The organism is Streptomyces sp. NPDC012508 (genome assembly GCF_042902595.1).
Classification (GTDB): domain Bacteria; phylum Actinomycetota; class Actinomycetes; order Streptomycetales; family Streptomycetaceae; genus Streptomyces.
The window spans coordinates 673420-715868 of record NZ_JBIBEO010000003.1 but is presented as its reverse complement, the minus strand read 5'-3'; the positions used below and the strand labels follow the sequence as shown (position 1 = coordinate 715868).

47 protein-coding genes (1 of these 47 running past the window's edge) are annotated in these 42449 nt (G+C 72.3%); 24 read left to right on the top strand and 23 right to left on the bottom strand.

The features are described 5' to 3' along the window. Nucleotides 1-274 precede the first annotated feature (274 nt). On the bottom strand, nucleotides 275-1768 hold the full coding sequence (locus tag ACFY8U_RS13775; RefSeq protein ID WP_389569532.1) for a DUF3152 domain-containing protein: 1494 nt from the start codon (nucleotides 1766-1768) through the stop codon (nucleotides 275-277). 8 nt (nucleotides 1769-1776) lie between these two features. After that, entirely contained in the window at nucleotides 1777-2826 is a 1050-nt protein-coding gene (locus ACFY8U_RS13770; protein WP_389569530.1) for an alpha/beta fold hydrolase, read from the bottom strand. Nucleotides 2827-2961: 135 nt separating this feature from the next. On the opposite strand from ACFY8U_RS13770, the gene ACFY8U_RS13765 reads away from it, so the two are divergent. The 4 genes from ACFY8U_RS13765 (at nucleotide 2962) to ACFY8U_RS13750 (ending at nucleotide 4804) form a co-directional block, all read left to right on the top strand. Beyond that, complete coding sequence (locus tag ACFY8U_RS13765) at nucleotides 2962-3177, top strand: hypothetical protein (RefSeq protein ID WP_361436363.1); 216 nt, start codon at nucleotides 2962-2964, stop codon at nucleotides 3175-3177. Between the two features lie 147 nt (nucleotides 3178-3324). Beyond that, a complete protein-coding gene (locus tag ACFY8U_RS13760) occupies nucleotides 3325-3984 on the top strand; it encodes a TetR/AcrR family transcriptional regulator (RefSeq protein ID WP_389569527.1) in 660 nt (219 codons plus the stop codon). A 119-nt stretch (nucleotides 3985-4103) separates the two neighbouring features. Then, on the top strand, nucleotides 4104-4331 hold the full coding sequence (locus ACFY8U_RS13755; RefSeq protein WP_361609770.1) for a DUF3107 domain-containing protein: 228 nt from the start codon (nucleotides 4104-4106) through the stop codon (nucleotides 4329-4331). Nucleotides 4332-4534: 203 nt separating this feature from the next. Then, nucleotides 4535-4804, top strand: coding sequence for a hypothetical protein (locus tag ACFY8U_RS13750; RefSeq protein WP_389569524.1), 270 nt, complete (start codon nucleotides 4535-4537; stop codon nucleotides 4802-4804). 224 nt (nucleotides 4805-5028) lie between these two features. Here the strand turns inward: ACFY8U_RS13750 and ACFY8U_RS13745 are convergent, their stop codons facing one another. Further along, nucleotides 5029-5817 carry a ferritin-like fold-containing protein gene (locus tag ACFY8U_RS13745; RefSeq protein WP_389569522.1) on the bottom strand — a complete coding sequence of 263 codons (789 nt, stop codon included), beginning with the start codon at nucleotides 5815-5817 and terminating at the stop codon, nucleotides 5029-5031. A gap of 479 nt (nucleotides 5818-6296) precedes the next feature. Here ACFY8U_RS13745 and ACFY8U_RS13740 point away from each other — a divergent pair, with 479 nt between their 5' ends. Further along, nucleotides 6297-8462 carry a DEAD/DEAH box helicase gene (locus tag ACFY8U_RS13740; RefSeq protein ID WP_389569740.1) on the top strand — a complete coding sequence of 722 codons (2166 nt, stop codon included), beginning with the start codon at nucleotides 6297-6299 and terminating at the stop codon, nucleotides 8460-8462. 96 nt (nucleotides 8463-8558) lie between these two features. Further along, nucleotides 8559-9455, top strand: a complete 897-nt coding sequence (locus tag ACFY8U_RS13735; RefSeq protein ID WP_389569520.1) for an alpha/beta fold hydrolase — start codon at nucleotides 8559-8561, stop codon at nucleotides 9453-9455. A gap of 72 nt (nucleotides 9456-9527) precedes the next feature. Here the strand turns inward: ACFY8U_RS13735 and ACFY8U_RS13730 are convergent, their stop codons facing one another. After that, entirely contained in the window at nucleotides 9528-10454 is a 927-nt protein-coding gene (locus tag ACFY8U_RS13730; protein WP_361436349.1) for an NYN domain-containing protein, read from the bottom strand. A 183-nt stretch (nucleotides 10455-10637) separates the two neighbouring features. Between ACFY8U_RS13730 and ACFY8U_RS13725 the strand changes: the two genes are divergently transcribed. Further along, nucleotides 10638-10790, top strand: a complete 153-nt coding sequence (locus tag ACFY8U_RS13725; protein ID WP_086024648.1) for a hypothetical protein — start codon at nucleotides 10638-10640, stop codon at nucleotides 10788-10790. 91 nt (nucleotides 10791-10881) lie between these two features. Here ACFY8U_RS13725 and ACFY8U_RS13720 read toward each other — a convergent pair whose 3' ends face one another. From ACFY8U_RS13720 to ACFY8U_RS13705, 4 genes are all read right to left on the bottom strand, one after another. Next, on the bottom strand, nucleotides 10882-11487 hold the full coding sequence (locus ACFY8U_RS13720) for a MarC family protein (protein WP_389569517.1): 606 nt from the start codon (nucleotides 11485-11487) through the stop codon (nucleotides 10882-10884). A 752-nt stretch (nucleotides 11488-12239) separates the two neighbouring features. Then, the gene (locus tag ACFY8U_RS13715) at nucleotides 12240-13100 is read right to left on the bottom strand and encodes a PHP domain-containing protein (RefSeq protein WP_389569514.1); all 861 of its coding nucleotides are present in this window, start codon (nucleotides 13098-13100) and stop codon (nucleotides 12240-12242) included. Between the two features lie 125 nt (nucleotides 13101-13225). Next, a complete protein-coding gene (locus tag ACFY8U_RS13710; RefSeq protein WP_361436342.1) occupies nucleotides 13226-13864 on the bottom strand; it encodes a DUF6758 family protein in 639 nt (212 codons plus the stop codon). Nucleotides 13865-14083: 219 nt separating this feature from the next. Beyond that, a complete protein-coding gene (locus ACFY8U_RS13705) occupies nucleotides 14084-14668 on the bottom strand; it encodes a suppressor of fused domain protein (RefSeq protein ID WP_361609579.1) in 585 nt (194 codons plus the stop codon). A 415-nt stretch (nucleotides 14669-15083) separates the two neighbouring features. On the opposite strand from ACFY8U_RS13705, the gene ACFY8U_RS13700 reads away from it, so the two are divergent. Continuing rightward, nucleotides 15084-16223, top strand: coding sequence for a magnesium and cobalt transport protein CorA (locus ACFY8U_RS13700; RefSeq protein WP_389569510.1), 1140 nt, complete (start codon nucleotides 15084-15086; stop codon nucleotides 16221-16223). A 36-nt stretch (nucleotides 16224-16259) separates the two neighbouring features. Beyond that, on the top strand, nucleotides 16260-16769 hold the full coding sequence (locus tag ACFY8U_RS13695) for a hypothetical protein (RefSeq protein WP_389569507.1): 510 nt from the start codon (nucleotides 16260-16262) through the stop codon (nucleotides 16767-16769). Between the two features lie 66 nt (nucleotides 16770-16835). Here ACFY8U_RS13695 and ACFY8U_RS13690 read toward each other — a convergent pair whose 3' ends face one another. Continuing rightward, nucleotides 16836-17636 (bottom strand): hypothetical protein, encoded by an 801-nt coding sequence (locus ACFY8U_RS13690; protein WP_389569505.1) that lies wholly within the window; start codon nucleotides 17634-17636, stop codon nucleotides 16836-16838. Between the two features lie 188 nt (nucleotides 17637-17824). Here ACFY8U_RS13690 and ACFY8U_RS13685 point away from each other — a divergent pair, with 188 nt between their 5' ends. From ACFY8U_RS13685 to ACFY8U_RS13675, 3 genes are read left to right on the top strand one after another with little or no spacing between them, the layout of a single operon-like run. Continuing rightward, nucleotides 17825-19096 (top strand): magnesium transporter MgtE N-terminal domain-containing protein, encoded by a 1272-nt coding sequence (locus ACFY8U_RS13685; protein WP_389569502.1) that lies wholly within the window; start codon nucleotides 17825-17827, stop codon nucleotides 19094-19096. Further along, nucleotides 19086-19679 (top strand): DUF1003 domain-containing protein, encoded by a 594-nt coding sequence (locus ACFY8U_RS13680; RefSeq protein WP_361609569.1) that lies wholly within the window; start codon nucleotides 19086-19088, stop codon nucleotides 19677-19679. Before ACFY8U_RS13685 ends, ACFY8U_RS13680 begins: the two co-directional genes overlap by 11 nt. A 42-nt stretch (nucleotides 19680-19721) precedes the next feature. Beyond that, nucleotides 19722-20855, top strand: a complete 1134-nt coding sequence (locus ACFY8U_RS13675) for an Mrp/NBP35 family ATP-binding protein (protein ID WP_389569500.1) — start codon at nucleotides 19722-19724, stop codon at nucleotides 20853-20855. Nucleotides 20856-20967: 112 nt separating this feature from the next. On the opposite strand, the gene ACFY8U_RS13670 is transcribed toward ACFY8U_RS13675, so the two are convergent. The 5 genes from ACFY8U_RS13670 to sigE form a co-directional block, all read right to left on the bottom strand. Further along, the gene (locus ACFY8U_RS13670; RefSeq protein ID WP_361436326.1) at nucleotides 20968-21594 is read right to left on the bottom strand and encodes a hypothetical protein; all 627 of its coding nucleotides are present in this window, start codon (nucleotides 21592-21594) and stop codon (nucleotides 20968-20970) included. Nucleotides 21595-21687: 93 nt separating this feature from the next. Next, on the bottom strand, nucleotides 21688-22128 hold the full coding sequence (locus tag ACFY8U_RS13665) for a sec-independent translocase (RefSeq protein ID WP_389569497.1): 441 nt from the start codon (nucleotides 22126-22128) through the stop codon (nucleotides 21688-21690). Between the two features lie 92 nt (nucleotides 22129-22220). Further along, the gene (locus ACFY8U_RS13660; RefSeq protein WP_389569494.1) at nucleotides 22221-24035 is read right to left on the bottom strand and encodes a trypsin-like peptidase domain-containing protein; all 1815 of its coding nucleotides are present in this window, start codon (nucleotides 24033-24035) and stop codon (nucleotides 22221-22223) included. 78 nt (nucleotides 24036-24113) lie between these two features. Beyond that, on the bottom strand, nucleotides 24114-25118 hold the full coding sequence (locus ACFY8U_RS13655; protein WP_389569737.1) for an anti-sigma factor family protein: 1005 nt from the start codon (nucleotides 25116-25118) through the stop codon (nucleotides 24114-24116). 2 nt (nucleotides 25119-25120) lie between these two features. Further along, nucleotides 25121-25879: an RNA polymerase sigma factor SigE gene (gene sigE / locus ACFY8U_RS13650; protein WP_361759459.1), complete on the bottom strand. Its 759-nt coding sequence runs from the start codon at nucleotides 25877-25879 to the stop codon at nucleotides 25121-25123. A 141-nt stretch (nucleotides 25880-26020) separates the two neighbouring features. Here sigE and ACFY8U_RS13645 point away from each other — a divergent pair, with 141 nt between their 5' ends. Beyond that, a complete protein-coding gene (locus tag ACFY8U_RS13645; protein WP_389569491.1) occupies nucleotides 26021-26686 on the top strand; it encodes an O-methyltransferase in 666 nt (221 codons plus the stop codon). Nucleotides 26687-26807: 121 nt separating this feature from the next. On the opposite strand, the gene ACFY8U_RS13640 is transcribed toward ACFY8U_RS13645, so the two are convergent. After that, nucleotides 26808-26975 (bottom strand): DUF3117 domain-containing protein, encoded by a 168-nt coding sequence (locus ACFY8U_RS13640; RefSeq protein WP_006346801.1) that lies wholly within the window; start codon nucleotides 26973-26975, stop codon nucleotides 26808-26810. A 312-nt stretch (nucleotides 26976-27287) separates the two neighbouring features. On the opposite strand from ACFY8U_RS13640, the gene ACFY8U_RS13635 reads away from it, so the two are divergent. Next, a complete protein-coding gene (locus ACFY8U_RS13635) occupies nucleotides 27288-28091 on the top strand; it encodes an enoyl-CoA hydratase/isomerase family protein (protein WP_389569488.1) in 804 nt (267 codons plus the stop codon). Nucleotides 28092-28140: 49 nt separating this feature from the next. Here the strand turns inward: ACFY8U_RS13635 and ACFY8U_RS13630 are convergent, their stop codons facing one another. Beyond that, complete coding sequence (locus ACFY8U_RS13630; protein WP_389569485.1) at nucleotides 28141-28725, bottom strand: DNA-3-methyladenine glycosylase I; 585 nt, start codon at nucleotides 28723-28725, stop codon at nucleotides 28141-28143. Beyond that, nucleotides 28722-29090, bottom strand: coding sequence for a DivIVA domain-containing protein (locus tag ACFY8U_RS13625; protein WP_389569482.1), 369 nt, complete (start codon nucleotides 29088-29090; stop codon nucleotides 28722-28724). The genes ACFY8U_RS13630 and ACFY8U_RS13625 overlap by 4 nt, the downstream gene beginning before the upstream one ends. A 103-nt stretch (nucleotides 29091-29193) precedes the next feature. Between ACFY8U_RS13625 and folP the strand changes: the two genes are divergently transcribed. Next, nucleotides 29194-30054, top strand: coding sequence for a dihydropteroate synthase (gene folP, locus ACFY8U_RS13620; protein ID WP_389569480.1), 861 nt, complete (start codon nucleotides 29194-29196; stop codon nucleotides 30052-30054). 111 nt (nucleotides 30055-30165) lie between these two features. On the opposite strand, the gene ACFY8U_RS13615 is transcribed toward folP, so the two are convergent. Together ACFY8U_RS13615 and dapE are read right to left on the bottom strand one after the other, a co-directional pair. Beyond that, nucleotides 30166-30915: a TIGR00730 family Rossman fold protein gene (locus ACFY8U_RS13615; RefSeq protein WP_389569477.1), complete on the bottom strand. Its 750-nt coding sequence runs from the start codon at nucleotides 30913-30915 to the stop codon at nucleotides 30166-30168. Nucleotides 30916-30999: 84 nt separating this feature from the next. Then, nucleotides 31000-32082 (bottom strand): succinyl-diaminopimelate desuccinylase, encoded by a 1083-nt coding sequence (gene dapE / locus ACFY8U_RS13610; protein WP_389569474.1) that lies wholly within the window; start codon nucleotides 32080-32082, stop codon nucleotides 31000-31002. 38 nt (nucleotides 32083-32120) lie between these two features. Here dapE and ACFY8U_RS13605 point away from each other — a divergent pair, with 38 nt between their 5' ends. Next, on the top strand, nucleotides 32121-33044 hold the full coding sequence (locus ACFY8U_RS13605) for a hypothetical protein (protein WP_389569471.1): 924 nt from the start codon (nucleotides 32121-32123) through the stop codon (nucleotides 33042-33044). Nucleotides 33045-33307: 263 nt separating this feature from the next. Further along, on the top strand, nucleotides 33308-33742 hold the full coding sequence (locus ACFY8U_RS13600) for an ATP-binding protein (protein WP_389569468.1): 435 nt from the start codon (nucleotides 33308-33310) through the stop codon (nucleotides 33740-33742). Nucleotides 33743-33842: 100 nt separating this feature from the next. On the opposite strand, the gene ACFY8U_RS13595 is transcribed toward ACFY8U_RS13600, so the two are convergent. Next, nucleotides 33843-34952 (bottom strand): bifunctional succinyldiaminopimelate transaminase/glutamate-prephenate aminotransferase, encoded by a 1110-nt coding sequence (locus tag ACFY8U_RS13595; protein WP_389569465.1) that lies wholly within the window; start codon nucleotides 34950-34952, stop codon nucleotides 33843-33845. An 83-nt stretch (nucleotides 34953-35035) separates the two neighbouring features. Then, the gene (fdxA, locus tag ACFY8U_RS13590; protein WP_003985062.1) at nucleotides 35036-35356 is read right to left on the bottom strand and encodes a ferredoxin; all 321 of its coding nucleotides are present in this window, start codon (nucleotides 35354-35356) and stop codon (nucleotides 35036-35038) included. A gap of 112 nt (nucleotides 35357-35468) precedes the next feature. Here fdxA and ACFY8U_RS13585 point away from each other — a divergent pair, with 112 nt between their 5' ends. The 6 genes from ACFY8U_RS13585 (at nucleotide 35469) to ACFY8U_RS13560 (ending at nucleotide 40370) form a co-directional block, all read left to right on the top strand. Beyond that, nucleotides 35469-36470, top strand: a complete 1002-nt coding sequence (locus ACFY8U_RS13585) for a GNAT family N-acetyltransferase (protein WP_389569462.1) — start codon at nucleotides 35469-35471, stop codon at nucleotides 36468-36470. A 5-nt stretch (nucleotides 36471-36475) separates the two neighbouring features. Then, nucleotides 36476-37312, top strand: coding sequence for a tetratricopeptide repeat protein (locus tag ACFY8U_RS13580; protein WP_389569735.1), 837 nt, complete (start codon nucleotides 36476-36478; stop codon nucleotides 37310-37312). Between the two features lie 153 nt (nucleotides 37313-37465). Then, nucleotides 37466-38656, top strand: coding sequence for an NAD(P)/FAD-dependent oxidoreductase (locus ACFY8U_RS13575; protein ID WP_389569460.1), 1191 nt, complete (start codon nucleotides 37466-37468; stop codon nucleotides 38654-38656). A gap of 10 nt (nucleotides 38657-38666) precedes the next feature. Next, the gene (locus ACFY8U_RS13570) at nucleotides 38667-39605 is read left to right on the top strand and encodes a sigma-70 family RNA polymerase sigma factor (protein ID WP_389569457.1); all 939 of its coding nucleotides are present in this window, start codon (nucleotides 38667-38669) and stop codon (nucleotides 39603-39605) included. Between the two features lie 76 nt (nucleotides 39606-39681). After that, nucleotides 39682-39984 carry an ArsR/SmtB family transcription factor gene (locus tag ACFY8U_RS13565; RefSeq protein WP_389569455.1) on the top strand — a complete coding sequence of 101 codons (303 nt, stop codon included), beginning with the start codon at nucleotides 39682-39684 and terminating at the stop codon, nucleotides 39982-39984. Beyond that, nucleotides 39981-40370, top strand: a complete 390-nt coding sequence (locus ACFY8U_RS13560; RefSeq protein WP_361436281.1) for a VOC family protein — start codon at nucleotides 39981-39983, stop codon at nucleotides 40368-40370. The genes ACFY8U_RS13565 and ACFY8U_RS13560 overlap by 4 nt, the downstream gene beginning before the upstream one ends. A gap of 11 nt (nucleotides 40371-40381) precedes the next feature. Here ACFY8U_RS13560 and ACFY8U_RS13555 read toward each other — a convergent pair whose 3' ends face one another. Next, entirely contained in the window at nucleotides 40382-40951 is a 570-nt protein-coding gene (locus ACFY8U_RS13555) for a hypothetical protein (RefSeq protein ID WP_389569452.1), read from the bottom strand. Nucleotides 40952-41245: 294 nt separating this feature from the next. Further along, complete coding sequence (locus ACFY8U_RS13550; protein WP_389569449.1) at nucleotides 41246-42133, bottom strand: MerR family transcriptional regulator; 888 nt, start codon at nucleotides 42131-42133, stop codon at nucleotides 41246-41248. Between the two features lie 105 nt (nucleotides 42134-42238). Here ACFY8U_RS13550 and ACFY8U_RS13545 point away from each other — a divergent pair, with 105 nt between their 5' ends. Next, nucleotides 42239-42449, top strand: the 5' portion of a protein-coding gene (locus ACFY8U_RS13545) for a DapH/DapD/GlmU-related protein (RefSeq protein WP_389569446.1). Its footprint extends 332 nt past the window's final position; 211 of the gene's 543 nt are visible here — the first part of the coding sequence; the start codon lies at nucleotides 42239-42241; the stop codon falls past the right edge of the window.

Genomic DNA, 42449 nt, shown 5'->3' with positions numbered 1-42449 from the left:
CACACCCCCCCCCCCCCCCCCCCCCCCCCCCCCCCCGGGGTCCCCCCCGGCCCGGGGGGTTGCCGGGGGGGGGGGGGGTGGGCGCGGGGGGGGGGGGGGGGGGGGCCGGGGGGGGGGGGGGCCCCCCCCGCCACCGGAAGGGGTGAATGCACGTAACTTTCACACCCCGGTCGCGTTCCGTCGCGTTACGGGGCGTCTCGCTCACTCAGAGTCATGCTGCGGCCAGCTCCTGGCGACGCCGGACGGCGTCGCTCAGGGAGCCTCCGGGGACTCGTCAACTCCCGGGGTGCACCCAGGGGTTGGGGCGGCACTTGATGCCGTCGACGTCCAGGGACTTGGTCTGCTGCTGCATCACGGGCGCGAGGGCACCGGGGGTGCGGCAGCTGACGTGGCCGTGACCGAGCCGGTGTCCGACCTCGTGGTTGATGAGCATCTGGCGATAGGCGAACATCGCCTTCGCGCCGAAGGTGTCCGACCCCTGCGCCCAGCGGAAGGCGTTGATCATCACGCGAGAGGTGGACGCGGAGTCGCAGGACACGTTGTCGACGGTGGTGTCCAGATCGGATTTCGCGCACCAGACGCCGGTGGTGCCGGGGCTGGCGAGCGTGATCACGAACTCCGGGTCCCCACTGGAGATCCGCTCGAAGGTCATGGCGCCCTTGCCGGCCCAGCTGCGCTCGTCGTTCAGGGTCTTCTGCACGGCCTCGGCGAAGAGCTTCGGGTCGAGCCCCAGCCCCTTCTCGACGTCGACCCGGTAGCGGATCTTCCGCCCCTTGCCCGGCGCCTTCTCGAAGCCGCCCACGGCCTCGAACTCGCCCGAGCCCTTCAACTTGGGGTCGATGGGGAACTGACGAGCCATCAACTGCTCGTACGTGGGCGGCTTGGCGGGTTCGGCGGGCGCCGCGTTCGGGGGCGCGGGCCGCTGGTCGGAGCGCGAGGCGCCGCCCTTGTCGACGGCCCGGTCCGTGGGCGCCTCCGCCGAGCGGGCGACGGCGGTGCCGGCGCCCTGGTCGGTGACCTGGCCGGCCACGACGACGGCGAGCACGGTGGTGACGGCGGCGGCGGCGATACCGGTGAGTGCCCGGCCCTTGCCACCCGTCTTGGCCGGCGGCTCCTCGGGAAGCTCCTCCGGAACGTCGTCGGGAAGGTCCTCGGGGTCACGCTCCCGGCGCGGGGCGGGGATGAAGGGGGTGCGCCCGGTGGTCTCCGCGGCCCCCGCCTCGTCCGGCGCGTTCCCGCGGATGCCCGGCCGGTCGCCGTAGCGCCCGGGGGGCCGGGGGGCCGTGTCGGTGTGTTCCGGGTGCCCGCCCCGTACGGCCGTGTCGACGGGGGCGGTGTAGACGGGGGTGCCGTGCATCGGCGTGTCCCAGACGGGACGGCCGCCGCCGCCCTGACCGCGCGGGCCGGGCTGCGGCGCCCCGTAGGCGCCGGGCCGCTGCCCGTAGGTGCTGGGCCCTTGTCCGTAGGTGCTCGGCGCCGCCCCGTAGGGGCCCGACCCCTGCCCGTACGGGGGCGAGCCCTGGCCGTACGCACGCGGGCCCTGCCCGTAGCCGCCCTGGGTGTTCCCGGTCTGCTGTTCACGGGCCCCCTGGGCGTACGGATCCGGAGGGCGCGTGCCCTGCCGCGGCTCCTGGTACCGCTCCTGGGGGCCTGTGTCCTCGCCGCCCTGTGCGCGCCTTCGGCGTCCCGTCCCCTGCCCCGCGGCTTCCCGCCGCCCCGGATCCGCGGGGGGAGCGGGCGCGGGGCCCTTGCGACTATGTCGTCCCACGCCCCGGATCAGCTCCCGCCACTGTCGCCGCTGTTGCCACTGTCACCGCTGTCACCGCTGTCGCCGTGCTTCTCTGCGTTCTCTACGCGGTCGTCGCTCTGTCCGTTCAATTCGATCAGTTCCCGTACGGCCTGGGCGACCGTCTCGGGGTACTCCATCATGGCGACATGCCCGGCGTCCGGGAGGGTCAGGAGGCGCGAGCCGCGGAACGCGGCGGCCGCCCTGCGCGCCATCCGGTAGGAGACGAGCTGGTCACGGCCGCCGTAGATGAGCAGCGTGGGCGCCAGCACCCGTTCGGCCTGCCGCCAGAGACCGTGTTGACCGCCGAGCGTGTACGCGTCGACGATGCCGCGCGAGGAGCGGGCCATCACGTCCCAGAAGTACGGGAGCTCGAGGCGCCGCTCCATCTCCTCCACGGCGTGCCGGAGGCCCTCGTCGGAGACCCGGCCGGGGTCGCCGTAGCAGAGGGCGAGCATCCCGCGGACCCGCTGCTCCGGCGTCCAGCCCTTGGTCAGCTTCGCGAAGAGGGGGGCGACGCCCGGCATGGCCAGGATCACGGTCGGCCATGCGGTGCGCTGGGCGCGCAGCTCGGGCAGGGCCGGGGAGACGAGAGTGAGGGTACGGACCAGGTCGGGACGGACGGCGGCGACCCGGGTGGACACGGCTCCGCCGAGCGAGTTGCCGATCAGATGGACCGGTCCGCGGCCGGAGGCGTCGAGGAACCGGATGATGGCCCGCGCGTGTCCGGTGACCGAGTAGTTGCCGTCGTCGGGCGGCGGGGAGTCGCCGAAGCCCGGCAGGTCGACGGCCTCGCCGTCGACGAGGTCGGCGAGCAGGGGCATCAGCGCCGACCAGTTCTGGGACGAGCCGCCGAGGCCGTGGACGTAGAGCGCGGGCGCGAGTCCCGGCCGATCGCCGGGGCGGGCGCGGACGGTGAGCGTGAGCCCGGGCAGCGCGACGGAGCGCAGCTTCTCGCCGTCGGCGACCCGTACGGCGCGGGTCCGCGACGAGGACGGTGCGGCAGCGGTCCGGGTCTCCGGCAGCTCGGTCGACGACATGGCCGCAATATTACGAGACGATCACGCGGGGGCGCGTGTGTGTGGCGTCACAGGTTCGGGTGCGCCGCGCGGAGTGTGCTCCTACGCTCATAGTGAGGGCCATCGGAGAGGACCCGCATGCTGGAAGGAATCCGCATGACTGTCGATCCGAACGAGCCGGACACATTCGCCGAGGAAGAGGACGACGTGCTCGACGAGGAAATCCCTGAGGCCGACGCGGCCGAGCAGCGCACGGAAGTGCAGCAGCGCGAGGACGAGCCGCACACCCATGTCGAACGGGACTCCGCGAACGAGGCGGACTCGTCCGAACAGGCGCGTGTCGTGGCGCTCGACGAGGACGACTACCGCTGATTCGTTCGGTTCAATGTTGGACCGCCTATCGCCCTCGGCGTCCGGTCCGTGAAATTCTGCGTCCGCACCGCGCACAGCCGGGTTACCCAAAAGTACGATGGCGGGCGCGGCGCCACACAGCGCATGGATCGATTTTTGGGAGGCGGCGTGACAGCCATCGAGCAGACAGAGGCAGCACGCCCTCGGGGCACGCGCCTGCCGCGCCGAGCCCGACGGAACCAGCTCCTCGGGGCGGCCCAGGAGGTGTTCGTCGCCCAGGGGTACCACTCCGCCGCGATGGACGACATCGCGGAACGCGCGGGTGTCAGCAAGCCGGTGCTCTACCAGCACTTCCCAGGGAAGCTCGAGCTCTACCTGGCCCTGCTCGACCAGCACTGCGAGTCGCTGCTCCAGGCCGTGCGCACGGCGCTGGCGTCGACGACGGACAACAAGCTCCGGGTCGAGGCGACGATGGACGCGTACTTCGCGTACGTGGAGGACGAGGGCGGCGCGTTCCGGCTCGTCTTCGAGTCCGACCTGACCAACGAGCCGGCCGTGCGCGAGCGCGTGGACCGGGTCAGCCTGCAGTGCGCCGAGGCCATCTCCGACGTGATCGCCGAGGACACCGACCTCTCCAAGGACGAGTCCATGCTGCTCGCGGTGGGTCTGGGCGGTGTGTCGCAGGTCGTCGCGCGCTACTGGCTCTCCAGCGAGTCGGCCATCCCGCGCGACAAGGCGGTGGCGCTGCTGACCTCGCTGGCGTGGCGCGGTATCGCGGGCTTCCCGCTGCACCCGACGGACGGCCAGCCGCTCAACGACGGCCACTGAGCCCGCGTGTTCGCTCCTGGCGTTCCGCCGGTGCGCCGTACGGATCGCCTCACCGGGCTAATGTGTGCAGCGTACGGCGCGGGAGACGCGCAACGCTGACCGTTCGGAGGGACATAGCCGTGGAGGTCAAGATCGGCGTGCAGCACGCACCCCGGGAGATCGTTCTGGAGAGCGGGCAGTCCGCCGAGGAGGTCGAGCGCGCAGTGGCCGACGCGCTGGCCGGCAAGGCGCAGCTGCTCAGCCTCACGGACGAGAAGGGCCGCAAGGTCCTGATCCCGGCCGACAAGATCGCGTACGTGGAGATCGGCGAGCCGGCGGTGCGCCGGGTGGGCTTCGGCGCGCTCTGAGACGTACGGAGTACAGGAGAAGGGCCCGGCGGATTCGTCCGCCGGGCCCTTCGTCCGTTCGGGTGGGCTCCGGGTCCGGCGCGGTGCGCGGATACGGGCCGAAGGTGCAGGTGAGGCGGGCGGGGAGGATTGCGTCGGAGTCGGCCCGGGTAGGACCGCCTACGACCGAATGTCCCGCCCCGCACCGCACGCGAGGTGATCCCGTGTTCCTGGAAGCCCTCGGCTCCGCACTGCTCGGACTCGCCCTGGCCTGGGCGGCCGTGCACCGGCTGCCCGACCGCCTCCCCGCACGAGGGGTCGTTCTCACCACGGGCACGCTCGGCGCCGTCTTCGGCGCCCTGGTGACCCATGGCGCGCTCGGCCCGGGCCACGCCCTGGCGACACTCATCGGGGCCGTGGCGATCGCGACGGTCCTGCTCTCGCTGCTGATCCGCCCGGCCTCGCGCCGACTGCGCCGATCAGCGGCGGCGTGAACAGCGCCCACCCCACCACGTACCAGAGCCTCGACGGACCACACGTCGGCGGCCCCGCGGCGGCGGCCCCGCGGCCTGAGCCGCGGGGCCGCCGACGCGCTTGTCCGGTGGTGACGCGAGGGACGCGACCGGTCGTTTCGTGACCAGCCGGTCGTCGTGACCAGCCGGTCGTGTCGTGACCGGCCGGTCGTGGCGTGACCAGCCCGTCGTGACCGGTGGCGGGGTTACGCCGCCAGGCCCAGCGCGGCCATGCGCTTCGTGTGCGCCTCGGTGATCCGGGAGAACATCCGGCCGACCTCGGCCAGGTCGAAGCCGGCGGCCATGCTGTCGACTCCGCCGACGAGCATCGTGGAGAGGGCGTCGCGCTCAGCGACGACCCGCTGGGCCTGCGAGAGCGCCTCGCCCATCAGCCGGCGCGCCCACAGCGCGAGGCGGCCGCCGACGCGCGGGTCCGCGTCGATCGCGGCGCGCACCTTCTCGACCGCGAAGTTGCCGTGGCCGGTGTCGTCGAGGACCGACAGCACGAGCCGCCGCGTGTCGGAGTCGAGCCGGGCCGCGACCTCCCGGTAGAAGTCGCTCGCGATCGAGTCGCCGACGTAGGCCTTGACCAGGCCCTCCAGCCAGTCCGACGGCGCGGTCTGACGGTGGAAGTCGTCCAGGGCCTTGGCGAACGGCTCCATCGCCGCCGTCGGCTCCGCGTCGACGGCGGTCAGCCGGTCGCGCAGCTGCTCGAAGTGGTGGAACTCGGCGGAGGCCATCTTCGCCAGCTCCGCCTTGTCCGCGAGGGTCGGCGCGAGCTTGGCGTCCTCGGCGAGCCGTTCGAAGGCCGCGAGCTCGCCGTAGGCCAGCGCGCCGAGCAGGTCGACGACCGCGGCGCGGTACTGCGGCTCGGCGGAAGCGGTGGCCCAGTCCTGGGCTGCGATCCCGGTGAGTCCTCCGGCGGTCTCTTCCGTGGTCGCTGCCGCGTTCTCTTCGGCGGGCGTGGCGTTGTCAGGCGTCTCCATGAAGCGCACAATAGCCCGCTCCCCGGCGGGCTCAGGGTGCTGGTCAGTCACTGTGACCGCGCCCTCATCATCAATTCTCCCAACACACATGCGCGAATCCGGGGTACAGTGGTAAAGCGCCTGCTGAGTATGCGGACAAGTTTTCGCACGTTCGGACGTACTCGGTGGGCCGACTCATGAATGAGGATGCCCGGTCGGTGGCCCGACTGGCTCCGACCCGACAGCCCTCCCCGCGCACCCGCAGGAGGGTCCCTCAAGCGGCACGACGCTCGAGCGACGGCAGTGGTCCCGCGCCACCCGACTGTGATCCTTTCCTCGATCCGGTCGGAAGCGAATCGGCACGGTACGACCCCCAGCGTTCGCCTCGCGCCGCGTCTCACAGAAGAGGCAGCACCCTGACTACGACTTTCCGAGAGCTCGGGATCCTTCCCGAGACGGCCGAGGCGCTCGAAGCCGTCGGCATCGTGACCCCCTTCCCCATCCAGGAGATGACCCTTCCGGTCGCCCTCTCCGGCACCGACGTCATCGGCCAGGCCAAGACCGGCACCGGCAAGACCCTCGGTTTCGGTCTGCCCCTCCTGGAGCGCGTCACCGTCCCCGCGGACGTCGAGGCCGGCCGGGCCAGGCCCGAGCAGCTGACCGACGCCCCGCAGGCCCTGGTCGTCGTCCCCACGCGCGAGCTGTGCACCCAGGTCACCAACGACCTGCTGACCGCCGGCAAGGTCCGTAACGTCCGCGTGCTCGCCATCTACGGCGGCCGGGCGTACGAGCCCCAGGTCGAGGCGCTCAAGAAGGGCGTCGACGTCATCGTCGGCACCCCGGGCCGCCTGCTCGACCTGGCCGGCCAGCGCAAGCTGGACCTGTCCCACGTCAAGGCCCTCGTCCTCGACGAGGCCGACGAGATGCTCGACCTGGGCTTCCTGCCCGACGTCGAGAAGATCATGAACATGCTTCCGGCGAAGCGCCAGACCATGCTGTTCTCGGCCACCATGCCGGGCGCGGTCATCGGTCTCGCCCGCCGCTACATGTCGCAGCCGACGCACATCCGCGCCACCTCGCCCGACGGCGAGGGCGTGACCGTCGCCAACATCAAGCAGCACGTCTTCCGCGCGCACTCGATGGACAAGCCGGAGATGGTCTCCCGCATCCTGCAGGCCAACGGCCGCGGGCTCGCGATGATCTTCTGCCGTACGAAGCGCACGGCGGCCGACATCGCCGAGCAGCTGCAGCGTCGCGGCTTCGCCTCCGGCGCGGTCCACGGCGACCTCGGCCAGGGCGCGCGTGAGCAGGCGCTGCGCGCCTTCCGCAACGGCAAGGTCGACGTGCTCGTCTGCACCGACGTCGCCGCTCGCGGCATCGACGTCGAGGGCGTCACCCACGTCATCAACTACCAGTCGCCCGAGGACGAGAAGACGTTCCTCCACCGCGTGGGCCGCACCGGCCGCGCGGGCAACAAGGGCACGGCCGTCACCCTGGTCGACTGGGACGACATCCCTCGCTGGCAGCTCATCAACAAGGCGCTCGGGCTGGACTTCCACGAGCCGGTCGAGACGTACTCCAGCTCCCCGCACCTGTACGAGGAGCTGGACATCCCGGCGGGCACCAAGGGCGTCCTGCCCCGCGCCGAGCGGACCCGTGCGGGTCTGGGCGCGGAGGAGCTGGAGGACCTGGGCGAGCCCGGCGGGCGTGGTGGCCGTGGTGGCCGCGGCGCCAAGCAGGCCGCCCCGGTGACCGAGGAGCGTCCGGCCCGTACGCGCGCCCCGCGCCAGCGTCGCCGTACGCGCGGTGGCTCCACGCTCGACGAGACGGTCGAGACGACCACGGCGAGCACGACGACCGCGGCCCCGGCCGCCGTCGCCGCCGCCGCGGTGACGGAGGACGCGCCGGCCGAGCCGCGCACCCCGCGCCGCCGTCGTCGCACCCGTGCCACGGCCGGTGCGGTCGCGTCGAACGCGTCCGCCGCCCCGGTCGTCGAGGCCGCTGCCGCCGCCCCGGTCGTGGAGGCCCCGGCCCGCGCAGCCGCGGCTCCGGTCTCCGTGGTCGCGCAGGCCAAGCCGGTGGACGAGGCCCCGAAGGCGGCCCCGCGCCGCCGTCGTACGCGCATCGTGAAGCCCGAGGCCGAGACGGTCACGTTCCAGACCGTGGAGACCGCGGCCGCCGCCCTCGCGGCGGCGAAGCCGGCCGCCGAGGTCGCCGAGCCGGTGACCGAGACGGTCGAGGAGCCCAAGAAGGCTCCCCGCCGTCGCGCGGCGAAGAAGGCCGTCGCGGCCGAGGTCGTGGAGGTCGTCGAGGCGGCCCCCGCAGTCGCCGCCGCCACCGAGGTCGTCGAGGAGCCGAAGAAGGCGCCCCGTCGCCGTGCGGCCAAGAAGGCCGTCGCGGCCGAGGCCGTCGAGGCCCCCGCGGTCGAGACCCCGGCCGTCGAGCCCGCCGTCGAGGAGGCCCCCAAGGCCCCGCGCCGCCGGACGGCCAAGAAGGCCGTCGCCGCCGAGGCCCCGGACGCGTCCGAGCCGAAGACGGCACCCCGCCGCCGTACGGTGAAGAAGGCCGCCGCCGCTCCGGCGGAGGCCACCGTCGCCGCCGAGACGGCCGAGGCCCCCAAGGCCCCGCGCCGTCGCACGACGAAGAAGGCCGCGGCCGCGCAGCCCGAGAGCTGACGCGCCGTCGCACCTTCCGCAGTGGCCCGGTCCCTCCCCAGGGGACCGGGCCACTGTGCCGTCCGGCCGCCGCTGAACAGCGGTTACAGTCCCTCTATGAGCAAGCCCCGGTCCCTGGCGCTGCCACCCCGCACCCGTGCCTACCGGCTGGAGACCACGCGCGGCGGCTTCGCCGTCCTGGACACCGCACCCGACGGCGTGAGCCGCGGCACGGTGCTGCTGCTGCCCGGCTACACCGGCAGCAAGGAGGACTTCCTCGCCCTGCTCGGCCCGCTCGGCGCGGACGGTTTCCGCGCCGTGGCCGTCGACGGTCGCGGCCAGCACGAGACCCCCGGGCCCCGCGGGCGCCACGCCTACAGCCGCCGTGCCCTCGCCCTCGACGTGGTGGCACAGGCCGCCGCGCTCGGCGACGGGCCGGTGCATCTGCTCGGCCACTCCTTCGGCGGACTGGTGGCCCGTGCCGCGGCGGAGCTCGCGCCCGCCGCGTTCCGCTCGCTGACCCTGCTCTCCTCGGGACCCGGCCGGGTCGCCCGCCCGCAGCGGATCAGGGTCCGGGCGCTGCGCGGTGCGCTCGCCCTGCTGCCCAAAGAGCGGGTCTGGCTGGCGACGCGCTGGCTGGACAGCCGGGGCGAGGAGCCGGGGAGCGCCGATCCGCCGGAGATCGTGGGGTTCCTGCGGCAGCGCTGGATGGGCACCCGGATCGCCCAACTGGCGGGCGCGGGAAGGCTGCTGCTGCGCGACCCGGACGGTACGGCACGGCTCGCCGCGCTGGCGCTGCCGGTCCACATCGCGTACGGCGCGGAGGAGATGGTCTGGCCCGTGACGCATCTGGCCGCGGCGGCGACGAACGTGGGCGCGCACCACACGGTGGTCGAGGGCGCGGGCCACTCCCCCAATGTCTCGCACCCGGAGGAGCTGGCGGCGCGCCTGGCGGCGTTCTGGGACCACGTGGACGCGACGGCGGGAGCCGCGGGCGAGTACAGCGGCGGCTAGGGCGGCTGCCGGCACCGCGCCTGGAACGTGGTTACGCCGGCTGACCGGTGACGCGGCTGCTCGGCTACGCGGCTAGAACTGCGCCTGGAGGTGCTGCCAGAAGCCGTCGCGCAGCGCCCTGCGCAGGGCCGCGTGCCCGCGCAGCGAGCGGCTGAGGAGCTTCTCCGCCTCGATGAGCAGGTCCTGGTCGACGGGTCCCGGCAGGTACGGGTGCCCGGGCAGCAGCTCGGCCATCGCGTCGCCACCGCGTTCGGCGAGCCAGACCGCGGCGATCTGGGCACCGACGAAGCGGACCTCTTCTCGGGAGGGCGGGGGCTCGCCCTCGTTCTCGTACGTCGTGACGGGGCGTCGGGTGACGTACGGGCGGCAGAAGTCGAGGTCGAAGGTGCGGCGGCTGTCGACCTCCCAGAGCAGCGGCTCGGCCTGGTTGCGCCCTTCGGCGGCCTCGATGCCCCAGAGGTGGACGCGGGCCCCGTAGCCCTGGGCGGCCTCCACGGCCGGGACGAGGTCCTCGTCGCCGCCGACGAGGGCGGCGTCGCTGATGGCGCGGTGCCGGGCGAGGGACTCCAGGTCGGAGCGGATGAGGGAGTCGACGCCCTTCTGCTGGTTGTTGGAGTTGAGGTTGCCGAGCCGGACCTTGACGTCGGGGAGTTCGGCGATGGTCTGCTGCTCGGGCGTGTGGATGCGGCGCCGGGCGCCGTCGTACCAGTACACACGCAGCAGCCGGCTGTCCGCGAAGATCGTGCGGGCCTTGTCGATGAAGGCCTCGATGAGTCCTTCGGCGTCGAGGTCGAAGGAGCGCCGGTCCTCGGTGCCCGCCACCAGCAACCCGGCCGCAGCATAGACGTAACCGGCGTCGACGAAGATGGCATGGGTCGAGGGGGTCTTCGCCACTTCGGCCAGCATCCGCCGGAGGAGCTCATTGGTGTGCTCCAGGCGGTCGCGCAGGTCGTGGACGGGGTCGCGGGGCGGCGTGGGGGAAAGCTCGGCGTCGTTCATACGGGGCTCATTGTCCGCCGCTCGGGCGGTTCCCGCCATCGTCCCCTACGACTTAGTAGTTAGCCATCCGAAAAATTTCCTTAGCGTAGGGAATGTTTGCAGGATGCATCCCGTTGGACCTGTACGTAACACGCAACACAGTTCTCCAACAGGAGGATCAACTCCAGACGAAGGGAGAAGCCCATGCGCTTCGAAATCCTGCGACTCGACGACATCGACGGCACGCCCGTCGACAGGACCGTCGTGGACGCCGCCTCCGTCAACCGGATCGTGCAGCAGGCCGCTTCGATCGGCCAGCGCATCTGGATCCGCCCGGCCGAGACCTCGGCCTCATAACAGGCACCGCTGAGACGCACCGCGCCCCCGCACGGACTCCGTGAACACCGGAATCCGTACGGGGGCGCAGTGGCGTGCGGGCGGCTGCGGGTCAGGACCCCTGGATGACCTGGGTGACGCCGTTGATGATCTGCTGCACGGCGATGGCGGAGAGCATCATGCCGGCGAGCCGGGTCACGAGCACGACGCCGCCGTCCTTGATGACGCGGATGATCAGCAGCGAGTAACGCATGGTCAGCCAGAGGACGACGTGCATGGCGACGATCGCGGCCCAGACGGAGACCTGCGCGCCGACACCGTCGGCGTGCTGCACGGCGAGGATCACCGACACGATCGCACCGGGCCCGGCGAGCAGGGGCATGCCGAGGGGGACGAGGGCGACGTTGACGTCCTTGGTCTGCTTGGGCTCGTCGGTCTTGCCGGTGAGGAGGTCGAGCGCGATGAGCAGGAGGAGCAGACCGCCGGCGATCATCAGGGCGGGTACGGAGACGTGGAGATAGGCGAGGATCTGCTGCCCGAGGATCCCGAAGACGGTGATGACCCCGAAGGCCACGGCAACGGCCTGCCAGGCCATGCGCCGCTGCACCTTGGCGGGGCGGCCGGAGGTGAGGCCGAGGAAGATCGGGGTGATCCCGGGGGGGTCCATGATCACGAACAGAGTCAGAAACAGCGAGCCGAATACGGCGACGTCGAACACGGTGTGCCTTGCGTGGTGGGGTGTACGAGTGGGTGGTCGGTGGTGCCCCGGTGGGGGTGGGGCGGTGTCGGGAGCGGGCGCGGGTCGTCTCCCTGCGGGGGCCGGGCCCTGCCGGGGTCCGGATCCTCACGGAGACAGGGCCCTGCGGGGTGCCCCTGCGGGATCCGGATCCTTGCGGGGGCGGGGCCCTGCCGGGACCGGATCCCTGCGGAAGCCAGACCCTGCCGGGACCGGATCCCTGCCGGGTCGCCTCCCTGCGGGGCCACGTCCACCGGAGCCAGGTCCCTGCGGGATCCGGAACCCGGCGGATGCCGGGCCCTGCGGGGTCGGGGTCCCGCACCCTGCCGGGTCGGTTCCCTGCGGATGCCGGGCCCTGCGGGGACCGGCTCCCTGCCGGGGTTGGTTTCCGGCCGGCGGTTCCGTCGGGCCGGACCTGCCTGGGGCAGGCCGTCGGGACGCTCGCCGAGAGCCTCGGGGCCGGATCGGGCGCACGCGCCCGCTGGCCCGACCCGACCCCCGGAAAGACCGACGATGCCCGCTGGGGCTCTTGAGGGGCCGTGGGGCACCGCCCAGCACTCGGCGCGGAACCGTCGGGGCTCTCCGGCAGGGACTCCGGCGGCGCGGCGCGGGACGGACCCGCCCGGCCTCCCGCCGAAGCGAGTCGGCAGGGCCGGCCCTGTCTCCCGAAGAAGCCCTCGGCGGGCTCGCCGGGAGGCCAGGAGCGACCGAGGGCCCAGAGCGCCCGGTCCGGGCTAGTGGCGTCCGCCCGCGCCCGGGACCGGGAAGGCGCCCGTCGCGCGGCGGGTGATCTCGCCGTAGATCTCGGGGTCCGTCACGTACTCACCCAGGCCGCACGTCTTCCGGCTGCCGTGGTAGTCGCTGGACCCCGTGGTCAGCAGCCCGAGCTCCTTGGCCAGCCCTCGCAGCCGCGCCCGCGTCGCCTCGTCGTGGTCCATGTGGTCGACCTCGATGCCGTCGAGGCCCGCCTCCGCGAGCCGCGCGATCGCGGACTCCGGGACGACCTCGCCCCGCTTGACCGCCGCCGGGTGCGCGAAGACCGTGACACCGCCGGCCGCCTTGACCAGACGGATCGCCTCGAACGGGTCGAGCTCGTGCTTCCGCACGTACGCCCGCCCCCCGTCCGCCAGCCACTCCTGCGTGAACGCCCCGGACACGTCCCGTACGACACCGAGTTCGGCCATCGCCTCCGCCACGTGCGGGCGGCCGACCGAGCCGTCACCCGCGATCCGGGCGACCTGCTCCCAGGTGACCGGGACGCCGAGCTCCTGAAGTCTGCCGACCATCGCCCGCGCGCGCGGCACCCGGTCGTCCCGGACCAGCTCGCGCTCGGCGGCCAGCTCCGGCTCCTCGGGGTCGAAGAGGTAGGCGAGCATGTGCAGACCGACCCCGTCGACACGGCAGGACAACTCCATGCCGGTGACGAGCGTCAGCCCCTCGGGCAGCGCCGCGATCGCCTCCGCGTACCCGCGCGTGGTGTCGTGGTCCGTGAGGGCGACGATGTCCAGTCCGGCCGCCGCCGCGTTGCGGACCAGCTCCGCCGGGGTGTCCGTACCGTCCGACGCCGTGGAGTGGGTGTGCAGGTCGATGCGCACGACGCGTTGCTCCAGGGCTCAGGGGTGGACGAAGGGGACGCTCCAGCATAACGGGCGCATCCGACCACACCGGCCCAGCCTCAGCCCCCTGGAACCCCGGCCCCTACGCCGAGCCCTGCCCCCGACTACGAGAGCAGACGCGGCGTCAGCGCACCGCACGGCAGCAGTTCCACTTCCGCGCCTGCGTCCCGCAGGTCCGTCAGCACCAGCTCGTCGTACATCAGCAGTCCCGACTGCTCCGGCCACACGATCGCCCACAGCCACAGCCCGCGCGCCTCACCCGCGAAGACCGCCCGGTCCTGCGGGGTCCCGTTCACGTGCCAGAGCGGTGTCGGCCGCCCCGCGGCGAGCACCTTGGTCTGGGCGGGCTTGTCGATGGCCATCCCGGGACCGGGGTCGGGCCCGTCGATGCCGGCGTACCGCGCGCCGAGTCCGACGCCCAGCTCCTCCGCCACGAGCAGCAGCTCGCCGATCCCGCCCAACGGCCCGGGCCCCGAGCAGGCGACGGCGGTCGCGCGTCCGCCACTGCGATCGTCACCGGCGTACGCGACCCCGGTGAAGAGCCAGCCGACGGGTAGAGGCCACGGCATCCAGACCGGCACCTGTGCCCGGTGCACCACCACACCGAGGGCCTCGACGCTGGGCGGGATCACGGGCTGCATCGGGTGCACCGAACCATGCACGTCGCACTGCCAAGAATCGGCAAAAAGACCGGGCGCCCTGACCCGGCCACCGCACTTCGGGCAACTGGGTTCGCCCCTCATAGAGCCCAACGGTCCTACCCCTCCGCGCCCGCGTCAAGGACGATCACCCGTCCGGCCCGACCAGTTCACCCCGAGTGATAGACGCGACGGCGCCAAGTCGGCCCCGCGGCACACCGACCGCAGCACCTGTACCGATGGCCACACCGGTGCCGCCCGCAGCACGTGTACCGATGGCCACACCGGTACCGGCGGTCCCACCGCTGCCGAGCACCCCACCCGTCAGTCCAGCGCCACCGACCGCCGCAGCGGGTCACGCAGGTCCGTGCCGTTCGTCAGCCAGCGTTCCTGGAGCGCGTCCGCCCCGTGCACCCGCTTCCACGCGGCCTCGTTGGACGTCATCGGCAGCAGCGGCAGGAAGCGCACCGGATCCATCGGGTCGTCGAGGTCCAGGTCCTCCACCAGACCGCCCGGCTCCGCGACGAGCACCGAGCTGAACGGGGCCCCGGGCCAGAGGGGTTCACCCACGTCGAGCGAGGCGCCGGCGGCCACGACGACACCCTCGACCTGCGGGGTGGACGCGAGCACGGCGAGCGGGCGCAGCACCTTGTCGGTGTCGGCGAGCCCGGCCCGTACCGAGAGCACCAACTCCGCTCGCGGGCCCTTCACCGGATCGGCGAGCGCGGCCGTCGGGTCGGTCATCGGATACGCGGACATGCCGAGGGTGGCGTACCGCACGACGTCGCCGTCGATGAAGCGGAGCACCTCGATCCGGTCCGTGCCGAGAAACGTCACCGCTGCGCGCGCGTCCGGTTCACCGAGCGCCGAACGCAGCCGGGCCTCGACCAGAGCAAGAACTTCTCCCATGCGGCGAGCATAAAGCGCGTGGGAAACGGGCAATGGAAGGGATTGACCCTCTGTCGGCTGATAGTCTTGGCCGCTGGTCGGTACTCCCGACCAACTCGTCATCCCCCAAGGGGGACCGGCTGGAGGAGGTGGGGCTGCGTGGATCGAAGTCGATCGGGCAGTACCAAACGCTCTTCCGCCCCGCACCCGAGCCCGGTGCGTTCCTCCCGGTGATCTGAGGCCTTCCGCACCCGGTCCGCCCACCGTCACCCGGCATCTCGCACGACGGAAGAGCACTTCGCCTTTGCCTGTCTGTAGCGAACGCCGTCACCGCGATCCCGCGGTGCCGCCCGCTTTGTGGACGACGTAGCTCCACGTCCCCATTCCGGGCTGTGCCACGTCTCGCCGACGGCTTCTCCGTGAAGGAGCATGCCAAATGTCGATGATCCGTGACCTGCGCGCCGCGGTCCGCCCCTCCCTGCGCCCTTCCCTGCGCAAGCCCACCGCCGGCGGTGCCTCGCCGTACGCGAACTACGACGCGACCCGCGACCCGTCCGCCTCCAGCGCGGTCGTCGACTGCGCGGTCTACCGCGACGGGCGCCGCGTGGACGACCGCGCCTGCCTCACGCCGCGCGGCGCGATGCGCCAGGTGCGGGAGAGCGGGGGCTTCGCCTGGATCGGTCTGCACGAGCCGACCGAGGCCGAATTCGCCGGTATCGCCGCCGAGTTCGGGCTGCACCCGCTCGCCGTCGAGGACGCCGTCCACGCCCACCAGCGGCCGAAGCTGGAGCGGTACGACGACACCATCTTCACCGTCTTCAAGACGATCCACTACGTCGAGCACGCCGAACTCACCGCCACCAGCGAGGTCGTCGAGACCGGCGAGGTGATGTGCTTCACCGGCCCCGACTTCGTCATCACCGTCCGGCACGGCGGGCAGGGCTCGCTGCGCAACCTCCGCCACCGCCTCCAGGGCGAGCCCGAGCTGCTGAGCAAGGGCCCCTCGGCCGTCCTGCACGCCATCGCCGACCATGTCGTCGACGGCTACATCGCGGTCGCCGACGCCGTCGAGCTCGACATCGACCAGATCGAGATCGATGTCTTCTCGCCGCCGGCGAAGGGCTCCACGCGCGGCACGGACACCGGGCGGATCTACCAGCTCAAGCGTGAGGTACTGGAGTTCAAGCGGGCCGTCACCCCGCTGCTGCGCCCGATGGCGCTGCTGAGCGAGCGGCCGATGCGGCTCGTGGACCCGGACATCCAGAAGTACTTCCGTGATGTCGCCGACCACCTCGCGCGCGTGCAGGAGCAGGTCGTCGCCTTCGACGAGCTGCTCAACTCGATCCTCCAGGCCAACCTGGCGCAGGCGACCGTCACGCAGAACGAGGACATGCGCAAGATCACCTCATGGGCGGCCATCATCGCCGTCCCGACGGCGGTCTGCGGTGTGTACGGCATGAACTTCGACCACATGCCGGAGCTGGAGTGGAAGTACGGCTACCCGATGGTGCTCGTCGGCATCACGGTCATCTGTTTCGCCATCCACCGCACCCTGAAGCGCAACGGCTGGCTCTAGGCCGCGTGCCGGCCTGCTCTCGGTAGGCTGCGGGGCATGACAGACACGCTGCTCGGGCCCGCCCTCGTCGAGGAGGCCACGAAGAAGTCCGGCCTCATCTGGGTCCGGGGCGAGGCCGCCCCCGCCCGGGCCCTCTGGCACGTCTGGCACGAGGGCGCGGCGCACGTCGTCGGCGACGGTCCGGGCGAGCAGCCGCTCCCGGGGCTCGTCGCGGGCTCGACGGCCGAGGTCACGGTCCGCAGCAAGGACAAGGGCGGTCGCATCGTCGCCTGGACGGCGGCGGTGAGCGAGCTGGCTCCCGGCACGGACGAGTGGGACGCGGCGGTCGCCGAGCTGAAGGGCAAGCGCCTGAACGCGACGGACGGCGAGGCGATGCCGGAGCGCTGGGCGCGGGAGTGCCGGGTGCTCCGGCTGTCCCCGCTGGACTCCACGACGGATCTGCCGACCGGCTCGCTCGCGGCGGTCCCGCAGCCCTCGGAAGCCCTCACGCGCCGCCCGGCGCCCGCGGCCCTCCCCCGGCTGCTGCTGAAGCGCCGCAAGCGCTGAGCCCCGGTACCGCAGGTCTCAGGTACCGCAGAGCTCAGGTACCGCAGAGCTCAGGTACCGCAGGGCTCAGGTACGCGGCAGCTGCTTGCCGTAGTCCAGTGTCTGGCCCGGCGCCGGGGCCTCCAGCGGGAAGTCCTTGTCCCACTCGGACAGCACCACCACGCCCGCTCCGCCGCCCCGCGCGAACTGGAGCGGGAACGGGGTGCCCTCCAGGGCGACGTCCAGCGTGCCGCCCTCGCCGTCCTCGCCGCCCTTGACCTTGACCGTACGGATGCCGCCGATCTTGTCGCGGTCGCCCTTCACGACCTCCCCGTGCAGGCCGATCAGCCCGTCCAGGAGCAGGTCCATGTCGGTGAAGCCGCGCAGCTGCTTGTACGAGGGGTCGTCCTGGGGCACCTTGACGTACTTGTCGTCGAGCTTGTCGGCAGCGTCGCTGTCGGCCTCCGAAGGCTCCGTGGACCCCTGGCTTCCGCCGTCCCCGCCGCCGCTCTCGCCCGCGCCGCCGCCCTCGCCGTGCGTCCAGAACGCCGCGTCGGCCTTCATGTAGAGCGCGTCGCCGATCCGCAGCAGCTCGAAGGTGCTGTTCTTCGTCACGACCGAGCCGGTCGCGCCGTCGTCCTTGAGGCGCATGTTCAGCTTGAACGTGCCGCCCTTGCTGACCAGCGTCCCGGCCAGCCGGACCGCCTTCGCCCCGTCGGCCGCCGACTGCGCCTTCTCCTCGATGGCGTCCGGGGAGAGCTTCCCGACCCCGTTCGTCCCCTCGTCCGGGTCCTCCGCGCACGCGCTGAGTCCCGCCGCGAGACCGGCGCACAGCGCCAGCGGCAGGACGACCCTGCGGATGCGCGATGCAGTGGGGAGTGACGTCACCGGCGCTGCCTCTCGTATGTCGTCGATGGTGGGGGGACGGCAGACCGCAGCGTACCCGGGACCGGCGCCGTCGCCGCAGGCAGCCGTACGGGCGCTCTGCCGGGGCGCCACGGATCGGCACGGGCTAGCCTGAACCCGGCATACCTCAGCATTGACCCGAATCGAGCGGCACCGAGGAGGCGCGTGGCATGGCAGCAGGCGCCCCCCGGATCTTCGTCTCCCATCTGGCCGGTGTCCCGGTCTTCGATCCCAACGGCGACCAGGTCGGCCGGGTCAGGGACCTCGTCGCCATGCTCCGGGTGGGCCGCCGCCCGCCCCGGCTGCTCGGCATGGTCGTCGAGGTGCTCAGCCGCCGCCGGGTCTTCGTCCCGATGACGCGGATCACGGGCGTGGAGTCCGGCCAGGTCATCACCACCGGCGTGGTCAACATGCGGCGCTTCGAGCAGCGCCCCACCGAGCGGCTCGTCCTCGGCGAACTCCTCGACCGCCGGGTGCGGATCGTGGGTACGGACGAGGACGTCACCGTGCTCGACGTGGCCATCCAGCAGCTTCCCGCCCGCCGCGAGTGGGAGATCGACAAGGTCTTCGTACGGCGCGGCAAGCCGGGGGCGCTGCGCCGCAAGGGCGAGACGCTGACCGTGGAGTGGTCCGCGGTCACCGGCTTCTCCCTGGAGGAGGAGGGCCAGGGGGCGGAGAACCTGGTCGCCACCTTCGAGCGGCTGCGCCCCGCCGACCTGGCCAATGTGCTGCACCACCTCTCCCCGAAGCGGCGCGCCGAGGTCGCCGCCGCCCTCGACGACGACCGGCTGGCCGATGTCCTGGAGGAGCTGCCGGACGACGACCAGATCGAGATCCTCGGCAAGCTCAAGGAGGAGCGCGCCGCGGACGTCCTGGAGGCGATGGACCCCGACGACGCGGCCGACCTGCTTTCCGAGCTGCCGGAGGAGGACAAGGAGCGGCTGCTCACGCTGATGCGCCCCGACGACGCGGCGGACGTGCGGCGGCTCCTGGCGTACGAGGAGCGGACCGCGGGCGGTCTGATGACCACGGAGCCGATCGTGCTGCGGCCGGACGCCACGGTCGCGGACGCCCTGGCCCGCGTACGGCAGCAGGACCTCTCCCCGGCGCTCGCGGCGCAGGTGTACGTGTGCCGGCCGCCGGACGAGACGCCGACGGGGAAATACCTGGGCACGGTGCACTTCCAGCGGCTGCTGCGCGATCCGCCGTTCACCCTGGTCAGCTCGCTGGCGGACAGCGATCTGCCGCCGTTGCCCCCGGACACCCCGCTGCCCGGGGTCGCCAGCTACCTCGCCGCGTACAACATGGTCGCGGCGCCGGTGGTGGACGAGAGCGGGTCGCTGCTCGGCGCGGTCACCGTCGACGACGTACTCGACCATCTGCTGCCGGAGGACTGGCGGGAGACCGAGTTCCACGGTGAGGAGGCCGTCCATGGGGGCTGAGCGCGCACCGGAGAGGGAGCGGGAGCGCTCCATGCCGCGGATCCGGCTGGACCTCCCGCGCGAGCGGCGGCCCCGGTTCCTTCCGGAGTACGACCCGGAGGCCTTCGGCCGGTTCTCCGAGCGGATCGCGCGCTTTCTCGGGACGGGGCGGTTCATCGTCTGGATGACGATCACCATCATCGTCTGGGTGCTGTGGAACATCTTCGCGCCGTCGGCGCTGAAGTTCGACGAGTACCCGTTCATCTTCCTGACGCTCGCCCTGTCGCTCCAGGCCTCGTACGCGGCCCCGCTGATCCTGCTGGCGCAGAACCGGCAGGACGACCGGGACCGGGTCAATCTCGAACAGGACCGCAAGCAGAACGAGCGGTCCATCGCCGACACCGAGTACCTGACCCGGGAGATCGCGGCGCTGCGGATGGGGCTGGGCGAGGTGGCGACCCGCGACTGGATCCGCTCGGAGCTCCAGGACCTGATCAAGGAGCTGGAGGAGCGCCAGGACGGCCACCGGGGCGGGGCTCTTCGGGACCACCGCGGTCTATTCCCCTCCGGCGGCGATCGCGGAAGTGACGTACCCGACCGCTGACAGACTTTCCGGCGCCGGTGGTCCGCGCCGTACCATCTCCGTATGGCTACGGAAGACGCGGTGCGCGAAGCACTGGCGACGGTGAACGACCCCGAGATCAACAAACCGATCACCGAGCTCGGCATGGTGAAGTCGGTGGAGATCGGATCCGACGGCAGGGTCGCCGTCACGGTCTACCTCACCGTCTCCGGCTGCCCGATGCGGGAGACGATCACCCAGCGCGTCACGGACGCGGTCGCGGGCGTGGAAGGCGTCACCGGCGTCGACGTCACTCTGGACGTGATGAGCGACGAGCAGCGCAAGGAGCTGGCCTCGGCCCTGCGGGGTACGACGGCCGAGCGCGAGGTCCCGTTCGCCAAGCCCGGCTCGCTGACCCGCGTGTACGCGGTCGCCTCCGGCAAGGGTGGCGTGGGCAAGTCCTCCGTGACCGTGAACCTGGCCGCGGCGATGGCCGCCGACGGCCTGAAGGTCGGTGTCGTCGACGCCGACATCTACGGGCACTCGGTGCCCCGCATGCTGGGCGCGGACGGCCGTCCGACCCAGGTCGAGAACATGATCATGCCGCCGTCGGCGAACGGTGTGAAGGTCATCTCCATCGGCATGTTCACCCCGGGCAACGCCCCGGTCGTGTGGCGCGGCCCGATGCTCCACCGCGCGCTGCAGCAGTTCCTCGCGGACGTGTACTGGGGCGACCTGGACGTCCTGCTGCTCGACCTGCCCCCGGGCACGGGCGACATCGCGATCTCGGTGGCGCAGCTGGTGCCGAACGCCGAGATCCTCGTCGTCACGACCCCGCAGCAGGCGGCGGCCGAGGTCGCCGAGCGGGCCGGCTCGATCGCCGTCCAGACCCACCAGAAGATCGTCGGCGTCGTCGAGAACATGTCGGGCCTGCCGTGCCCGCACTGCGACGAGATGGTCGACGTGTTCGGCACGGGCGGCGGCCAGAAGGTCGCCGAGGGCCTGACGAAGACCACGGGCGCGACGGTCCCGGTCCTAGGCTCCATCCCGATCGACGTCCGCCTGCGCGAGGGCGGCGACGAGGGCAAGCCGGTCGTCCTGTCCGACCCGGACTCCCCCGCGGGCGCGGCACTCCGCTCGATCGCCGGCAAGCTCGGCGGCCGCGCACGGGGCCTCTCGGGCATGAGCCTGGGCATCACCCCGCGCAACAAGTTCTAGGACGCGAGTCGGGGGTGTCGCCCCGCGGGGCGACATCTCGCGGGAACGCGCAGCGCGAAGGGGCGCCGCTCACATCGAGCGGCGCCCCTTCGTCGCGCCTGGGAGCGGCTGCCTACGCGTACGCGTCCAGGTCCTCCACCCCCGAGAACCCCAGCCCGTACGCGCTCATGCCACGCCCGTACGCCCCGATGTGCACCTCACCCGCGGACCCGGCCAGCACCCACCCGAACTCCGACTCCCGGTAGTGGAACGGCACCGGAACGCCGTCCACCGGCAGCGACAGCGTGGACCACTCCGGGCCCTCCAGGTCGTCCGCCAGCGCGAACGCCGTCTCCGTCTGCTGGTCCAGCCAGTCGTCCCGCAGCGCGTGGTCCAGCTGCGCGGGCCAGGTGTACGCCAGGAGTCCCGAGCCGGCGAGCCAGGCGGCGGAGGCGACCGTGGTCGCGTCCAGTACCCCCGTACCGTCGCCCGTCCTGCGCACCGGGCTCGCCGCGACCGTCACGACGACGGCGAAGCGCTCCTTCTCGGCCCCGCTCGCGTCGGACTTTATGGACGGCTCGTCCCCGTGGCCCATCGAACCGTGCTGGACGGTCCCGTCCGCCGCCGTGCCGACCTGCATCAGCCAGCGCGGTCCGGTGAACGCGTCGTCGAGTCCGTACCAGGTGAAGGGTGCGCGCAGATAGCCTTCGGCCGTACGCCGGGCTGCGGGCACTCCCTCCACCCGACTCGTCGTCTCCATCTCGGCCGCCTCCTCGATCCGTCGTGCCCGCGTCGGCGGACAACAGATGGAGGATAGCCACCGGTTGGCGTCAGGTCGTGTCAGCCCAGGTGGTCAGGTCGCGTCGGAGTCGTACGGCGGGCGCTCGTCGGTGCCCGGCTTGTCCTGCTTCTTCAGCAGGTCCGGCGAACCGTTGACGGTCGCGGGGACGGCCGGAGACTCGGCCTCGCGCCCGTTCACCGCGTCCGCGACCTCGTTCATCTCCTTCTTGAGGTCGAAGCTGCTGCGCAGCTCCTTCAGCTCCTTGAGGTCCTCGTTGCCGTCCAGCTGCTTGCGCAGGAACGTCTTGGGATTGAGGTCCTCGAACTCGAAGTCCTTGAACTCCGGCCCCAGCTCGGAGCGGATGTCGTGCTTCGCGCTCTCGGAGAACTCACGGACCTTCCGGATGAAGCGCGAGACGTCCTGGATGACCTTCGGCAGCTTGTCCGGGCCGAAAACGAGTACGGCGAGGACCACGAGCGTCACGAGCTCGAGTATGCCGATGTCGTTGAACACCTTTGCTGCTCCTTACGCGGGGTCCGGGGCCCGCTCCACGGTACCCGCCGAAACTGCCGGGCGGGTACCTTGCGGTGTCCCCCACATGGCGTTCAGTCGCCCTGCGAGGAACCGAGAGTCAACGTCTTGGTCTGTTCTTTGCCACCACGCAGCAGCGTCAGCTCCAGCCGGTCGCCGGGGCGGTGGGCGCGGATCTTCACGATCAGCTCCTCGCCGCTGTGGACCCGCTGGCCGTCGACCTTGGTGATGACGTCACCGGGGCGGACGCCGGCCTTGGCCGCCGGGCCGCCCGGGGTGACCGACGCGGAGCCGTCCTTGCCCTTATCGCCGACCCGCGCGCCGTCGCCGTTGAACTGCATGTCGAGGCTCACACCGATGACGGGGTGGGTGGCCTTGCCGGTGTTGATGAGCTCCTCGGCGACGCGCTTGCCCTGGTTGATCGGGATGGCGAAGCCGAGGCCGATGGAGCCGGACTGCGCGCCCTCGCCGCCCGAACCGTCGCCGGCCGCGCGGATCGCGCTGTTGATGCCGATGACGCGGGCCTTGGAGTCGACCAGCGGACCGCCCGAGTTGCCCGGGTTTATCGGGGCGTCGGTCTGGAGGGCGTCGACATAGCTGATGTCGCTTCCGTCGCCCTTCTCCCCGCCGGCCGTGATGGGGCGCTCCTTGGCGCTGATGATGCCGGAGGTGACGGTGTTCTGGAGGTCGAAGGGGGCGCCGATGGCGACGACGGGGTCGCCGACGCGGACGTTGTCGGAGTTGCCGAGCGGCAGCGGCTTGAGGCCGGAGACCCCGGTGACCTTGACGACGGCCAGGTCGTAGCCGCTGTCCTTGCCGACCAGCTTGGCGTCCGCGGTCTCGCCGCTGCTGAAGGTGACGGTGATCTCGCCGGAGGCGGCGGCCGCGTCGACCACGTGGTTGTTGGTGAGGATGTGGCCCTGGGTGTCCAGGACGAAGCCCGTGCCTGTGCCGGAGGAGCCCGCGCCGCTGACGTGGAGAGTGACCACGCTCGGCAGGGCGCTGGCGGCGATCCCCGCGACGCTGTCGGGCGCCCGGCCGGAGTTCTCGGCGCCCGCCTGGGGCAGCTCGACGGTGGTGATGCCGCCGTTGCGCTCGACGTACGCGCCGACCGCGCCGCCGAGGACGCCGGTGAGCAGCGCGAAGGTCAGGGCGCCCGCGAGGGCGAGCCCGCGGCGGGAGCGGCGGCGCTTGGCGGGGGGCTCGGCCGCGAGCGTCAGCGGGGCGCCGGAGGCGCCGGGGGCTCCCCACGGGTCGTACTGCACCCACTGCGCGGGCTGCGGCGCCGGGGGGTGCGGGGCGGCCGGGTGAGGCGCGACGGGCTGCGGGGCGGTCGGCTGCTGGGGTACGGGGACTCCGTGGGCAGGAGCGGCCACGGGCCGCTGCACGGGAGGGGCGGGGGCCCAGGGCCCGGGCCCGCCGTACGGCGGGGTGCGGTACTCGTCGGGCGCGTGCAACGGCTGCGGCTGCGCCTCCGGCCCACCCGGCACCTGGGCCACGACCCGATCCTGCGACTCGGCCTGCGCCTGCTGCGGTACGGCGACGGGCGCGGCCTCATGTGCCACGGCCTGCGGGGCCGGGGCGTCCGGGGCCTGCGGCATCCCAGCCTCCGGGGCCGGGGCGCCCGGGGCCTGCGGCATCCCAGCCTCGGCGGTCACGGCGTCCGCGGGCGCCGGCGTCACGGTCTCCGGGGCCTGCGGCGTCACGGCGTCCGCGAGCTGCGGCGTCGCGGCGGCCGGGGTCGGGGGCTCCGGGGGCGTGGGAGCGGCGAGGGTGAAGTCACCCTCGTCCGCGACCGGCGCTTCCGCTTCCGGTATGGCCGCCGGCGGCGTACTCGTCGGCCGACTCCACCACTTCGGCTTCTGGCCGGTCGGCTTCCCGTCGTTCATGCTCTCCCCGCAACAGCTGGCCTGTCCGCGCCCGCCTCGCGGCGGGCACCCGTGACCTGGATTCAACCAGGTCCGGGGTCAGCGGTGGGAGGTGAGCGGTGTCGTCGTCGGACTGGGGGCCGCGAGCGGGGTCGGAGCCGGGGTGACCCCCGGTCCGCCCAGCGCGTCGAACCCGGACGTGAACGACAGCCGCAGGGCCGGTCCCGTGGGCCGTACGAACGGGGATAGCTCGAGCACCGACGGCGCGGACGTGCCGTGGAACCGGACGCCCTCGGTGGGCGCCGCACCACCCGGCAACAGGGGTCCCGCGGAGACCGGTCCCGTGGTCGAACCGACACCGATCCGCCTGGTCGAGGAGTCGGCTGCCGCCCGCTCCTCCGTCCGCCCGCCACGACCGGTGGCGGTGCCCAGGGCCGAACCCGTACCGGATCCCGTGCCCGAGCCCGTACCGGAGACCGAGCCCGCGGCCGTGGGGCCGCCCGAGGCGGGGGCCCGCAGCGGGGTGACGTTGGCGCCCGTGCCTTCGCCGCGCGCGCCGATGTTCGGCGTCGACTCCAGCGGAAGGGCGCCGCCGAGCGCTATCGCGGCGAACGAGACCGCGCTGGCGGCGGCGATACCGAAGCGCCGGCCCCGCCAGGACGAGCGGTCGTGGTCGGGCCGTCCGCCGACGGCGTGGATACGGAAACCGGAGTGCGGGGAGACCGCCCCGGCCGTCGCGAAACCGTCCGACTTCACTCCGCCGAGGTCGCCGAGACCGCCGATGCCGGAGCCGCCGGGGCCACCGGAGCCGCCCAGACCGAAGATGTCGTCGAAGGGTCCCCCCCGACGTTCGTCACCCCCCGGAGGGCCCCCGGGCAGCCCCTGGAGGCGTGCGAGGAGCCCCTCCGAGGGCGGAGGGGGTGCGGTGGAGGCGAAGACGCTCTTCAGCCGGCGCTGGGCGTCGGCCTCCGCCTTGCATTTGGCACAGGTCGCGAGATGCGCGAGAACCCGCTCGCGGGCGTCGTGGCCGAGCTCCCCGTCGACCAGCGCCGCGAGCCGGTCCCCGAGGTGCTGCTCCGCGGGGGTCGGGCCGGCAGGACTGATGCTCACGCCGTTCCGCCCTCCCAGCCGACGGCGGCCAGCGCGCGCTCCGCCCGGGCTTCGGGGGAACGGTGCTTGAGCGCCTTGCGCAGGTGCGAGCGGCCGCGGTGGATACGGCTGCGGACCGTGCCGAGCTTCACGCCGAGCGTGGCGGCGATCTCCTCGTACGAGAGGCCTTCGATGTCACAGAGCACGACCGCGGCCCGGAACTCGGGCGCGAGGGTGTCGAGAGCCTGCTGGACGTCGGCGTCGAAGTGCGTGTCGTTGAACGCCTGCTGCGGCGAGGGCTCGCGGCTGGGCAGCCGCTCGGCCGCGTCGTCGCCGAGGGCGTCGAAACGGATCCGCTGCTTGCGGCGGACCATGTCGAGGAAGAGGTTCGTGGTGATGCGGTGCAGCCAGCCCTCGAAGGTGCCCGGCGTGTACGTCGACAGCGAGCGGAAGACGCGGACGAAGACCTCCTGCGTGAGGTCCTCGGCGTCGTGCTGGTTGCCGGTCAGCCGGTAGGCGAGGCGGTACACGCGGCCACTGTGCGTGCTGACGATCTCCTCCCAGGTGGGCGGAGTCCACGCCTGCGATTCCGCATCCGATGCGAAGGTCGCGGTGGTGGGAGCGGAGTCGGCAGTGTGGATTCGGTCAGCGGTGTCGGTCACGGATTTCGGCTCACCCGCCGACCTGAGAAGACGCCGAAGCACTCCTCCCCGATCCACAGGCGCAGCCGCACCTCCCCTGTCGGCTCTGGTGGTGTCCAGTGGAGCCCCTACCATAGCCACCTCGCCCGTTAGCTCCGGATAAGAATCTTTACGCGAATTTGGGGACCGGATCGCCCGCCGCCCTCATCGACGTCCTGCCCTGGTGAACGCGCGGTCCCATCTGCGGGTTCCCGTGCGCAGCGGATACAGTCACCGTTGCGCCAACTATGGGGACAGGAGAGGGCCATTACCGCCAACCGGCAGACGAGCTGGGCGTTCGCCGACGCCTTTGTCGCCGAGGACGAAGCGCTGCGCTGGGCCCGCGACCGGGCCCGGGAGACAGGGCTGCCCTCGGTGTCACCGGGCACCGGCGCCGCCCTGCGCCTGCTGGCCGCGACGGCCGACGCGAAAGCGGTGGCCGAAATCGGTACCGGCACGGGCGTCTCCGGAATCTATCTGCTGCACGGCATGCGACCGGACGGGGTCCTGACGACCGTGGACCTGGAGCCCGAGCGCCAGCAGTTCGCGAAGACGGCCTTCCGGGCGGCGGGTTTCGCCGGGAACAAGGCACGTTTCATCCCCGGCCGCGCCCTGGACGTCCTGCCACGGCTGGCGGACGGCGGGTACGACCTCGTCTTCTGCGACGGCGACCCGCTGGAGGCCCTGGACTACCTCGCTGAATCGTTGCGCCTGCTGAGACCTGGCGGTCTGGTCTGCTTCGAGGGCGTCTTCGCGGACGGCCGTACGGTCGACTCGGCGGCACAGCCGGCCGAGGTGCTGCGGATACGGGAGCTGCTGCGGGCGGTCCGGGAGAGCCAGGAGCTGCTGCCGTCGCTGCTGCCCGTGGGAGACGGTCTGCTGTGCGCGGTGCGGCGCGGCTGACGGCCGGCGTCAGGCCCCCGGCGCGGTGGCAATCCGTACCGTGAACCACCCCCGACACACCCCTGCCCCGGCGCGGTGGGTACCGTGCCGGGGCAGGAGTGGACAATCCTGGCTTGTCGCGTCAGCCGACTACCTGCTTCAGGGCGTCGCCGAGGGCTTCGGCCTCGTCCGGCGTCAGCTCGACGACAAGCCGACCGCCGCCTTCGAGCGGAACGCGCATGACAATGCCCCGCCCCTCCTTGGTCACCTCGAGCGGGCCGTCGCCCGTCCGCGGCTTCATGGCCGCCATGCTTGTTCCCCTTCCTGAAACCAGCTCTTCGTCAGCCGACGGCCCCTGATCGGGAGCACACGTCACCGGCATCGAACACATTGCTTCCAGGTCATTATCCCGCATCACAGGACCCGATGACCAACATCAGGTTGCATCGCTTGCGCAACGCGCTTCCGCAAAACCGCCCTTTTCGGCGATCAGCCTGCGATACTTCGCCGCTGCCGTGCCGCTCCTTCGCCGTCGGTCTTTGACGCAGCTCACATGTGCGAGGCGGGTGATCTCCGCCATGCTGGGCACGTCAGGGACGCAAAGACGCGAAGGGAAGCCCCGATGGCCGACACCGTGCTGTACGAAGTGACCGACGGACTCGCCACGATCACGCTCAACCGGCCTGAGGCCATGAACGCGATGAACGTGGAGGCGAAGGTCGCCCTGCGGGACGCGGCGGAGGCGGCCGCCGCGGACACCGCCGTACGGGCGGTGCTGCTGACGGCGGCGGGCGACCGGGCGTTCTGCGTGGGCCAGGACCTGAAGGAGCACGTGGGCCTGCTGACGACGGACAAGGAGTCCGGCTCGCAGGCGACGATGAACACCGTCCGGGACCACTACAACCCGATCGTCAGGGCGCTGACCGGGATGAAGAAGCCGGTCGTGGCGGGCGTGAACGGGGTCGCGGCGGGCGCCGGCTTCGGTTTCGCGCTGGCGGCGGACTACCGCGTGGTCGCGGAGACGGCCGCGTTCAACACGTCCTTCGCGGGGGTGGCGCTCACCGCCGACTCGGGCATGTCCTGGACGCTGCCCAGGCTGATCGGTGCGAGCCGCGCCTCCGACCTGCTGCTCTTCCCCCGCTCGATCAGCGCCCAGGAGGCGTACGAGCTGGGCATCGCGAACAAGCTGGTCCCGGCGGCCGACCTCGCCGCGGAGGCCCTGAAGATCGCCCGCACCCTCGCCGAGGGCCCGACGGTGGCCTACGCGGCGCTGAAGGCCTCTCTGGCGTACGGAGCGGACCACTCGCTGTCCGAGGCGCTGGAGAAGGAGGACGAGCTCCAGACGGCGGCGGGCGCGTCCGAGGACCACACGATCGCGGTCCAGGCGTTCCTCGCGAAGGAGAAGCCGAAGTACGTCGGGCGCTGAGCGCCCGGCGGCTCCCGGGGCGACTCTCCCGGGTCTCTCCGGGGTGTCTCTAGGAGGCGCCCCGGGAGACGCAGGCCTCGAGGTGGTCGTCGACGAGGCCGCAGGCCTGCATCAGGGCGTAGGCCGTCGTGGGGCCGATGAAGCGGAGGCCGCGCTTCTTTAGGGCCTTCGCCAGGGCCGTCGACTCGTCGGTCACCGCCGGGACGTCGGCGATCGTGCGGGGTGCGGGGCGGGCCGCCGGGTCCGGGGCGTAGGCCCAGATCAGACTGTCCAGCTCACCGGGGGCCCACTCGGCCAGCGCCTTCGCGTTGGCCATCGTCGCGTCGACCTTGGCGCGGTTGCGGATGATGCCCTCGTCCGCGAGGAGCCGCTCCCGGTCCGCCTCGCCGAACTCCGCGACCGAGGCGATCTTGAAGTCGGCGAAGGCCCGCCGGAAGCCCTCGCGGCGGCGCAGGATCGTGATCCACGAGAGCCCGGACTGGAAGGCCTCCAGGCAGAGCCGCTCGAAGAGGGCGTCGTCCCCGTGGACCGGCCGTCCCCACTCCTCGTCGTGGTACGTGACGTAGTCCTCGGTCGACAGGCCCCAGGGGCAGCGCAGCCGCCCGTCCGGGCCGGGGACCGCCTCGCCGGTCACCGGTCTTCCCCTTCGTCCTTGCGGAGGGAAGGACCGGACGACGGACCACCGGACGACGGGCCCGGCCTGCCGGGCCCCGACGCGAGCGCGGCCTCCAGCTCGGCGATCCGGGCGTCCCGCTCCGCGAGCTCGGCGCCCAGGCGCCCCAGGACGTCGTCCACGTCCGCCATGCGATACCCCCGCACCGTCACCGGCAGGCGAAGCGCCTCGACGTCGTCGCGGGCCACGGAGCGGGTCACCGGCAGCGGGTCCACCAGCTGCTCGGGCGCCACCTCGGGCAGCACCTCGCTGTCGCCGCCGCCGACCACCGCGAGGGTGACCGCAGCGACGACCACGACCATCGCGATCAGCAAAAACCAGAACACCAGCGCGCCTCTCCCCGAAGTGGAATTCGTCCCGTGGTCGATCGTGCCATGCGCCGCCGACAGTTAGGGTCGCAGCGAACGGACGCGAGGGAGGACAAAAGGGATGCTGCGCTTGGGACGGCGTGAATTCGGGCCGCACGAGCCGGTGATCATGGCGATCGTGAACCGGACCCCGGATTCCTTCTACGACCAGGGCGCCACCTTCCGCGACGAGCCCGCTCTCGCCCGCGTCGAGCAGGCCGTGGCCGAGGGCGCCGCCATCATCGACATCGGCGGGGTGAAGGCGGGCCCGGGCGAGGAGGTCTCGGCCGAGGAGGAGGCGCGCCGCACGGTCGGCTTCGTCGCGGAGGTACGGCGACGGCACCCGGACGCCGTCATCAGCGTCGACACCTGGCGCGCGGACGTCGGCGAGGCGGTCTGCGAGGCCGGCGCGGACGTCCTCAACGACGCGTGGGGCGGGGTGGATCCACGGCTCGCCGAGGTCGCGGCGCGGTACGGAGCCGGTCTCGTCTGCACCCACGCGGGCGGCGCGGAGCCGAGGACCCGGCCGCACCGGGTCGAGTACGAGGACGTGATGGCCGACATCCTGCGGGTGACCGTCGGACTGGCCGAGCGGGCGGTCGGACTCGGGGTGCGGCGCGACGGCATCATGATCGACCCCGGCCACGACTTCGGGAAGAACACCCGCCACAGCCTGGAGGCGACGCGGCGGCTCGGTGAGATGACGGAGACGGGGTGGCCGGTGCTCGTGTCCCTGTCCAACAAGGACTTCGTGGGGGAGACGCTGGATCGGCCGGTGAAGGAGCGGGTGCTCGGCACCCTGGCGACGACGGCCGTCTCCGCGTGGCTCGGGGCGCAGGTGTACCGCGTTCACGAGGTGGCCGAGACGCGGCAGGTCCTCGACATGGTGGCGTCCATCGCCGGGCACCGGGCGCCGGCCGTCGCACGGCGGGGTCTGGCGTAGGTACGGAAGGGGCGGGGCGCCCGCAGCGGGCACTTTCCCCACCCCGCCCCTTCCCGGACCGGGGATCCGCCCCGGAACCCGCGCCTCACTCGCCGGCGAGGCTCACTTTTGCTACCGGGCCGTTTCCTTCGACACCAGGGCGACCGCCTCGTCCACGTCGTCCGTCACGTGGAAGAGCAGCAGGTCCCGTTCCGAGGCCTTGCCGCCCGCGACCACCGAGTCGCGGAGCCAGTCGACGAGGCCCTTCCAGTACTCCGTACCGAAGAGCACGATCGGGAAGCTGGTCACCTTGCGCGTCTGGACCAGGGTGAGCGCCTCGAAGAGCTCGTCCAGGGTGCCGAGGCCGCCCGGGAGGACCACGAAGCCCTGGGCGTACTTCACGAACATCGTCTTGCGGACGAAGAAGTAGCGGAAGTTCACGCCGATGTCGACGTGCGGGTTGAGACCCTGCTCGAAGGGGAGCTCGATCCCGAGGCCCACCGAGATGCCCTTGGCCTCCCGCGCGCCCTTGTTCGCCGCCTCCATCGCGCCCGGGCCGCCGCCCGTGATCACCGCGAAGCCGGCCTCGACCAGCGCGCGGCCGAGCCGCACGCCCGCTTCGTACTCCGGCGAGTCCGGCTTCGTGCGGGCCGAGCCGAAGACGCTGATCGCGCTCGGCAGTTCGGCGAGCGCGCCGAATCCCTCCACGAACTCGGACTGGATGCGCATGACCCGCCAGGGGTCGGTGTGCACCCATTCCGAGTCACCCTCGGTGTCCAGCAGACGCTGATCGGTGGTGCCCGGCTGGACCTGGTCCCGGCGCCTCAACACCGGTCCCAACCGCTGCTCCTCCGGCTTCGACCCTCCCTCGGGGACACCCATGGTCTGCTCCCTCCGCCGATCCACTGATCTTCTGATTCGGTCAGGGTAGGTCCACAGACGTGACAAAAAGCAGAAATTCGGCTGTCAGGCAGTGAGCCAGTCGCGGAGACGTGCCTCGCACTGCACGATCCGCTCGACGACGACGTGCTCGTCCACCTTGTGCGCGTAGATCGGGTCGCCGGGTCCGTAGTTGACGGCGGGGACGCCGAGGGCGCTGAAGCGGGCCACGTCGGTCCAGCCGAACTTGGGGTGGGCCGTGCCGCCGACCGCCTTCATGAACGCCTCGGCGGCCGGGTGGGAGAGGCCCGGCAGGGCGCCTCCGCTGTGGTCGTCGACGACGAACTCGGCGACACCGCAGTCGGCGAAGACCTCGCGGACGTGCGCCTCGGCCTCCTCGGGGGTGAGGTCGGGGGCGTAGCGGTAGTTGACGACGACGGTGCAGGCGTCGGGGATGACGTTGTTGGCGACGCCGCCCTCGATCCGTACGGCGTTGAGGCCCTCGTGGTACTCCAGGCCGTCGATGACCGGCTTGCGCGGCTCGTACGCGGCGAGGCGGGCGAGGATCGGGGCTGCGGTGTGGATGGCGTTGGAGCCCATCCAGGAGCGCGCGGAGTGGGCGCGCTCGCCCTCCGTGCGCAGGAGGACGCGGAGCGTGCCCTGGCAGCCGCCCTCGACCTCGGCGTTCGAGCCTTCGAGGAGGACCGCGAAGTCGCCCTCCAGCCAGTCGGGGTGGGCCTCGGCGACCTTCCCGAGGCCGTTGAGGTGCGCGGCGACCTCCTCCTGGTCGTAGAAGACGAAGGTGAGGTCGCGGTTGGGCTCGGGGACGGTGGCGGCGATCCTGAGCTGGACGGCGACGCCCGACTTCATGTCGGACGTGCCGCAGCCCCACAGGATGCCGTTCTCGTCGAGTCGCGAGGGCACGTTGTCGGCGATCGGCACGGTGTCGATGTGCCCGGCGAGGATCACGCGCTCCTCGTGGCCGAGCCGGGTGCGGGCGACGACGTTGTTGCCGAACCGGTCGACGGTGAGGTGCGGCAGGGGCCGCAGCGCCTGCTCGATCGCGTCGGCGAGCGGCTTCTCGGTGCCGCTGACCGAGGGGAAGTCGACGAGCGCGGCGGTGAGCGCGGGGCCGTCCAGCGTGAGGTCGAGAGGAGCGTTGTCAGCCATGTGCCGACCCTAACCCGGCCTCCAGTACGGTGGGCCCCGTGTCCGAGCCCACCCGTTCCCCCCGCAGCCCCCGCAAGGGCCGTCTCGCCAGGTTCACGGCCGCCTTCGTCGTGCTCTGCGGCCTGATCGCCTATGTGGCCGTACACCAGTCGACGGGCTCCAAGGGCGCCCCTCGGTGCACGGTCGGCAGTGGCGAGAACACCTACGAATTCACCCTGGAGCAGGCGTCGAACGCCGCCACCATCTCGGCCGTGGGCACCACGCGCCGGATGCCGGAGCGCGCGGTCACGATCGCCCTGGCGACCGCGCTCCAGGAGTCCGCGCTGCGCAACATCACGCACGGCGACCGGGACTCGCTCGGACTGTTCCAGCAGCGCCCGTCCATGGGCTGGGGAACGCCGGAGCAGATCATGGATCCGGTGTACTCCTCGGGGAGGTTCTACGAAGGTCTGGCGGAGGTTCCGGGCTATTCGCGGCTCCCGCTGACCGTGGCGGCGCAGAAGGTGCAGCGCAGCGGTTTCCCGCAGGCGTACGCGAAGCACGAGCCGGACGCGACGCTTCTCTCGGCCGCGCTGACGGGCCGCTCGCCCGCCGCCCTCCGCTGTATGACGGACCCCGCGCGGGACGTCGCCGCGGGCGATCCGGCGAAGCTGCGGGCGGAGCTGGTACGGGCCTTCGGCAAGAAGGCGGCGCCCCGGACGACGGCCGGCGGCAGCGCCAGGACGAGCGTCGGCTCGTCGTCCTCCGCCGTGGTCTCCGTGCCGGTCCTGGCGACCACCGGGTCGGACGCCCAGCGCGGCTGGGAGCTCGCGCACTGGGCCGTGGCGCGCGCGGAGGATCTGCGGATCGTGGAAGTGGCGTACGCGGACAAGGTCTGGCGCGCGGGCGACTCCGCGGGTGCGTGGACGAAGACGGCCGACGCGGCCGGTGAAGGAACGGTGCGCATCCGGCTCGCGCGATAGCCGGACGCGCGTACGGGGGCGTCACCCGACCGGGTATTCGCCGACACTCGCCACCACCGGCCCGCACTTACCCCTGTGCTTCCCTTGCCCGGCAAGGGAAGTGACGGTTCAGCAGGTGTTGGATCTTCGGCGCGTTCGTCCGGTTTCCTCCCCACCCGATAATGCGATGCATTGCGGAGCCTTTACCTTCGGCCGCCGAAACCTCTCCCTCCCTCGCCTCGGTTGTCACGGCGTCAGCACGTCGTCTTCGTCGAAGGAGCACCATGTCCCTCCCCCTGACCCGTCGGATCGCCCGCGCCGCCCTTCTCGTCGCGGCCGGAGCAGCCCCCGTGGTCGGTGCGGCCGGCTCCGCGAGCGCCATGGACCACAACATCGCGCCCACCGGCGCGCTCTCCGGCATCAGCTCGCTGGACGGCGCCGGTGTCGGCAACGCCGTCGACGGTGCCTCGCAGACTGCTACCGGTGTCGTCGGCGACACCGGTGGCAAGGCCGTGGACAAGACCGTCCCGGCCGCCGGCAAGACCGTGGGCGAGGCGGGCAAGACCGCCGCGCCGGCCGCGCAGAAGGTCGCCGGTGACGCCACGGGCAGCGCGGGCGAGGTCCTCGGCGAGACCGCCCCGGCGGCGGGCGGCCTCGGCCAGAACCTGCCGGCCGGCGGCGGTGTGCCCACCCTGGGCGGCCTGCCGCTCGGCGGCTGAGAACCCCGTCCGGTTCTCCAGCACCGGTACGGGAAAGGGCCCGGGAAGCGTCACGCTCCCCGGGCCCTCTCACATACGCGTGCCCCCGCCCCGGGCACGCTCAGCCCAGGCGTTTGACCGCGGCCTCGACGCGTTCGTCCGTGGCCGTGAAGGCCACGCGGACGAAGCGCTCCCCCGCCGTCCCGTAGAAGTCGCCGGGCGCGACCAGGATGCCCTTCTCGGCCAGGTACGCCACCGTCTCCCAGCACGGCTCGTCGCGGGTCGCCCACAGGTAGAGGCTCGCCTCGCTGTGCTCGATCCGGAAGCCGTGCGCCTCGAGGGCCGTCCGCAGCGCCGAGCGCCGGGCCGCGTACCGCTCCCGCTGCTCGGCGACGTGCGTGTCGTCGCCCAGGGCGGCGACCGTGGCGGCCTGCACCGGGGCGGCCGTCATCATCCCGCCGTGCTTGCGGATCTGGAGCAGCTCGCCGAGGACGGCCGCGTCGCCCGCGATGAACGCGGCGCGGTAGCCGGCCAGGTTGGAGCGCTTGGAGAGCGAGTGGACGACGACGATGCCCTCGTACGAACCGCCGCAGACGTCCGGATGCAGCACGGAGACCGGGTCGGCCTCCCAGCCCAGCTCCAGGTAGCACTCGTCGGAGAAGACGAGGATGCCGTGCTCGCGCGCCCAGGCCACGATCCGGGTCAGCTCGTCCTTGCCCAGGACCTTGCCCGTCGGGTTGGAGGGTGAGTTGAGCCAGAGCAGCTTGACCGCGGCCGGGTCGAGGTCGGTGGTCGGGTCGTCGTAGACGACGGGCTCCGCGCCGCAGAGCCGCGCGCCGACCTCGTACGTCGGGTAGGCGAGGCGCGGGTAGGCGACCTGGTCCCCGGCGCCGAGGCCCAGCTGCGTCGGCAGCCAGGCCACCAGCTCCTTGGAGCCGACGACCGGCAGCACGTTGTGGTGGGTGAGCGCGACCGCGCCGAGGCGCCGCTCGCACCAGCCGGTGAGCGCGTCCCGCAGCTCGGTGGTGCCCCAGACCGTCGGATAGCCGGGCGAGTCCGCGGCCGCGACCAGCGCGCGCCGGATCAGCTCCGGCACGGGGTCGACCGGCGTGCCCACGGACAGGTCCACGATGCCGTCCGGGTGGGCGACCGCCGTCTTCTTGTACGGCTCCAGCTTGTCCCAGGGGAAGACGGGCAGGCGCGAGGAGACTGCGCCCGAGACTGCGCTCACGAGTGGCTCACTTCGTCGTACGTACGGGAAACGCGTCGGTCCCGTACAGCGGGCGAGGCCGTACGGGACCGAGGGCGGGGATATCAGCCGTTCTGCGGCGGCAGAGCGGCGATGAAGGGGTGGTCGCGCTCGATCAGGCCGAGCTTGGAGGCACCACCGGGCGAACCGAGCTCGTCGAAGAACTCGACGTTCGCCTTGTAGTAGTCCTTCCACTCCTCCGGGGTGTCGTCCTCGTAGAAGATGGCCTCGACCGGGCACACCGGCTCACAAGCACCACAGTCGACGCATTCGTCCGGGTGGATGTACAAGGACCGGGAGCCCTCGTAGATGCAGTCGACGGGGCACTCCTCGATGCATGCCTTGTCCTTGACGTCGACACAAGGCTGCGCGATGACGTAGGTCACGCTGTCGTTCCTCCTCGGTAGGGCTGGTCTGCGCGGGAGCGCGGCGTCGTCGATGCCCGCCCCTAGTATCTCCGTTCTTGGGGTCGATCCGAACAGGAGGGGCGGAGAAGCTGTGGAATTCACCGCAGGAGGGCGCCTTGAGGTACGTATTACCCGCGCTGACGTGGGAAAACGTGTCTCAGTTCGGTACGTGACGGACGCGGGTGACCAGGGCGGGAAATTCACTGACGCGGTCGGCGTGCTCACATCATGGGACGACGGTGTGCTCTTGATCACACGGCGGACCGGTGAGACCGTCCGGATCGCGGAATCCACCCTCGTCGCCGGCAAGGTCGTCCCCGCCGCCCCGGCCCGCAGGCGCGGCCCCGCCACCTCCTTCGAGGAGCTGGCGCGGACGACGGCGCGCGGTTGGCAGCCGGTGGAGAGCGAGGCGCTGGGCGGGTGGACGCTGCGGGCGGCCGGCGGTTTCACCCGGCGGGCCAATTCCGTGCTGCCGCTCGGCGACCCCGGGCTTCCGCTGGGCGAGGCGCTCGCGCGGGTGCGCGACTGGTACGGGAAGCGGGACCTCCCCGCGTACGTACAGACGGCGACCGGCGCCGAGGGCACGCAGGAGCTGCTCTGCGCCGACCTCGAACGGCACGGCTGGCGGTCGGAGGTCTCGGCGGAGGTACGGGTCGGCGGGCTGGCCCCGATCGGCGACCTGGACGCGGACGTGTCACGCGTCCGGCTCGCGCGGAGTGTGGACGACGCGTGGCTCCGGCGCTACAACCGGTCCGGTGTGGTCGGACCCCATGTGCTGAGCGTCCTGTCCAGCGGCCCCAGTGTGTGGTTCGCGTCCGTACCGGGCACGGAAGACATACCGGCGGCGATCGGACGGTGTGTGGTCGACGGCCGCTGGGCCGGGTTCATGGCGGTGGAGGTCGACCCCGCGCAGCGGCGTCAGGGCCTGGCCACGGCCGTGATGGCGGCACTCGCCCGGCAGGCCCTCGGCGAGGGCGCCTCGGCGGCCTGGCTGCAGGTGGAGGCGGAGAACGACGCGGCGCGGTCGCTCTACGAAGGCATGGGCTTCGCGGTCCATCACCACTACCACCACTATCGAGCGACCGAGGCGTGAGCGAGGTGACCGGCGTGACCGACGCGACCGACTGGCGGCGGGAGTTCGCGGAGGAGGCCCGTTCGCGGCGCCCGGACCTCGCGCGGCTCTGTCTGCTGATCGGGGCGGTCGCGGACGAGTCGGTGACGCCGGCGGATCTGGACGCGGCGGAGATCGAGCTGGACCGGCTGGCCGGGGAGCTGCCGTACGGCCTGCGCGAGCCGGACGACTGGGTGGCCGCGCTGGCCCGGCTGCTCGGCGGACGGTACGGCTTCCAGGGCGTCCCGGCCGACTATCAGCGGCTGGAGTCCTCGCTGCTGCACGAGGTCCTGAGGCGGCGGCGCGGTCTGCCGATCCTCCTGTCCGTGGTCTGGATGGAGGTCGCCCGCCGGGCGGGTGCGCCGGTGTACGGCCTCGGCCTGCCGGGCCACTTCGTGGTGGGCTTCGGCGACGCGTCCGCACAGGTCTTCGCCGACCCGTTCGCGGGCGGCCGGCCGATGACCGGCATGGACGCGGAGCTGCTGGTGGCGGGGGCGACGGGCGAGCCCCTGGAGCCGTCGATGCTGCGCCCGGCGAACGCGCTGGAGATCGTCCTGCGCGTCCTGAACAACATCCGTGCCTGGGCCTCGCCCCGCCCGGAGCGCTCCGGGGTGGCGCTGTGGGCGGTGGAACTGTCCCTGCTCCTCCCCGCCCACCCGGCAAGGCTGCGCTACGAGCACGCGGAGCTGCTGGTGCAGCGGGGCGAGTTCCTGGCGGGGGCCGCGGAGATGGAGGCGTACGCCTCGGTCGTCGACGCGGTCGAACCGAGCGCGGCGGCGTCGATCCGGAACCGGGCGCAGGCGGCGCGGGCGCTGCTGAACTAGTACTCCGGTGCGGCCACCCCGTTCCCCGGCACCGATCGATGCCGAGGTTCGCCCGCTCACCCTGACTCCGTGACCTGGGTCACAGCCGACTCCTGTCAGCAATCGGTGCGCCGTCTCGTTCAAGGGGCACGCGAACGAGACAGGAGCAACGCCATGAAGCACCGCATCGTCGTCCTCGGCGCCGGATACGCCGGGGCCTTCGCCGCCGGGAATCTGGCCCGCCGGCTCTCCCCCGCCGACACCGAGATCACCGTCGTCAACGCCGTGCCCGACTTCGTCGAGCGGATGCGGCTCCACCAGCTCGCGAGCGGCCAGGACCTCGCGGTCCGCAAGCTGGCCGACGTGTTCGCCGGCACCGGGGTGCGGCTGCGCCTCGCGCGCGTCACCGGCGTCGACCCCGAGCGCAGGACCGTCGCCGTGACGGGCGAGGACGGCGACGGCGAGCTCGGGTACGACACCCTCCTCTACGCGCTCGGCAGCTCCGTCGCCCACCATGGCGTCCCCGGCGTCGCCGAGCACGCCTTCGACGTGACCGGCCTGTCCTCGGCGCTGCGTCTGCGCGAGCGCCTGGCCGGCCTGGGCGCCGGCGGCACGGTGCTGGTCGTCGGTGAGGGGCTGACCGGCATCGAGACCGCCACCGAGATCGCCGAGTCCCGGCGCGACCTCTCGGTCACGCTCGCCGCCCGCGGCGAGCTGGGCGCCTGGCTCTCCCCGAAGGCACGCCGGCATCTGCGCCGGGCCTTCGCACGGCTCGGCATCACCGTCCACGAGCAGACCGGCATCGAAGCCGTCGAGCCTGCACGGGCGATCGCCGCCGGCGGTACGTCGATCCCGGCCGACGTGACCGTGTGGGCGGCCGGGTTCGCCGTGCACCCCATCGCGGCCGCGAGCGGCCTGGAGGTCGCCGAGACCGGGCAGATCGTCGTCGACCGCACCATGCGCTCGGTCTCGCACCCGGACGTCTACGCCGCCGGTGACTGCGCCTACGCGATCGGCGAGAACGGCCGGCCGCTGCCGATGTCCTGTGCCTCGGCCGGTTTCACCAACATGCAGGCGACCGCAGCGATCATCGCCCGTCTGACGGGTGGGGAGGTCCCGGCCACCGGGCTGAAGTACTACGGCAACCACATCAGCCTCGGGCGGCGGGACGCGATCTTCCAGATGGTGGACCGGGACGTCCGGTCGGCGTCCTGGTACCTGGGCGGCCGGGCCGCCGCGCGGCTCAAGGCGGGCGTGCTCAAGGGGGCCGGATGGGGCATCGCCCACCCGACCTTCGGCATGCCGAAGCGCAGGCGCCGCCTGGCCACCGCGCCGGAGGGGGCCGCTGTGAGGGTCGCCGCCTAGGCTGCTCCGCATGGACAGCGCAGCCATCGACCTGTTCGAGGCCAGCCGGGGCCGGCTGGCCTCGCTGGCGTACCGTCTGCTCGGCTCGGCGGCCGACGCCGAGGACGCCGTGCAGGACACGTTCCTGCGCTGGCAGGCAGCGGACCGCGGTTATGTCGAGGTGCCGGAGGCGTGGCTGACCAAGGTCGTCACCAACCTCTGCCTCGACCGGCTCCGCTCGGCGCAGGCGCGGCACGAACGGGCGGCCGGTGTCTGGCTGCCCGAGCCGCTCCTCGAGGGCGACCCGATGCTCGGCCCCGCCGACACAGTCGAGCAGCGCGAATCGGTGTCCCTGGCCGTACTGACCCTCTTGGAACGCCTCTCACCGGTCGAGCGCGCCGCCTACGTCCTGCGCGAGGCCTTCGCGTACCCCCACGCGGAGATCGCGGGGATCCTCGACATCACCGAGTCCGCGAGCCAGCAGCATGTCCACCGGGCGCGGCGCCGGGTCGCCGCCGAGCGGCGCGGCGGCGGTGAGGTGGACCCCGCGTCCGCGCGCCGGGTCGTCGAGGAGTTCCTCGCCGCCGCCTCGTCGGGGCGCACCGAACGGCTGGTGGCGCTGCTGACCGACGACGTGACGGCGGTGTCGGACGGCGCCGGACTGGCCAGGCGGCTGCTGCGGTTCACGACGCGCGAGCGCGTCGCCTCCTTCGTGCGGGCAGGCTTCAAGCCGACGCCGGCGAAGCGGCGGCTGGCGGGCGGCTCCCCCGCGATGTACATCGCGCCGGTCAACGGCTCCCCGGCCGTTCTCGCCGTGGTCGACGGCCGGGTCGTGGGGGCCGTCGTGTTCGACGTCAGCGACGGCAGGGTCGCGTCCCTGCACGGGATCGCCGCCGCGGACCGGCTCGGGCGCCTCAACGAGGCCTGGCGGCACCACGAATCGGGGGCGCCGGTCATCGACGCGTGGTGACCTGGGTACGCGTGGGTGCCGCCCGGCGGTGCGCGTCGACTTGATAGGCAAGTGAATACTTGCCTATTCTGGGGTCATGGCCGACGAGATATTCAAAGCCTTGGCCGACCCCACCCGCCGCACGATCCTCGACGAGCTGACGGAGAGGTCCGGACAGACGCTGTTCGAGATCTGCTCGCGGCTGAGCATGAAGCATCAGCTCGGCATCTCGCGCCAGGCGGTCTCCCAGCACCTCGCCGTGCTGGAGGCCGCGGGGCTCGTCGAGACCAGGCGGGAGGGGCGCTGCAAGTTCCACGACCTGAACACGGCCCCGCTGCGGCAGATCACCGAGCGATGGCTCGTGCCCGACACCTCCGGACCGCGGGAGAGCACCCCATGAAGATCCATCTGACCAGCGTCTTCGTCGACGACCAGGCGAAGGCCCTGCACTTCTACACCGAGATCCTCGGCTTCGTGAAGAAGCACGACGTCCCGGTGGGCGAGAAGGACCGGTGGCTGACCGTCGTCTCGCCCGACGAGCCCGAGGGCACCGAACTCCTTCTGGAGCCCGCCGGCCACCCGGCGGTCAAGGCCTACCGCGACGCGCTCGTCGGCGACGGCATCCCGCTCGCCCAGTTCGCCGTCGACGACGTGAAGGCGGAGCACGAGCGCCTGACCGCCCTGGGCGTCCGCTTCGTCCAGGAGCCCCTGGAGATGGGCCCGGTCACCACGGCGGTCCTCGACGACACGTGCGGCAACCTGATCCAGCTCGCGACGAAGCCGTAGGGCACGCGCCGTCACTCCTCGCTCCACGGCGGGACCGTCCACCGCAGGACGGTCCCGCCGTCGAGGCGTTCGAGGGTGGCGGGGTAGACCTGCCCGGCGGCGCGCTCGCCGTGGTGACGCATGGAGTGGTCGCCGGGATCCCAGCCGAGACCGAGGACGGGGCAGCCGGCGACGTCGGTCAGCCCGTCGAGGAGAGGACGGGGCCAAGCCGCGCGCGCGAGACGGTACGCGTGGGAGTGCGCCTCCACGGCCCACACCAGGCCGCTGCCCGGGCTGTTCCCGACCCAGGCCCGGAGCCGGGCGGCGAGCGCCTGCGCCTCGGGCAGGGGAAGGTCGAGCCAGCCGTACGGCCCGTGGCCCCAGGAGGTCTGCGGGATGCGCTCGCCACCGAACTCGGCGTGCACCTCCTTCTCGTACCGCCCCCAGTACGTGAGGTCGGCGAGATTCTCTCCGTCCGGGCCGACGAAGGAGTCCAGGGCGCACGCGTCGCCGAGGACCATGCCGCAGCGGTCGACGGGCAGGTCGCCGAGGACCACCGGTGCGTCACTGCGCCCTTCCGTCCAGGGAAGACCGAGGTCCACCTCCAGGACGGAGATCGTCGGTTCGCCGTCGAAGGGCGAGGGGGAGGTCTGCGCCCGTACCGGCAGGGTCCGGTCCTGCGCCGCCGGTACGACGCCGGCCTCGCACTCCCACGAGCAGGGCTCGCCGCCCTCGGGGCCGTACAGATGGCCGCCGCCGCGCGGCGGCTTCCCGGGCGCGCTCGGAGAGCGGCCGGCCCACCTGGGGCCACCAGTCGATCCAGCCGCCCTTGCCGAGGACCAGTGCCCCGGAGGGTGCCGTCACCGCTCCGAGTTCGGTGTACCCCTGCGCCGTGCTCATGGCCCGATCGAACCGCGCCGCACCGACAACGCCCGCAGGAACCATTCGACGGCCGGGGTCGCCGGTTCCGGGGGTGGCCAGGCGTTGATCCGGGCCAGGAGCTGGAGGTAGCGGGTGTGGCGCGGGGCGATCGCGGCCTTCAGGCACGCGGGGAGGTCGTCCGGGCAGGCCGGGTGGGCGGTGACGTGGTCGACGATCGACCGGGCCTCCGGCGAGGCGGGGTCGAGCGTGAGGTCGGCCGTCGCGCGGACCACGGCCACGATGTGGGGGCGCGGAGGCGCCAGGCCCCCGTCCCGGGCGGCGGCGAACCGTTCGACCAGCTGCCGCGTGTCGGCCACGAACCCCGGGTCCTGCGTCAGTTCCGCGAGCTCCACCCACGCGGCGACCTGCGCGTCGTCGGGATCGTCGGGCAGAACGGGCGTCACCGAGCGGACGACGCCCGGGTCGAGGCCGCGGTAGGCGGCGTCGAGGAACTCCGTGATCAGACGGTCGCGTTCGGCGGCGGACAGTCGCGCCAGCTTGTGCATCAGGTCCAGCTCCTCCGGGGTCGATCCCCGCCCGGCCACCGCCGTCAGCACCACGCGCCGCAGCCTCAGCGTGCGGATCTGCACGTCGAGCGCCTCCGCGTGCGCGGCGGCCACCTCGGCGAGCGAGGCCTCCCGGTCCACGACCTTCCGGATGGCGGGAAGCCCGAGCCCGAGCTCGCGCAGCGTCCGTACGAGTCCGAGGCGCGCGACGGCGTCGGTGCCGTAGACGCGGTGACCGGCGGGGGTGCGGTCGAGGGGCGGCACGATCCCCTCGTCGGAGTAGAACCGCACGGCCTTGACCGTCACACCGGTCCGCCGCGCCAGTTCACCGATCGAGAAGAGCGTGTCGCCGTCCATGCGGACCACTCTGGGACCTCCCCTTGGGGGAGACGCAAGGCCGCCCCTCGGTACCTCGGGACGACGACTTCTGGACGACGTCAGGTGTCGTGAAAGGATCGCGGCATGTCCAGCGACCGTCTCATGCGCATTCACAGCGCTGAGTTCCAGGCCATGGCCGACAGGGTCCTGCGGGTCACCGAGCTCACCTCCCGCCTGAACGTCCTGCCCTTCGAGGACGAAGTGGGCAAGGCGGAGCTGTTCGAACAGATCCTCGGCAAGCCGCTGCCTCCGAGAGTCACGATCTATCCGCCCTTCTACACGGACCACGGCCTGC

Coding starts and splice junctions, on each gene's coding strand:
- ACFY8U_RS13710 (WP_361436342.1), bottom strand. CDS start 13,864: ATGAGGGGCGAACCCAGTTGCCCGAAGTGCGGTGGCCGGGTCAGGGCG.
- ACFY8U_RS13640 (WP_006346801.1), bottom strand. CDS start 26,975: ATGGCGGCCATGAAGCCGCGGACGGGCGACGGCCCGCTCGAGGTGACC.
- ACFY8U_RS13635 (WP_389569488.1), top strand. CDS start 27,288: ATGGCCGACACCGTGCTGTACGAAGTGACCGACGGACTCGCCACGATC.
- sigE (WP_361759459.1), bottom strand. CDS start 25,879: ATGGTAGGGGCTCCACTGGACACCACCAGAGCCGACAGGGGAGGTGCG.
- ACFY8U_RS13660 (WP_389569494.1), bottom strand. CDS start 24,035: ATGAACGACGGGAAGCCGACCGGCCAGAAGCCGAAGTGGTGGAGTCGG.
- ACFY8U_RS13550 (WP_389569449.1), bottom strand. CDS start 42,133: ATGGACGGCGACACGCTCTTCTCGATCGGTGAACTGGCGCGGCGGACC.
- dapE (WP_389569474.1), bottom strand. CDS start 32,082: ATGGCTGACAACGCTCCTCTCGACCTCACGCTGGACGGCCCCGCGCTC.
- ACFY8U_RS13685 (WP_389569502.1), top strand. CDS start 17,825: ATGGCAGCAGGCGCCCCCCGGATCTTCGTCTCCCATCTGGCCGGTGTC.
- ACFY8U_RS13735 (WP_389569520.1), top strand. CDS start 8,559: ATGAGCAAGCCCCGGTCCCTGGCGCTGCCACCCCGCACCCGTGCCTAC.
- ACFY8U_RS13680 (WP_361609569.1), top strand. CDS start 19,086: ATGGGGGCTGAGCGCGCACCGGAGAGGGAGCGGGAGCGCTCCATGCCG.
- ACFY8U_RS13575 (WP_389569460.1), top strand. CDS start 37,466: ATGAAGCACCGCATCGTCGTCCTCGGCGCCGGATACGCCGGGGCCTTC.
- ACFY8U_RS13600 (WP_389569468.1), top strand. CDS start 33,308: ATGTCCCTCCCCCTGACCCGTCGGATCGCCCGCGCCGCCCTTCTCGTC.
- ACFY8U_RS13770 (WP_389569530.1), bottom strand. CDS start 2,826: ATGTCGTCGACCGAGCTGCCGGAGACCCGGACCGCTGCCGCACCGTCC.
- ACFY8U_RS13730 (WP_361436349.1), bottom strand. CDS start 10,454: ATGAACGACGCCGAGCTTTCCCCCACGCCGCCCCGCGACCCCGTCCAC.
- folP (WP_389569480.1), top strand. CDS start 29,194: ATGCTGCGCTTGGGACGGCGTGAATTCGGGCCGCACGAGCCGGTGATC.
- ACFY8U_RS13725 (WP_086024648.1), top strand. CDS start 10,638: ATGCGCTTCGAAATCCTGCGACTCGACGACATCGACGGCACGCCCGTC.
- ACFY8U_RS13565 (WP_389569455.1), top strand. CDS start 39,682: ATGGCCGACGAGATATTCAAAGCCTTGGCCGACCCCACCCGCCGCACG.
- ACFY8U_RS13675 (WP_389569500.1), top strand. CDS start 19,722: ATGGCTACGGAAGACGCGGTGCGCGAAGCACTGGCGACGGTGAACGAC.
- ACFY8U_RS13765 (WP_361436363.1), top strand. CDS start 2,962: ATGACTGTCGATCCGAACGAGCCGGACACATTCGCCGAGGAAGAGGAC.
- ACFY8U_RS13700 (WP_389569510.1), top strand. CDS start 15,084: ATGTCGATGATCCGTGACCTGCGCGCCGCGGTCCGCCCCTCCCTGCGC.
- ACFY8U_RS13560 (WP_361436281.1), top strand. CDS start 39,981: ATGAAGATCCATCTGACCAGCGTCTTCGTCGACGACCAGGCGAAGGCC.
- ACFY8U_RS13695 (WP_389569507.1), top strand. CDS start 16,260: ATGACAGACACGCTGCTCGGGCCCGCCCTCGTCGAGGAGGCCACGAAG.
- ACFY8U_RS13670 (WP_361436326.1), bottom strand. CDS start 21,594: ATGGAGACGACGAGTCGGGTGGAGGGAGTGCCCGCAGCCCGGCGTACG.
- ACFY8U_RS13705 (WP_361609579.1), bottom strand. CDS start 14,668: ATGGGAGAAGTTCTTGCTCTGGTCGAGGCCCGGCTGCGTTCGGCGCTC.
- ACFY8U_RS13615 (WP_389569477.1), bottom strand. CDS start 30,915: ATGGGTGTCCCCGAGGGAGGGTCGAAGCCGGAGGAGCAGCGGTTGGGA.
- ACFY8U_RS13570 (WP_389569457.1), top strand. CDS start 38,667: ATGGACAGCGCAGCCATCGACCTGTTCGAGGCCAGCCGGGGCCGGCTG.
- ACFY8U_RS13740 (WP_389569740.1), top strand. CDS start 6,297: ATGACCCTTCCGGTCGCCCTCTCCGGCACCGACGTCATCGGCCAGGCC.